Raw genomic sequence first — 56,370 nt, forward strand, 5'->3', positions numbered from 1 at the left:
GGCTGCTACGCCTCGATGCCGGCCCTCCGCACGGCAAAGCAGTTCGTCGAGGCAGACCCGAACGCTGTCGTGCTCGTGGTCAGCGCTGAACTCTGCTCGCTGCACCTGCGCACCTCGAGCGACCCGGACACCATCATCGCCTCCTCACTGTTCTCCGACGGTGCCGCTGCCGGAATCGTCAGCGCCCGGGCGCCGCTGCCGGGCGAGAAAGCCCTCGGCCTCGACCTGTTCGAAACGGTGATCACCCCGGTCGGCGAGGGCGACATGGCCTGGAAAATCGGCGATGAGGGCTTCGAAATGATTTTGAGCACGTACGTTCCGCACATCATTGACGAGCACATCGAAGGCGCGCTCGCCCCGTTGTTCGCCCGCGACGCGTCGATCAGCGGGCAGCTCAATGTTCCTGTTCAAGCGGATGCTGCCTCGGCGGTCGGGACAACCCCGGTTGCCCCCGTGCGCACCGCTGTTCTCACCCTGGCCCAGCCCGCCGTTCTCAGCTCGGTGATCGAGCACTGGGCGATCCACCCCGGCGGACGCAGCATTCTCGATAAGACCGAGGCGAAACTGGGACTGCGGGCGGACCAGCTGATTCCCTCGCGCGAGACGTTGCGCACCAACGGCAATATGAGTAGCGCGACCATTCTGTTCGTGATGAAAGCTATTCTCGACGGCCCAGCCAGCATCGATGGGGAGCGCGTCTGCGCGATGGCGTTCGGCCCTGGCCTCACGGTGGAATCCGGGCTGATGACCGTAATCGAGGGCTAATTGGCCCTGCCATCACTGCGCGTCCGGGCGCACGGAGCAGTAGAAATCATGGATTCGCCGCTCTGCGATCCGGCCATGCTGACCCGCACCTATCAAGATTTTCGCGTGGTCAACGCGGTCGTCTCTGGCTGGTGGAGGATCTATCGCCGCAGCATCCGCCCCGCTCTGTCAACGACGACCGACATGACGCTGCTCGATATCGGCTCTGGTGGCGGCGACGTTTCGCGGTCGCTGGCCCGCTGGGCGGCGCGCGACGGGCTGCGGCTGAGCGTGACCGGCATTGATCCGGATGCTCGCGCGCACGTGTTCGCGACTAGCCAGCCGAAGATCGTTGGCTTGTCCTTCCGGCGAGCCCTGAGCTCTGACTTGGTGGCGGAGGGTGAGCGCTTCGACTTCGTGGTCTCAAACCACGTGCTGCACCACCTGAGCGTTGCCGAGCTCAAGGGGCTGCTTGTGGATTCGGAGGCGCTCGCCGGCCGCCGGGTGCTGCATGCCGACCTTGAGCGGTCGAAGGTCGCCTATCTCGGGTTCGGGGCGGCCACCTGGCCATTCTTTCGGCACTCCTATATTCGCCCGGACGGGCTCACCTCGATTCAACGCAGCTACACCGTGCAGGAGTTGCGGGCTGCGGTGCCCGCGGGGTGGACGGTGTCGCCCGGCAAGCCGTCGCGGCTAGTGCTGAGCTGGGACGCGCCCGGTGCGTGATGTCGTTATCGTCGGTGGCGGGCCGGTCGGCACGTTCCTGGCCTGTGTGCTGGCCGTCGGCGGACTCGATGTTGAAGTGCTCGAGCAGCGCGATCGGCCATCGCTCCGTTCCCGAGCGATCGGCATTCACCCGCCGTCCCTCGCTGCCCTGGCCAGTATCGATGTGGCCGACTCTTTGATCGAGCTGGCCGTGCAGATTCGCGGCGGGGAAGTGCGTTGCGACGGCCTGCAGCTCGGGAAGCTGTCGTTCGAGCGGGCCGCGCCCGCGTATCCGTACGTCGTGGCACTGCCGCAGTACGAGACGGAGGCCCTGCTGCGCGAGCGGTTCGAGCGGCTGAGGCCCGGCCGGTATCGCAGCGGCGTGACGGTGACTGGAGTACACGAGCGCGGCGATGCAGCCCTGGTCGCGACCGACGCTGGAACCGTCGAGGCACGCTACGTGATCGGCGCGGACGGAGCGCGCAGCCGGGTGCGCGAGGTGGCCGGTATCAGTTGGCGGCAACTCGGCCGGCGCGAAACCTACCTGATGGGCGACTTCGCCGACCCAGATTCGGGCGAGACCGGCGCGGTGCTCTATTTCGAGCGCGGCGGCGTGGTCGAGTCGTTCCCGCTGCCTGGCGCTCGGCGTCGTTGGGTGGCGATGACCGATTTTCTTGCAACGGATGCCGACAGCGCCGACCTGGCCGCGCTTATCCGTTTTCGAACCGGCGTCACACTGGCCGAACCTCTCGGGGCGGCCAGCGCTTTCGCGGTGCAGCAGCGGCTGGCGGGGCGTATGCACTCGGGGTCGCTCAATTCGGATGCGGTGCATGCGGAGTCACCGCAGTCGGGGTCGCTACGCGCGGGGACGTGGCGACGTGGGCCACGGTCTCGGTCCGCGGGCCGGATCGTGCTGGTCGGCGATGCCGCGCATCAGATTAGCCCGATTGGCGGGCAAGGCATGAACCTCGGCTGGCTCGACGCCGTTGCACTCGCGCCGGCGCTGCAGCGGGCGCTGCTCGTACCGGGGGTGGCGGCATCCGTTCTGGGCGACTTCGACCGCACCCGCAGCGCCGCCGCTCGCCGCGCCGCCCTGCAGGCCGGATTCAACATGGAAATGGGCCGGCCAGCCCACGGCCTGCGACTCGGTGCCCGCAACGCCCTCGTGCGCGGTCTCACGTTGCCGCCCGCCAACGCGCTCGTGGCTCGCGCGTTCACCATGCGCTGGCTGTAGGTGGTGCGGGCGTGACCCCGGCAGCGCCGGTCGGGCGGCTTCGGACTGGCGGCTCCGGCCGGGCAGCCCCGGTTAGTACGTAACGCCGGTTACATTCGCGACACGCCGCCTGCGGCGGTCTGCGCGGCGCGGCGTGTCGCAGATTTACCGGCATTGGGTGTGGGCGCGGGTGTGCATCGAGTTAAATAGACGGGTGACTTCTGCAACTCTCATCGCTCGGCTGCGCGCCGACCTCGCCGCCGCCCACTTCTCGGTTCCCGGTCTGACCGGATTATGGGGCATCGAAGCGGATGCCGCCCTCCACCGAAACCAGCGGGTTCCGGCCCAGCGGGCGCTCGCCGCGCTCGCCATTAAACTCGGCCGGAACGAACCCGCCGCAACCCTAGCCCGGCTGTTCCTACTCGGTGATGCGGTGCCGCGCGCCGACCTTGCTGCCGCGCTGCCGGCGCTCGGGGCAGCCGGCGCCGAACAGCTTGGACTTGTGGCAGCGGAGGGTGACACCGGCGTGCGCCCGCTGGTCGACCTGCGCCCGTACAGCTTCATCGACGCTCACGGAGCTGACAGCTGGTGGATCGTGAGCGATCTGGGGGAGCTGGTGCTGGGGCATCCGCTCGGCGAAAGCCACGTTCTCGGCATTGGTGGGGCTTCCCTCACCCTCAGCGGACTCATGATGCCGCGCGCGGTGGCGCGCGCGCTCGACATCGGAACCGGCTGCGGCATTCAGGCCATGCACGCCTCCCGACACGCCGAGCAGGTCGTCGCGACCGACATCTCGGTGCGGGCGCTCGAACTCGCGGCGCTGAACGCCACGCTCAACGAGATCGATAATATCGAGTTTCGGCTGGGCAGTCTGTTCGAGCCGGTGGCGGGGGAGCTCTTCGATCACATCATCTCAAACCCGCCGTTCGTGATCACGCCGCGCGCCGAGGGCGTGCCGAGCTATGAATATCGCGACGGCGGAATGGTCGGTGATGCGCTGGTCGAGGCCGTCGTGCGCGCCGCTGCCGACCATCTCACCCCCGGCGGCGTCGCCCAGCTGCTCGGCAACTGGGAATACTCGGGCGACACGGATGCCTTCGAGCGGCTCGAGGGCTGGCTCACGCCGGGTGCTTCGGCGCCGACGGCTCGTGTGGCGCACTCGGTGGCGGCGCCGGCCGCATCCGCTTCGATTTCGACTGAGCTGCCGGGCGACGATACGTTGGCGGCGCTGTCCGCATCCGCTTCGCCGGCGCTGGACGCCTGGATCATCGAACGCGAGGTGCAGTCGCCGGGCGAGTACGCCGAGACCTGGATCCGGGATGGCGGCACCCGGCCAGGCCCCGACTTCGACCGGCTCTACAACGCCTGGCTGAACGACTTCGAGGCTCGGGGCGTGAGCCGGGTTGGCTTCGGCTACCTGCTGTTGCGGCGACCGGCCGGTGATGCAGTCGGCGTGCCCGCCGCCGACGAGCTGAGCCCATCGACCACTGCGCTGACCGAAGGTACATCGGCCGGGGCCGCTCCCACCCTGCGCCGCCTTGAACGGATGCCCGATGCCCTCGGCCATAATCCGGCCGGCCTCGGCGCGTACCTGGCCGAGTGCCTCGCCGCGCACGACTGGCAGGCTCAAACGAATGACTCGCGCCTGTTGCGCACGAATCTCACCGTCGCCTCCGACGTCACCGAAGAGCGTCACTATTGGCCAGGCCAGCAGGATCCGACGCTGATGACCCTGCACCAGGGCAGCGGATTCGGCCGCTCCGTGCCGCTCGACACGGCCCTGGCCGGCTTGGTCGGCGCCTGCGACGGCGACCTCGCGGTCGGCGCCATTATCGGAGCACTCGCCCAGCTGCTCGACGCCGACGAGGAGTCGCTGACCGCCGAACTGCTACCCCAGGTGCGCGCCCTCCTCGTCGACGGCTTCCTGACCATCCCAGAGCCCGTCTAACTGCCCGGCCAGCCTCTGGTGCGGCTGTCCGCAGTGGCTAGATCAGGCAATCTGCGTCGGTGGCGCAGTGGCGACCCCGAAAGCACGGGGATTCCCGACGTCACCCGGCCGGATTTCCTGAACAAGCCCCCGGTTGCCCGCGGCCACTGGGCGTAACTCCTGCACTTTGAGGCCGTGGCAGAAAAATTGGGCGGAATGCCGGGCTTTCGATTCGTGCTGGTCACAAATTGCAGGAGTTATGGACCCCGGGTGCCGAGACGGGATGCCCAGAAGCCCTAGTTCTTCGGGGTGGCTCTGCGCAGGGCCCAAAAGCCTCCGATGGCGGCGAGTGCTGTCGGCACCAGCAGCCAGGCGAAGATGCCGGCGATGCCTTGAGCACCGAACCAGATGGCGACCGTTGGGGAGTTGCTGGTGAAGGTGATGATCGTGACGGCGCCGGCGATGGCTAGGGCCAACGAGCTCCAGAACACGAGCATTCCGGGCATGCGCCCGCGCATATAAATGGTCGCGATCGATGCGCCAACGAAGAACACCAGCAGCTGCATCACGAAGAAGGAGAACAGGTCGACCCAGAATCCGTCGATACCAAGCCAGATCGCGTTGAACATGTAGGTGTCGATCCACCAACCCTCGGTCAGCTGTTCGAGCTGGGTCAGCACGGCAAACGCCAGCGCATTCGCGGCCGAGATCAGCACGAACAGCAGTGCGGTGCCGAGGTAGAAGTCTCGGCGGGTCACGCCGAATCCGAGGGCGAGCGGAAACCCGAACGAGATGGCCTGCACACCGACCGCAATTAGATACCCCTGCGGAGCCAGCACCGCCCAGCTGTAGCGCTGGCCCGCGATGGCGTCGGGGGTACCGAGTCCGCCGTTGGTGAAGCCGACGATCTGCGCGAAGAAGACGGTGACGACGAAGGCCATCCCGACGATCAGCCAAGGAATGCCGATGTAGGTGCGACGATCGACGAGGTGTAGTCGCACCACGTTCCAGATGCGTGCCGGGGCGCTGCGCGGGTGAACGGATGTCGGCGTGCTGGTCAGTAAATCGGTCATGAGTGTGCACTCCAGGCGTCGGTCTTGCTCTCGGTCTGATCGGCGGGTGTGTCCCCGCGGCCTTCGGCTGAGTGGCCGTTACCGGCACCCGTTCTGCCCCGTTGCCCCGGCGCCCTGCGATCCGCGTCGCGCTCGGATGGCTGGCTCGTCGTGCGCTGCACGATCAGCTGCTGCAGCGACACGGGGGAGATTTCGAGCCCGGCAGCGCGCGCGGTGGCCCGTTCGGCCTCCCCGAGGCCGGTGACGGTGACTGAGGCGAGCGCGCCGATACCATCTCGGAAAATGATGTCGCGGCCGGCGACAAAGGCATCGACATCCGTTTTCTTGCCGACAACTGTGCTCGCAGTGCCGCGCAACTCGTCCGCGTCTTGATCGATAAGAATGCGGCCCTCGTCGATGACGAGTACGTGCTCGAGCAGGTTGCTGACCTCGTCGATGAGATGCGTCGATAAAATAATGGTGCGTGGATGCTCGGCATAGTCCTCGAGCAGGCGATCGTAGAAGATCTGCCGCGCGACCGCATCGAGGCCGAGGTAGGGCTCATCGAAGAAGGTGAGCGGAGCGCGTGAGGCGAGGCCAACGATCACGCCGACCGCCGAGAGTTGCCCGCGGGAAAGCTTCTTGATCGGCCGATTCAGCGGCAGACGAAAGTCCTCGGCCAGCCGGCCTGCGAAGTCCGCATCCCAATTGGCGAAAAACCACGGCGCACTCGCAAACACATGAGCGGGCCGAAAGCTGTCCGGATACTTCTGAGTTTCCTTGATGAAACACAGTGATTGCAGCACCCGCGCGTTTTCCAACGGCGAAGCTCCAAACACCTCGAGGGTGCCGCTGGTCGCGAATTGCTGCCCGGTGAGCAACTGCATGAGGGTGGTCTTGCCGGCGCCATTGCGGCCGAGCAGCCCGTAGATTTTGTTGGTCTCGACCGTGAAACTCACGTCGTTGATCGCGGTGAAGGCGCCAAATTTCTTGGTGAGGCCGGTGACGCGCACGGCCGGGTCGGTGAGGTTCATGAGTTGCTCGCCATTCTGTCGGTCACGGATTCTGCGTTGATCATGCTGGCGACCTGCTCGGCGGTGAGGCCAAGTTTGACAGCCTCGGCCAGCAGCGGGCCGACGAAATTAGCCCGAAATTGCTCGGTGCGAGCGCCGACCAGTCGCTGCCTGGCTCCGGTGGCTACAAACATTCCTATTCCTCGCTTCTTGTAGAGAATGCCGTCTTCGACCAGACGATTGACGCCCTTGCCGGCGGTGGCCGGGTTGATGCGGTGAAAAGCCGCAAATTCATTGGTCGATGGCACGGATGTTTCTTCCTCGATGACGCCATCGATGATGTCGTTCTCGATCTGCTCCGCAATCTGCACGAAGATCGGTTTGCCCGCTTCGATCAAGGACTGCCTGCTTTCCGTAGATGCTGGGCCTGCTATTGGTTAGCTGGTTAGTTGGTCGTGTAACTAACTAACTACCTTGAGATGACAATGTCAAGCGTAAAAGTCTGCGGTAGTTTGGTGTCATGACTGGCGCCGGACTGTACGACCGTTCTGGGCTGGACCGATCGTGAAGCGGCGCACGTTTCTGCTCGGCGCGGCGTCTGGTTTTTCCGTGTTGGCCCTCGCCGCGTGCGTGGCGCCGGCGCCGGTACCGACGACATCCGCTGTGCCCACCACCCTCACGCCATCACTGGTGCCGCGGCCGTTGACCGTCTCCCGAACCAACTGGTCGACCGACCCGTTCTCCCGCGGATCGTTCAGTTACGCCGCCGTTGGCTCCACGCCTGAGCATCGCACCGCCCTGGGCCAGCCCGTTGACGCGCGCGTCTTCTTTGCCGGTGAAGCGACAGCGCTCGACGAGCCGGGCACTGTGCAGGGAGCTCGGGCCTCTGGACTGCTAGCGGCCGGCCGGGTGCAGGACGTCGCAGCTCCGGGCGAGCGTGTGACTATCGTCGGTGCCGGTATCGCCGGCATCACGGCGGCCCGCCAGCTCACCGACGCCGGATTCAGTGTCGTCGTGATCGAGGCTCGCGACCGCATCGGTGGGCGCATCGACACCGTCAGCGCCGACTGGCCGTTTCCGATCGAACGTGGCCCCTCCTTTGTGCATCGCAGTACCGACAACTTTCTCGACGACGAACTCAGCGGGCTCGGTGTTAGCCTGCTGCCGTTTGTGCGCACCCCCGAGGTGCGTACCAGGGCCGGCGCGGTTGTCGATGTGTCGCCGCGCGGCGCAGAGGCCGTCGTCGGCGCCCTGGCCTGGGCGGCTGGACAGCAGCAAGACGTTTCGGTCGAGCGCGCCCTGATTGACTCGGGCGAAGCGAACCTGTCGAAGACGCCCAATGCCGAGGGTCTGTCGGAGGCCGACTGGCTCGAGTATGAAATCGCAACCCAGCTCAAGGTGGAAACAGGCGCGACGACGAGCCAGCAGTCGGCCTGGTACACGACCGAAATGGCCACGGTCGATGACGACCAGATCGTCGTGGGCGGCTACTCCACGCTGCTGACGAGCGACGCGACGGGGCTCGACCTGCTGCTGTCGAGTGTGGTCAATCGCATCGCCCATGATGACAACGGTGTGAGCCTGCGCCTCGGTACCGGCGAATCGCTCTCGGCCGACCGGGTCATCGTGACCGTTCCGCTTGGCGTATTGCAGAACGCGGCCATCGAATTTTCGCCGGCGCTCCCCTTCGCGCATCGCGGGGCGATCGCGGCGCTCGGCATGGGCGTGCTCGACAAAGTCTGGCTGCGTTTTGACGTGCCGTTCTGGGACACCGCGGCGCGGCTCTGGACCATCGTCGGCGACGACGCGGACTTTCCCGTTTGGGTGAACATGATGCCGCTCACCGGGGAGCCCATTCTCATGGGTGTTGTCGCGGCCGAGAACGCGACCCGGTTGTCCGAGCTTGACGACGACGCATTTCTCGCTGCCGCGCTCACCGCGCTGGAACCGTTTCTGGCCAGTCCCGACGAGTAGGTAGCATCTCGCGGCGTGAACACACCCGACGCGGGGTAGCGCGAGTCAGAGCGCGGAGCCCCACGGCGGAAGCAGGTGCCGCGGCATCCGTTGCAGCCGGGTTATCCAGGTGAGCAGCGCAGCGATGCACGTGATGATGGCCACGATGATCAGGCAATAGGACACGGTCTCTGCTGGGCCGCTGACCTGCCGAGCGTCGAGAAAGAAGTACGGGTACCAGCCAACGATCGGGCTGCGGATGAGCGTGTACACCAGCCAGAACAGCGGAAACACGATGGCCCAGCCGAGATATTTCCAGGGGAGGCGGGCCTTGAACGGGTCGACCATCCAGTCGATCAGCGCGCAGACCGGAATGACGAAGTGCAGCAGCTGACTCGACCAGGGCACCTCGATCGAGTAGTTGGCGCCGGACGACTGCCAGACGATGATTCCGTAGACCACTCCGGAGACCAGAATGTAGGTTGTCACCATGGCGCGCAGCATGTCGACCCAGGCCGGATCGGTTGGCCGACGCAGTGCCACGACAGCCGCCGTCACGAATACCGCAACGGATGCGATGGCGCTTTGCACCGTGAAATAACTGAAGAAATTCGCCATCGCAAAAGATGCAACACCGAGGGTGTAGTCGAAGTATCCGATCAGGGCTATCAACCCGGTCGCGGCCAGACCGAGGCGCGCCAGAGCGAACGCTGTGCGCGTTGTCATTCCCGCCCCTTGGTGGGACTCACGCGCGATCATAATGCAACGCTACGCCAGCTCCGGGGGCCTTCCGGCCTTAGTCGGTGATCTGAAAGTCGCTGCCGCCGGTGGTGGTGATATCGCTCACCTCGAGGGCCGTGACCACGGCATAGCGCGGGCCGGTTTCAAGCCAGTGCAGCATGCTCGAAACGGATGCCACCCGCCCCTCGATTTCGAGTTCCACCGTTCCGTCCGTCCGGTTGCGCACAGAGCCGACGAGCCCGAGGTGACGCGCGTGAGCCGCCGCATGATATCGAAATCCGACGCCCTGCACCTCGCCCCGGGCGAGCACTCGTTTTCGAATCACGGGACTATTCTGCTCCGACCGCTGCCGAAGCGCGAGCTTGCGAGCGATCGAGATCTCGGGTGATGCAAAGCGGCAGGTCTCGACCGGCGGGTCTCGACCGACAGCATCCGCTTCTGGCGTTATTCAACTTCTGGCACTGGGCCTACTCTGTAAGCACCGACACCCTGGAGGAACAATGACCGTGTTGACCGCCGATTTGTACGACGAGCGTGGCGACGAGCTGCAATCCGTGCCCCTGCAGTTTCAGACGATCGGCGGTCGGGTTCGTTTCAGCGGTGCCATTCGCACGGTCACCTGCTTCGAAGACAACGCCCTGCTGAAGTCGATCCTGTCCACGCCCGGCGACGGCGCTGTGCTCGTCATCGACGGTGGCGGTTCGCTGGGCTCCGCGCTCATGGGCGACATGATCGCCGACCTCGCCGTGGCAAACGGATGGTCTGGCGTGATCATCAACGGCGCGGTGCGCGACCGGGTCGCCATCGGTGCCCTCGACCTCGGCGTCAAGGCACTCGGCAGTAACCCGCGCAAAAGCTCCAAGACCGGTGCCGGGGTAGCGGATGCCGTCATCGAGATCGCCGGCGTTGTCTTCACTCCTGGGCGCACCGTCTACTGCGACGAAGACGGCATTCTGGTCGAGCGCTGACCCCTTCAATCACTGACCCGTGAATCAGCACAGGCGCTGAGCGAATTCGCTCAGCGCCTCGGGTGAAAGTGGTTACTGAAGAACGTCGTCGATGCTCACGACGACGAAGTTGGCGTCAAGATCGACGTCGCGGTCGGTGCCGTTGTCGAGGGTGACCTCAACCTCGTAGAGGTGGTCCCAGTCGTCGTCGCGGTCAAAGTCCGTCACGCGACCGCTGCCTACCGCGGCGAGGGCTGACGCCTCCGCGCTGGAGCGCTCGCTCGCTGCCTGGTCAGCCGTGGTCGTGTCGACCGCGGCACTCGGGGCCGCGCTCGGCGCGGATGAGCTGCCGTCGTTCGACGAGTTGTTGTTCGAATTGTTCGTGTTGTCGTTGTCGTAATCGCCGGTCCAGACCACGTCGAAGGCGTCGTTGAGCTCAACGTCCACGGTGGTGCCGTTGTCGAGGCGCACCTCGAGGTCATAGGCGCTTCCGCCGTCGTCGTTGCGGTTTGCGTTCGTCACGGTGCCGGGGCCGACCTCGGCGATGGCGGCGTTGCTCGCGCGGTCGAGCGTCTCCCCGGTCAGGGGGCCGTCGTTGTCGTTGTCGGTCACTGCCACGGCAATGCCCGCGCCGCCCAGCAGCAGAACGACGCCAGCGGCGGTCGCGATGAGAATGTTCTTTTTGTTCATGGAGCAATTGCCTTACGTCGGTGCCCCCAAAAGCCCCAGACCGATTGGCCCTGCCCAAGTTGCTGGCTTCAGCATAAGCGAAGGAATGTACACCCCCGAACGCGAAGGGGCAAACAACAGCATTTTCACTGGCTCACTCGTCCGCACGGTGAAACCGTGGCTCACAATGGCCGCAGTTCCTGACGGGTGGTGGCACACTGCGAAACCAGAAGCCCCCAGGCTGCCCAAAAAATCGGGGCTGCGCGCGGGGCCGCAGATCCGACTCAGTCCGTGTTTGTCGAGCGGCTATGCGGTCGGGACGACCGGTGCCGTCTTGGCGGCCGGCGGGGTACCGGCATCCGCTCCCCGGGGGCCGCCGTTGCCGGGCCCGGCAGATCCGCCCCCAACACCGCCGCGGCCGACTCGACCCGCAGCGGGCGTCGTGATGGACGTTGCATTGAGGGTGGTGTTGTCGTCGTTCACCGTTCCGGTGGCACGAATCTCGGTGCCCTCGGCGAGGTCGGCGCTGACGTCGTCACCGTACTCGGTCTCGGTGGAAACGGAGATGGATCGGGTGAAGCCATCGTCGTCGGTCACCGTGATGGTGTTGCCGGAAACCGAGAGCACGGTGCCGGAGATGCTCGGCTGGCGCTCGCCCAGGCCGGCGGATCCAGCGGTCGCATCGGCAGCACCGTCGTCATGGCCGTCGTCGTGGCCGGGGCCGTTCGCGATGTTGGAATTATTCGAGGCGAGCTCGGCATCCGATCCCGAATTGGCGGCGATGCCGAAACCAATCCCGGCGCCGCCGAGAATGATGACGGCGGCGGCGAGGCCACCGATGGCGACCGGCTTGCGGTACCAGGCGCGCGGCTGGGGCGTGGCCGGTTCGTAGGCGGGGCCGGGCTAGGCGTAACCGGTGGATGCAGCCGGGGTCAACGAGCCAGGCGCTGCATGGAGTGGCACGGTGTTGTCGAGCGGCACGGCATTCTCGTACGGCACGGTGTCGTTCGCACCGTTGGCGACGACGGGCGTTGCGTTGAGAGGAACAGTCGCGTTCGAATCGAAGGGCAGGGTGGCCTGCGAGTCGTACGGAGGGGAGTCGAGAACTTCGGTCGCGGACGTTTTTGGCGCCTCGGTAGCCGCATCGCCGGAATCGGCCGCAGGCGTGTCGGAATCACGCGTGCCCTCGCCGTGCTCGATCGGATCGGTGGGCTTGGAATCATTGGTGCGGGTCATGGTGTCTCCTGAAGAAATGACGTCGGTGCGGGTGTGTTTTTTTCAGTTTTGGGCGCGAATCTGAAGACGAACTGAATCGTGCCCGGGGCCGCCAAACGGTCAGCAGGCGCATAGCAGACACTCAGCTTTGCCCCGCACTGTTAGAGCGTGCCTATCGAACCCGCCCGCGTTCTCGTCGTCGAAGATGAAGAGACGCTGCGCCACGCGATCGGTCAGGCACTCACGCACGCCGGTTTCGTGGTCGACACCGCGCCAGACGGCACGAATTTCGCTGAACGCATCGCCCGATTTCGGCCCGATGCCGCCGTGCTCGACATCATGCTGCCCGGCGAAAACGGGTTGCACCTGGCCCAGCGGCTGCGGGCAGCTGGCAACACCCCGGTTTTGTTCGTGACCGCACGCGACGCGGTCGACGACCGGCTCGCCGCTTTCGAGGCTGGCGCCGACGACTACATCATGAAACCGTTCGTGTTGGCCGAGCTCGTCGCGCGGGTCACCGCCGTGCTCCGCCGCACCGGTCGCCTGGTCTCGCCAACGATGCAGGTCGCCGATCTCGTCGTTGACGAAGAGGCAGCAACGGCCACCCGGGCCGGAGTGCTGATCGACCTCACCGCCACCGAGCGGCGCCTGCTCACCTATCTCGTACACAATCGCGGACGCACGCTCTCCAAGACGCAGATCCTCACCCAGGTCTGGGGCTACGACGATTACGACCCCAACCTGGTCGAGGCCTACGTCAGTACCCTGCGCCGCAAACTCGACGTCAACGGCCCGCGCCTCATCCACACCGTGCGCGGGATCGGCTACCGCCTCACCGGCTGACCGGTTTGTTCACCTGGCCTGCGTGAAACGGATGCCGCCCGCTCGCCGGGCAGCGTGCATCCGTTCCCCTGGCATTGCGTCGCCCGTGAATTCAGCCCAATCCGCCCGATCATTTAGAAAGTCGTTAACCGATGCGCACCACGTCACTACGCGTGCGAGTCGTAGCCGCTGTACTGGCTATGCTCACGATGGTGCTGGTCACGGTCGGAATTCTGATCAACGTCGTGCTCGGGTCCCAGCTGCGCGCGGATCTGCAACAGCGCCTGATCGACCGGGCCGGATATGCGCAGATTTTGGCCGAGCAAGGCCTGGCGCCGCAGAGTCTGGCCAATCAGCTAACCGGCGATGACGTCACGGTCACCTATTCGATTGGCGGGGACACCGTTTACGGACGCATCAATCCGGGTCCCGGTCGTGACGGCGGCGATCGCGGACCCGGCGCCCCGCCGCACGCCGAAAACGTGCCGGGAGCTGTCGTCACGCAAACCGGCGACCGCCTGTCGGTCACTCAAACCGTGGCCGGTGGAACCCTCACTCTTAGCTCGAGCGAGACGGGCATCGACGGGGCACTGGCCCAGCTGCGCACAATCGAGGTCGTCGCCGGTGCGCTGACCATCATCGTGACCGGGCTTTTGCTGACCGGTGTGGTCGGGGTGGCGCTTCGCCCGCTCACCCGCATGACCGCGCTCGCTCTCGCCATCACCGAGGGCGGACGCGGCGGTCGACTGCTCCCGAGCAACCCGCGCACCGAGATCGGGCGCACCGCCGGAGCCATCGACGACATGCTGCAGGCACTTGAAACCGCCGAAAACACCTCCCGCCAGGCCGCCTCTGACGCCCAGGCCGCAGAGACGACCGCCCGCGATGCTGCTCAACTCGCAGCGGTGGCCGAGGAGCGGATGCGCCAGCTACTCGCCGACGTCTCGCACGAACTGCGCACTCCGGTGGCCGGCCTGCAGGCCAGCGCCGAAACCCTGCTGCGCGACAATCCGCCCCGTGCCACACGGGAGAGCCTCACGGTCGGCATGATCCAGCAGACGCAGCGGGCAGCCCGGCTGGTCGATGACCTACTGCTGATGACCCGGCTCGATCAGGGCGATTCGGGCGCAGCGTTTACGCCGGTCGATCTGTCGGAGCTGGCCCGCGGCGTGGTCGCCGAGCAGCGGCTGCTCGGTGCCGGTCGCGAGTTCAGCCTGGCATTGGCGCCGGACGTCTGGGTGAGCGGTGACGCCCAACGACTAGCGCAGATTGTGACCAACCTGCTCGGGAACGCGCGCAATGCGACCGAGGCGGGCGGCAGCATCCGCACCAGCTTGGTCGTGGTGGACGGGAGAGCGCAACTGGATGTCAGCGACTCGGGGGCAGGCGTTCTGGCGGGTGACCGCGAGCGCATCTTCGAACGATTCGTGCGCCTTGACCCGTCGCGCGCGAGCAACCGCGGTGGGTCGGGCCTTGGCCTGTCGATTGCTCGGGCCCTCGCCCGAGCGCACGGCGGCACCCTGGAATGTCTTGAACCCGTCGCGCCCGCCGTCGCATTGCGCGGTGCTCGTTTCGTCGTGACGCTGCCCGTCGCGCGATAGTGCTCGCACTCGCCAAGCCACATCGGAAGGCGGCTACCTCCGGCTAATTCTGGCCCCCGGTGGAGTCCCTGATGATCAGGCGGCTCGGCAGAATCGGGGGCGCGGAATCGGGGGCGCGGCCCTCGATCAAGGCCACGAGCAGGGAGGCTGCCGCCCGGCCCAGTTTCCGGGCCGGGAGTTCGACGCTGGTCAGACTCGGGTGACTCATCGAAGAAAATGGCAGGTCGTCAAAACCCGCAACGGCGAGTTGTTCTGGCACCCGGATGCCTAAGGAATGAGCTATTTGGAGAACGCCGTACGCGTGGGTGTCGGTCGCACAGACGACGGCGGTGACGCCGGCGGCCTGCCATGCTGGCCACACTTTCGCAAATTCCGCAGCGGCCGACCCGGTGTCGATTGTGCTTTTGCCGTGTGCGGTCTCGGGTTGGCGCATTCCGCATTCCTCTGCCTTGGCCACGAACGCGGTACGTCGCAGCGCGAAGGTTGACGTTCCGGTGACGCTATCGAAGTAGGCGAACGTATGATGGCCGCGCTCGGCAAGATGCGTGGCCAAGCTTTCCGCACCGTGGACGACGTCGAGATTGACGGCAGGAACGATGCCGTGTGCACCGGGTGCGTCGAGCAGCACGATCGGACCATCGATGGTCATGCTCTGCATCAGCTGCGCGCTGGGAGCGTCGACGAGCAGACCGGCCGGGCGAAAGGCAAGCAGCTCCCGAACGCTTTCCGCCCGGGGCATCTGGCCAGAGTCAGTGACGGAGAGGAGCAGCTGGTAGGACGAACCCAAGGCTTCCCGAACGCCGGCGATGAGCCTGGCGAAGAATGAATTGGAGATGTCTGGCGCGACCAGGATGACAAAATTGCTTGATCCCGTGGCCAGCGAGCTGGCGACCCGGTTGACCACATAGTGGAGATCAGTAATGGCTCGCTGAACTCGGATAACGGTTTCCGCTGAAACCCGACCATCAGTTTTACCGCTGGCCACCAGAGACACCGTTGCAACGGACACCCCAGCCCGGCTGGCCACCATGGACGCTGTCGTCCGCGGGAAATAACCGGGCGTCTCGGGGGCTGTGCCGGGGATCGCCATGAACCAACTCTAGCGGCGGCAGGTAATTTTCCTGGCGGAGCCGGATGGTCTCCCGTTCAGCGTGTGAGGCCAGGACGTCAAGCGTTTAACGTATTTTCACGTTAAGCGTTTGACTTGCGCGCTGACGAAGCGCACACTGTGAGGGAGCACGCTGTAGCCGCCATATTCCAGGGGTGGGCAACGTCCCCAATGAAGTGGAGCATCATGCCGAAAAAGATCATTCTGGATTGCGACCCAGGCCACGATGACGCGATTGCCATCCTGTTGGCGCATGGCAGTGCAGAAATCGAGCTGCTGGCGGTCACTACCGTCGTGGGAAACCAGACGCTCGAGAAAGTGACCCACAACGCGCTGGCCGTGGCCCGTATCGCCGGCATCACGGATGTTCCGTTTGCGGCCGGGTGCTCACGCCCGCTCGTGCGGGAGATACAAACAGCTCCAGCCATTCACGGTGAATCCGGACTGGACGGACCGGTCCTGCCAGAACCGACCCTGAGTCTGGATCCGCGGCATGCCGTCGACCTGATTATCGACATCATCATGGCCCACGAACCCGGAACGGTGACCCTCGTACCCACCGCCGGCCTGACCAACATTGCTATGGCCGCCCGCAAGGAACCCCGCATTGTTGAGCGGGTCAAAGAGGTCGTCCTGATGGGCGGCGGGTACCACGTCGGAAACTGGAGCGCCGTGGCCGAATTCAACATCATCATTGACCCCGAGGCCGCGCACATCGTCTTCAACGAGAAATGGCCGGTCGTCATGGTGGGATTGGACCTGACTCACCAGGCGCTCGCCACACTGGCGGTCGCCGGGCAGATTGCTGCCGTCGGCACGGCGCCGGCCCGATTCGTTGGCGAATTGCTCGAGTACTTCGGCGAAAGCTACCGGGATGTGCAGGGATTCGACTTTCCGCCCGTGCACGACCCCTGTGCGGTCGCCTATGTCATCGACCCGAGCATCGTCACGACCCAAAAGGTGCCCGTGGACATTGAACTCAACGGCACCCTTACCCTGGGCATGACCGTCGCCGACTTCCGGTCGCCGGCGCCCGCCGACTGCACGACCTCTGTCGCTGTTGACCTCGATCATGAACGATTCTGGAACCTGATCACCGATGCCTTGGTTCGCATTGGAGACGTCGAATCATGACCGCAACTCACGTTCGCACCGACCGCCAGGCGACGGTCAACACGGCGGCGTTGATAACGGCGCTCCTCGCTGCCTGTATCGCCTTCCAGCTCAACGCGAGCATGCTCAGCCCCGCCCTCGTTACCATCGGCGAAGAACTAGGCGTCGATCAGGCCGCTGTCGGCCTCTCTCAAACCTGGTTCTTTACCGCGGCAGCGTTGTTCTCCCTGGTGTTGCCGCGCCTGAGCGATATCGTCGGCCGGAAGAAGATCCTTTTGGGCATGATGGCCCTGATGGGTATCGGCTCGGTGATCTCAGCCATGGCCCCCGACATCACCTGGCTGTTCGTCGGCCGTATTATTCAGGGCGTCAGCGGACCCACGGTTCCACTCTGTCTCATCATGCTCCGCTCGGCCATCTCCAATCCGCGCAAGTACGGAACGATGATGGGACTTATCGCGGCCGTCAACGGAGGCATCGCCGGAATCGACTCCTTCGCTGGAGGGTACCTCGCCGAGAACTTTGGGTTTCGGAGTATCTTCTGGGTGATGGTCGGCTTCGCGATCGTGGCGCTGCTCTTAGTGCTATTCCTGGCCGTTGAATCTCGACCGGCCGCCGGCACCCGAATGGACTGGCTCGGCGCCTTCTACATCGTCGTGGCCGTCGGCGCGATCCTCACCGCGCTCAACGAAGCCGCAACACTCGCCGGCGCCTTCTCGGTAGATACCCTGTTCTTAGCCATCGGGCTGGCGGTGGTATCGGCCGCAGCATTCGCTGCCTTCTGGTCGGTTGAAAAGAATGGCAAGCAACCGATGGTGCAGATCGTTCACCTTCGGTTAAGGTCTACCTGGGCGCCGTTGCTGACCACGACGCTCGCGATGACCGGAATCTTTGCCGTCATCAACGGCATTGTGCCCGCGTATGTGCAGGCGGCCGCACCCGGATTTGCGATCAATCCCACGCAGATGGCCTTGATTATCCTCACCCCCTACGCCCTGTTCGGCTGGCTGGTAGGCCCGTTGAGCGGCCGGCTAGCGCCCACGCTCGGCTACACGAAAATGCTGCGCATCGGCCTGCTCGGCAGTGCACTAGCGTTGGCCGTCATTGGTTTTGGCGGTTTGAACAGCCTCCCGCTGATGATTCTTGGTGCGGTACTGCTGGGCATCCTCTATGCGGGCGTTGCGAACATCATGCTCAACGGTCTCGGTGTGGTTCTCTCGCCACCAGGAAACCCGGGCTTCCTGCCCGGAATGAACGCCGGTGCCTTCAATCTCGGCGCGGGACTGAGTTTCCTGGTATTGCCGTCAACCCTGGCCGTACTGAGTACATCTGTCGATCTGCACACGTCATACTTTGTCGTCATCGGAGTGGGGTTTGTCTTGACCCTTGCTTCCCTCGGGACGTCCTTTCTCATTCCGAAACCGGTCGACGCAGAGGTCAAGTCCTGATTCGGCGCTCGCCCGGCGGCTGAACATCCGCGGTCGGCCGGGCATCCGTTGGAGCAGTACAGATTCACGGTGCTACGCTCCCGCACGCCCGTCTCGTGCCACAAATACCCCTCGGGATATATCAGTGGTGTCGATTAAATAAGCGGATGCCGCCAGCGCCCTATTCGCAGCCGGTCCCGTCGCCGTCGCGGTCGAGGTGGCGTCCGTAACCCGGATCACCCGTGTGCACCGGGGTTGCACCGGCTTCACGGGCGGCGCTGCAGTTCTGAAAATAGACGTCGCTCGGGGATTCGGTCGCTTTGGGCGCCGGAGCGACGTCGGGTGCGTCGCCGGTGCTCGCGAGCTCGTCGGGACAGTCCGAGAGGATGCGCGTCATGGCATCGTGCTCGGCTGCGGTCACCCAGAGCGCGTAGGTTGCCTTGACCGAGATCTGCCGGGCCACATAGGCGCACCGGTAGCTGGTCAGCGGCGGCAACCAGGTCGCAGTGTCGCCGTCGCCCTTACGCGAGTTGGTCACGCCGTCGACGGCGAGCAGGTTGAGCGGATCATTGGCCAGCGCTACCCGCTGCTCCTGAGACAGCTGCTGCGCGCCGGTCTGCCAGGCGTTCGACAGTGCAATAACGTGGTCGATCTGCACGAGCGAGGAGGTCGCCTGCCCGCGCACGAAGCCGATGGTCACGCCCGTGTACGGCCCGAGTAGGGTGCCGGTCTGCACCTCGCAGTTGCTGTCAATGACGAGCGCGGTCAGGTCGCGAGCCAAAATATCGTTGCGGGTGTCGCATCCGTTCTGATCGACGTCCTGCCAGGCCGAGCCGAAACCGCCCTCACGGTCGTAGCCGGTCTTCGGCGCACGCCCCTTGACCGGAAGCGTCGCCAGCACGGCGCGGGCCGCAGCGTCAGAAGTCGTCGCAGTTGGTGTGGCTGTGGCGGTCGCTGCGGCTGTGGTCGGCGCGGTTGCTGGGGAGGTTGCCGTCGCTATCGGCATGGCGCCGTGCGGGGTCTGTGCCCGGTCCGACGAAACGGATGTCCCCGCGAGCGACGTTCCCACCAGAATCGCCACGAGGGCGCCCACGATTGCCCCAATCACCAGAAACGATCGGGTTGGACGACGCGTGGCCATGGTGCTCCTTCTGGCTGCAGAAGCGCGCCTCCTCGAATATACGCGTGCGACCCGGCCATCTCGAAGCCGGGCAGGGGCTCGGCATCCGTTTCATGAAATGTCCCCCATTCTGGGGGGTCTTGTTTCGAGGGTTGCGCTGGCAGGATATAGAACCCGGCGAGGAGCACTCATGACTCACATACTCTCCACGCGGCGGCGCCCCGCGGCGCCTCCGGAATTGCCCGAAGCGAATCGCACCGGAGCGCCTCGTTCAACAACTGGCCTGGCCTGGCGGCTCGGTCGTGGCCAACGCCGGCCAGAGGCGCCCACGACTACCGATCTTGCGTTGGCGCGAGCGCGCAGCGAGGTGGCCCTCGACACCTACTTGGCGACGCTTCCCAAGCACTGGGCGGCATTCGCTTCGCCCGCCGAGACCGGCGACGGACCGAGTGCCGCGCGGCTTATTGTCGGGCCGGGTGGCATTTTTGCGCTGCACGCGCAGCTCTGCGACGGACGGATCGCCTGGGTCTATCGCGACACCGTGCACGTCGCGGGGCGTCGGGCACCCGACCTCGCCATTGCAGAAGCCGGTGCGCAACATCTCACGACGCTGCTGCGCGGGCGCCTCCCGCTGCGTACCGCGGTGCAACCCGTCGTCGTCGTGTTGGGCGCCCGCGCGCTGTGGGCCGCTGGCCGCACGATGCACAGCGGGGCAGCGCACGCTGCTGGCTCGCCTGTGAGTCGAACTATGGTTGCGGTGCTCGGGGCTGGCGCGCTCGGCGACTGGTTGGCCGCGAGGCCGCAGGTGCTGCGTCCGATCGAACGCATGGAACTGGCCGCAGCCATCGACAACCCGCTGACCTGGGGTGTGCGTCCGTCGATCGTGCTCCGGCCCGGTACCGTGGGGAGCTAGTCGACTATTACGGCAACGGCGCCTTCGGATTGGATCCCCATGCACACTCTCACCCCGCTGCTCGAGCAGGAAAGCGCCCTACAATTCGACTCGTTCGGCCACGACGCAGCGTGGGAGCTGGGCAGCCGGCTGCGGGCGCTCGCCGCCGAGCGGTCGCTACCGGTGGCGATCGTGATCATGCTGGGTGACCAGCGGGTGTTTCATGCCGGCCTGGCCGGAGCATCCGCTGATAATGACGCCTGGATCGAGCGCAAGTTCGCCGTCGTGCGCCGGTATGGGCACTCCTCGCTCGCGGTCGGTGAAGAGTTTCGCAGCCGCGGACTCGACTTCGACCGGGATTCGCGGCTTGACCCTGCGGTGTTCGCGGCGCACGGGGGAGCCTTTCCGCTGCGGGTGCGTGGCTTGGTCGTGGGAATCGTTGGGGTGTCTGGCCTGCCTGAGCTTGACGACCATGCCCTGGTCGTTGAAGCACTGCTGGCGCAGCGAGGCTGAAGCGTCAGCGCTTTTTAGGCCTGTCGCCTCGTGATGAGAGCAGACGGGCGCGCACCGAAAATGCGCCGCCGATTACGAGCGAGACGACGGCCGTCGGCACGATCACATCGACGAATTGATTGCCCGAGAGCAGGTTGGCCACTAGTAACAGCACCGCCAGCCCACTAAAACCGAGGCCCGCGATGGCGCAAACGTTGAAAGTCAGGTGTTTCACGGGGCGGATCCAATCGGTGGGGTGACTTTTAGGCTAGCCGACCTGGCTGGTACGCATTTCAGCGGACGCCCCGCGGAGTTTGAGAATTACTCCAATTTGCTAACCAATGTCGCGCGTTGGCCGATTGTTGCCGCTGAACGGGCACCCGTCGGTGGCAGAATGGTACCGGGCTTAAGCCCGAGGTGAGGCGAGAACGTGATCCACGCAATGCTGGGCAATGGAGTGCACGCCCGCGGCATTGAACCCGGGGCCGGGGTGTCGGCTGCTGTCCCTGTGCTTGCTGTGCTCCCTGTGCTTGCTGTGCTCCCTGAGCGTGCTGTGCTCCCTGTGTCTGCTGTGCTCCCCGAGCCTGCTGTGCGTGCGATTGGCGCTTCCGCCCTCGTGTCGGCGACGGGGCGGTTCGCCGGGCAATCCCTGGTTGAAGAACTGTTGCGTCAGCATGAGGATCACGCGCCGCGCTCTCGGCTCGCTCGCATGCTCGGACTCTCCCCGCTCGACGCCAACGGCCTGGCCTGGTTGCGCGCTGCGCAGTCCGCGATGGTGGTGGGCGACATCCTCGCCCGGCTACCAGAGGGCTACAGTGTTCATCATTCCCTGCCCATTCGTAACACCGCCTTCTGGGTCGACCACCTCGTGGTTGGGCCGGGCGGAATCTTCGCACTCAGCTCCAAAACGCGCTGGGATCGGGACCTGACTGGGTCGGTGCGCACGATTCCGATCGGCAATCATACGATGCCATACCTGCGTGATGCGCGCTTCGAGTCGGCCCAGATCACGGCGTTGCTGGCCGCGGCGTTGCCGGCAACGGCCGCCGTTCAGCCGATGATTGTGCTGGTCAACCCGCACAAGATTCGGCTCAATCGCAAGCCGGACTCGGTGACCGTGATTGATTCGCCGCGGCTGTGCCGCTGGCTCGTCGGGCGTCCGCGGCAGTTCAGCGCCGAGCAGCAGGCGGCTGTGACGGCGATCATCGATGCCCCGGCGACCTGGCGCACTCCGGTTCGAGCGGCCGAGCCGGCCCACCTACACGCCCGCTTCACTGCCCTTGAACAGCAAGTTTCGGCGGCCGGCACGCGGCGTACCACGTTCGCCGTTCTTGCCGCCGCTGCGGTCGCGGGCCTGGCAGCCTTGGCCGTTCTGCCCGCGATCGTCTCCGCGGTCGAGTTCATCGCGGCTCGATAGCTGCTGCCGCTGGTGCTCGCTTGCCGCTGGTGCTCGCGCCGGAGCTGTGCCCCGGGCGTCATGCGCTTCGGTCGCGCCCCGCGAGGCTTTGAGATGGCGTCAGTGGGTTCATGGGGGCCGAAGTTGGCGTCTCGCGGAGGCGCGACGGGTTCATGGGGCAGCGTTGGTTTCTCGCGGGTGAGCGGATGCCACGCGCGGCTAGGCGAGGCGCTCGAGAACCGTGCCCTCGCGCATCCGCTCGACGCGCACGACGTGATCGCGCAGGTCGCGCACGCCGCGCGGGATGGCCAGTTCGGCGACATCCTGCCCCTTGGTCACCGCGTGCGACCGGGTCGGGTGACGGTAGTCGTCAATTGATACGAAGGTGTCGCGTCCGCGCGGCTCGTTGCTGTGGCGCTGCGCGAAACCGGAGTTGATAGCGCTCAGCTCCATCTCGTCTTCGTGGGCGGCGACCATGCTCTTGGTGTTCAACGTGATCACGGTGTGGGCGTCATCCCGATAGGAGCGGGCGTTCAGCAGTTCCTGCAGAAACCGCGGCTGCAAGTGAAAGAACACGCGATCGTTCAGGGCGGCATACCACTCGGCGAGTGTCATATCTTCGAGGGCATCGTCGAGCGACGGCTCATGAATGGCTTTTTGATGACGGATGACCGCGGTGCCGAATTCTGCATGCTCCAGCACGCGCGACTCACCGCGCCGCTTACCTAGAATGGCTGCCTGTGGCGCACCCTGTTTGACTCCCCAGCGCGTAACGAGCGCGGTCGGACTGAGCAGCCCGTGGCGCTCGATGGCTGGCCAACTGCTATCCGCGGCTACGTGGTAGAGCTCGGGGTAGAGACGGATCAGATCGCGGGAGCGCACCATTCGAGCGTACTCGTCGCTCGAGCGGCGCCGAGCCGCCAGATCTGTAGGGGTGTAGACCGATGTGGGTTGCCTCGCGAACGCGCCCATCCCGTCGGTCGAGCTCGCCGAGACCGCCAGAGTCCCAACGCAGGCGGTCTCAGGAACCCGCCCCTGATCGCGCTGACTTCGAGGATTCAGTCAGTGAGATGCACCGTCGCGAGTACCGTGCGCCCGCTCGCCGCTGCGCGCGGGGCCATATCGACGAGTGCGATTTGGGTCAGCAGGAACTCGTCTCCCGAGTGCACGCGTCCGTGCACTTTCACCGTGACGTGCGCCCGAAACTCAGGGCCAGAGAATGCCGGCTCGTTCGGGTCGGTGGCGAGCGGAAGCAGCGTCTCGACCAGCCGGTCGTGTATTCGCGTCAACGCGACGTTGTCCTCGATGACCGTCACGGGAATGTCGTGGCGACGGCCGAACAGCTCGTCCGCCCCGGCAACAACGGTGAGAGCGTCGAACCCGGCCAGCGCGGCGGCGGTGACCCGCGCGATTTCGGTGGGCGCAGCATCCGTTTGAAAGGGTGCGAGCACGGTGATGTGCAGCGGCCACTGGTCGACGGCGAAGCTCGCGCCGGTTTGCAGCGGCGTGAGCGGCAAAACGACAACGAGGCGGGGCATATGCTGAGCTTAGGCCGGGCCGGACTGCTCGGCCTGCCTGTCACAACTGCGGAGATTTTCGCCACGTCGACCGCAAATCCCTGGGCATGTGGGCACCCCTTCCGCAGGTCTGCACGCACCCCGCGAAGTTCCCGGTCGCAGGTCTTCTCAACGGCCTGACGAGTCGGCAATCTCCCGCGACCCGCCGCAAGGTGTAGCCGACCCGAACGCGGAGCGGTACAACTGAATCATGACGAGTTCGCCCGTGATTCTCGGTCCGATGATGCGCTACGTCGACGACGTCTCAGCGAGCATCTGGTGTGAAACACGCGATGCCGGACGGGTGGTGGTGACCGCGGCTGGTCGCTCCTGGGCTGCGCACACCTTCGCCGTGCACGATCACCACTACGCCCTCGTGCACGTCGATGGCCTGCCACCCAACTCGACCCTGCCGTATACGGTGGCGATCGATGGGACGCCGGTGTGGCCAGCGGAGCGCTCGGGCTTTCCGGCTTCGGTCATCGCGACGCTCGGCGACGGGCATCCGGTTCGCTTGTCGTTTGGATCCTGCCGCACCAGCGTTGGGCACGATGAAGGCGGCAACCGCACGCACGGCGTTGACGCTCTGCGTGCCTGCGCTCTGCGCCTGAGCTCGCCCGACAACGAGGTGCAGCGCCCTGACCTGATTCTCTTTCTGGGCGATCAGGTTTATGCCGACCTGACCACCGAGGAGATGCAAAAATTCATCCGGGCCCGGCGTGATATCACTCAGCCGCCAGGCAAGGAACTGGCCGACTACGAAGAATACGCGCACCTGTATAGCCTCGCTTGGTCAGACGCGGCGAATCGCTGGCTACTCTCCACCGTGCCGACCGCGATGATTTTCGACGACCACGACATTCGCGACGACTGGAACACGTCGCAGAGCTGGAAGCGCCAGATGAACGCGACGACGTGGTGGCGGGGCCGAATAGTGGCCGGGTTAGCCTCGTACTGGGTCTATCAACATCTCGGAAACATGTCACCCGCCGAACGAGCTAACGATGAAATCTGGCGCCTGATCGCTGCCCATGACGGCCCGGATGAACTCGACCTGAGCGCCGTGCTCGATGAATTCGCCGAACGTTGTGATCGCGATCCGACCAGCTACCGGTGGAGCTACTGCCGCGACCTGAACGATGTTCGACTGATCGTGGTCGACTCGCGCGCCGCCCGCGAGCTCGATCCCGCGCGGCGCGCATTGATCGACGAGCAAGAAACCGGCTGGCTCAACGAGCGGATGCGAGGCGGCTTTCGCCACCTTCTGATCGGTACCTCCCTGCCATTTCTGCTGCCCCCGGGGCTGCACCACCTGGAATCGTGGGATGAAGCCATTTCCGAAGGAGCCTGGGGAAAACCCGCTGCCTGGGTTGGCGAACGACTTCGTCAGCTGGTCGACCTGGAACATTGGGGCGCCTTTCAGCGCAGCTTTCGCGCGGTGGCGAAGATGGCTACTGAGGTGGCAGACGGCCAACGCGGGACGGCGCCAGCTACGGTGACGTTTTTGTCTGGTGACGTGCACTACTCCACCGTCTCCGAAGTTGAACGAACGTCGGGCAGCCGCATCGTGCAAGCCGTCTGCTCGCCGATCCGCAATCCACTCCCGGTGGCCATGCGATCGTTCTCTGCCGTGATGGCCTACGGGATTGCCACGCGGCTAAGCGCATTCCTCGCCCGCTCAGCCCGGGTTCCCTCGCCGCCGTTTCGTTGGGCTGGCATGAGGGGGCCCTGGTTTGACAACTGTCTGGCGAGCCTGGAGGACACCCCAGCCGGGCTCAGGCTCTGCTGGGAGAAGGGCGTTGTGCAGGGCGGCGATCAGCTGCATCCGCTTGTCGAAAATGTAGCGACAGTCGTCTTGGCGCCCCGGGCACCGTGAGATGGGCGCGTAGGAGTTAGCCCGGCAGCACCGTGACCGTTGCGAGCAACTGGGGCGCGGATTGCTGCGGCCAGATACTGGTGAGGGTGGCGGCATTCTTCGTGTGTGCCGCCGTTGAGGTGCCGTCGAGTACCCGCACGACGGTTATGCGCAGCGCACCTGCCGTTGCGGTCGTGGTGCCCGCCGTCGAGGTGGTTTCGATTGTCGCAGCAAGTTCCGGAACTGGTGTTCCGGGAATGCCGTTGCCGCGCACGGCGGCGGTCGACGCGACCGGAATAAGGTCACCGTCGCGCTGCTCGAATTGGTCGGCCTCGTGCCCGCCGTTCAGGGCCACGGTCGCAACATTCGCCAGATAGATCGGGTCGCCGGTGGCGTCATAGATCCAGCGGTCCCCGAGCACGGAGTGCGACATGGTGCCGACGAGCCAGTCCTCGCCGCCATCGTGCGGTGCGCCGCGATAGGTCAGTGGAATCTGCAGCAGCGGCCCGGTGCCAAATCGCACCAGGAGTGTTTCGATGCCGACCTCACCATCGGGGTCGTCGAAGCGGAACGATGCGACTCGCTCGACGGCGGCCGCCGCGTCGCCGACGAACCACGGCTGCGTCGGTGCCCACGCGGCGATGAGCTCAGATTTGGAGGGCCGCAGAACGGCGTCGTACAGGAGTGCCATGCTCTCGATCGTAGGGGTCCTGGCGTCGTCTACACGCCGATGCTGCACGCGACGGCTTGCCGCAGCGGCGCACGAAGCATCCGAAACGTGACAAGCTCACAAGCGTGGATAGACCTGTCACAGCCAGTGTGACGGACCGATCGCACCCCATCCGCTCTGTTGGAAGGTCTTCATGCGCGCGCACCTGCAATCCGTCAAAGAAACCGTTCTGCTTCGCAACCCTGGTGAGACGGAGTTTCACCAAGCGGTGAACGAGGTCTTCGAGACCCTCGAACCCGTTTCACGCAAACACCCGCAGTTCGCCGAGGCCGCCATTTTGCAGCGATTGTGCGAGCCGGAACGCCAGATTATCTTTCGGGTACCGTGGGTCAACGATGCTAACGAGGTGCAGATCAACCGCGGTTTTCGGGTGGAGTTCAACTCCGCGCTCGGTCCGTACAAGGGCGGACTGCGCTTTCACCCCTCGGTGTACCTCGGCATCATCAAGTTTCTCGGCTTCGAGCAGGTGTTCAAGAATGCGCTGACCGGCATGCCGATCGGCGGCGGCAAGGGCGGCTCCGACTTCGACCCGCACGGCAAGAGCGACGGCGAGGTCATGCGGTTCTGCCAGAGCTTCATGACGGAGCTCTACCGCCACATCGGCGAATACACGGATGTCCCGGCGGGCGATATCGGCGTCGGTGGCCGTGAAATCGGCTATCTGTTCGGGCAGTACAAGCGCATCACTAACCGCTTCGAGTCCGGTGTGCTCACCGGTAAAGGGGTGGGCTGGGGTGGATCGCTGGTGCGTCCGGAGGCGACCGGTTTCGGCGTGGTGCTCTTTGCCCAAGAGATGCTCAAGACCCGCGGGCAGAACCTTGAAGGCCAGCGTGTGGTGGTGTCCGGCGCCGGCAACGTGGCGATCAACGCCATCATGAAGGCTCAGTCTTTCGGCGCCAATGTCGTGACGGCTTCCGACTCGTCGGGTTACGTCGTTGATGAGGCGGGTATTGACGTCGATCTGCTGCGCCAGGTCAAAGACGTCGAGCGCGGGCGCATCTCGGACTACGCCGACCGCCGCGGCTCGGCTCACTTCGTGAAGGGTGGTTCAATCTGGGACGTCGATGCAACTCTCGCGCTCCCGTGCGCGACGCAAAACGAACTCGATACGGATGCTGCGGTCCGGCTCGTCAAGAATGGCCTCCTTGCCGTCGCCGAGGGGGCCAACATGCCGTGCACTCGAGCGGCAACGGCGGTCTTCCACGATGCCGGGGTGCTCTTTGGGCCCGGAAAAGCGGCCAATGCCGGCGGTGTGGCGACGTCTGCCCTGGAGATGCAGCAAAACGCCAGCCGCGACTCCTGGACCTTTGAATACACCGAGCAGCGCCTCACCGAGATCATGGTCGATATTCACGACCGCTGCGCCGAAACCGCCGAGGAGTACGGTATGCCGGGCAACTACGTGGTCGGCGCCAACATCACCGGCTACGTGCGCGTGGCCAACGCGATGCTCGCCCAAGGCCTCATCTAACCGGGCACGCCACGGGGGAGGACCTGAGCAACGGCCTACGGCACGAGCAGAATCTTGCCCACGTGAGCGGATGTTTCCATCCGGCGATGCGCATCCGCTGCGTTCTCAAATGAGAATCGGCTGTCGACTACCGGTCGAAACTCACCCGACGTGATCCACGGCCAGATCGCCGACTCGAGCGACCGCATGATGGCGACCTTTTCGGCCAGGGACCGCGCGCGCAGGGTGGTGCCCCAGTAGCGGGCGCGCTTCTGCATAAGGCGGAACGGGTCGAATGTGGCCGGTTCGCCGCTCTGGTTGGCGAGCACCATGATGCGCCCGTTCACTGCGACGGCCTCGATATTGCGGGCGGCGTATGAGCCGCCCATGATGTCGAGGATCACGTCGGCGCCGTTCCCATCGGTGGCATCCTGGATTTTGGCGACGAAGTCCTGCTCGCGGTAGTTGATGAGAATCTCCGCTCCCAGGCTCGCGCAGGCGGCGAGTTTCTCGGCCGACCCGGCCGTCACGGCCACGTGGGCGTCCATCAGCCGGGCCAGCTGAATGGCAGTCGTACCGATTCCGCTGGCGCCGCCGTGCACGAGCAGGGTCTCGCCGGGCGCGAGTTCGGCGCTCATGAACACGTTCGACCACACCGTGGCCAGGGCTTCGGGCAGAGCGGCTGCGTCAATAAGGTCCATCGACAACGGCACCAGCAGGGCCAGGTCTTCGTGCACAACGGCCTGGGTGGCATACCCGCCGCCGGCGAGCAGCGCACACACCCGATCGCCCAGCCCGAACCGCGTCACGTCCTCACCCACCCCGGTGACCACGCCAGACACCTCAAGCCCCGGCCACTGCGGTGCATCGACCGGCGACGGGTAGCGGCCCTGCCGCTGCATGATGTCCGCGCGGTTCACTCCCGCCGCGGCCACCGCAATACGGATGTCGTGGCTCCCGATCACGAGGCCGGGAACCGCTGTCAGGCTGAGTGCTTCTGGACCGCCGGGAGAATTTACGATAATTGCGCGCATGCCCGCAGCTTACGCTCGGGGTACGACACGGCGGCTCTGGCTGGCACCCGCGCTTCCGTTACGTGTTGACGATTCCCCTGGCGATACTGTGGGCGGCGCGGCGCAGCCACGGGTCGCCGTCGTGCGCCCAACGTTCCAGTGCAGCATCCGCTCGGGCACGATTGGGCCCGTTCAGACCCTGTACCAGGGGGAGCACCACGTCGAGAGTGAGCGGATCGGCGAGTTCTTGCAGTGCTGCTCCGCGTAAAAACCCCTCGATGCGGGTGAGGTCGGTGTTGTCGAGCCGGGTCACGTTCGTTTGCAGGAGCACGATCGCCGCGAGCCGGCGCTCGAACACCGGCACCTTCCACAGTTCGGAGCTCAGCGCGGTCACCTCGTCGTGCGTCATGTTCTTATGCCGGCGGGCCAGGTCGCGGATGGTTCCCCGCACAGCACCCACCGATGCGCCATAAATTTCCAGGTCGCTGCCGATTCGCGCCTCGGTCTCCGCTGCGCGCTCCCAGGTTGCTTCGTTTTGGAGCGTGCGGTCCACGAAGTCGCCGGCATCGCTCATCCGTCTAGTCTGCACCAGCACACGCGAGACGTCAGCCCGACGGTGCTGCGCACGGTGAGCCCGCGGTGGATTGACTCAGACGTAGCTGCGTACTGCCACTGCGGCCAGGGTCTGAAGCGCCGCACGGGCGACGCCGTCCGTCTCGCGCAGGAACGTCGCATCCGCTCGGGGCATAGGGCTGATGACGGTGTCGCCGCGCGTGTCGCTCACCGGGATTCCCACGAGGTGTACGTTTCTGCTCGCGACCCCCTCGGCATCAATCAACCGGCTCGTGATTTGTTCAATATCAACCCCGCCGTCTGCGACGTCGATGCCGGCCCGCGAAATGCGATGATGCGCCCGCAGCACACCGGACGCGCTCAGTCCCGCGATAACCGGATCGTTCGTCACGGTCACATCATGAGAGTGCATCCAGGCGTCGATCAGCACGTGCGCGCGTACTTCTGACCCGTGAACCCGCGGCGATTGCGCCACAAACGCGCCGGCAGACACCCGAAGCGTCGACCCGGGACCGATGAAGTGCACGATACCGGCCTGCGCCAAAGCGAGCAGTTGGGCGCTGCGAAATGCCGGCGGTCCGCTACCCACCATGCCGCCGAACGCCAGAAAATCGCGGTGCGCGCGCCCGGCGAAACTGTCAGCGGTCGTGCCGTCAAACGCGAGCAGTTTCGAAACCGTCTTGCGCGCAGACCCAAACACCCAGAGTGCCGCCTTGAGCTCGCTCGCCACCCCGAGGCCCGACTCGTGCAGGTCGGCGCTCAGGTAATCGGCTACCCAGGTGTCAAACGCCGCGGGGGAGTCGAAGCTGGCGCTCGCCGGGTTCATGGCGACGGCAAGATCGAACCGGTCGGTCGACACGGGCACGAGTGCGGTCAGCCTCCCATCGAGCGTGTCGAGCGTGCCAGCGTCGAGCGCGCTGATCACCACGTCCAGCGGCACCCTAAACGCTTCGGGCCGTAGCTGATGCAGCGTGCGATACCAGGCCTCATGCGCGTCGAGCACGATGCGCGGCCACAAATCGCTGTCAAAATCAATCACAGCGGATGCCCGGAACGCCAGCAACCGGCTCAGCTGCGCTGCAGGCGGCAGCGCGCCATAAAGCGACTTCGCCCGGAACGGTACCCCGCGGCGTGACGTCACGTGCAACACGGGTTCGCGCCCGGAAGGTTCATAACTCAGGCCGTCACTGCCCGGTACAAAACGTCCGCCGCGGCCCTGGGTGAGCAGCATCATCGTGTCGAAGAACCCCATTCCGAGCCCGCGCACAATGACGGATTCCCCAGCCGGCACCGCAGAAAGGTCCTGGTCGATCGGGCTGTCGGGCCCTACCCACACGAACCGATCATCGCCCGTGGTGAGGCGCGCGAGTTCGGCATCGGCCGCCGTGTTCTGCCGCGCCAGCCAGCCGAGCGAGAGAATCACATCGTCCACTGCGAGCGTCTGCCCGGAATCCAGCTGAACGACCGGGCTGCCATCCACCAGTCGAACGCTCGTGGCCCGAGCGTCATGCCGCAGAACGGTCACCTCGGCCGGCAGCGCGCTAAGCGCGTAGGCGAGAACCCAGGTGGAATAGGCGCCGTACAGCACCCGACTGGGGTGACTTTCCGGCCGCACGAGTGCCATCTCGTCGACGAGTTGTGGCCTCTCAAAAAGTACCGGCGGCAGGTCGACGGTGCCAAAGACCGATCGGCGCACCGGCGCAATCTGCTCGACCTCGTCCGAACGCATGCCGCGCAGCGCGTTCACCGCCAACAGGCACCATTCGTACAGGTTCGGTCCGTCCACGACCGGACCGCTCATCGTCACAAACGAGTCAGTGAACAGCGTCACGGCGCCGGCGAGCGTGTTCATGCACAGGTCAAGGGTCTGGTCGGTGCGCCAGATGCGCCCCGCGCCGAGCTCGGCGTCGTCGACGAGGTGCAGCACCCACGGTTCTCCGGGCGAAAGCAGGGCGGTATTGGCGGCCAATCGTTCGACGATTGACACGCCGCGTGGACCAACACCGACGAGGCACAACGAAGCGGGGCGAGAAAAAGGCATAGTAGATGTCTACCTCTTTCCTGGACCCGACGCACATTCACGGTGGCTCTCGAGCTGCGTGTGACGCCACAAGTCGTTCCGGCTCGGGTGGCCAGTGGACGCGTCTAGCGTGGGTATCGGAAGGCTGAAATTTACCGCCGACCGTCTGACTGGAGTACCCATGACCATTCCTGACGTGCTCGACCGGGCACTCGATATCAGTATTGGCGACCGCCTCGACCTCGTTCGCCGCGGTCGGCCCGCTACCCGCAGCAATGTTCAGCTCAGCTATCAGAGCATTTTCGAACCCGCGTTCACCGGCGCCCTGTCGGTGCCGGAACGTTTCGCGGTAGCCGTCGTCGTCGTGCGGCTGCACGGTGACACCCCTCTCACCGCGCACTACGAGCAGCAATTCGCCGAAGCAGAGTCCCGCGCCGAGATTATTCAGACGCTTCACGACGTAAGTGACTACGGCCGCACGAGCGGTCCGTTCGGCCAGTTTCGGGAGCCGGCACTGGCTCCCGAATCGACCGACGGCCCTCGCCTCGAGATCCGAAGCGGAGACCGGCAGGTGCTCGGCGACGAGCTGAGCGCCCTGCTCGAATACGCCCACCTTCTGGTCTTTCGTCCGCGGGAGAGTGCCCCCGCCGAACTGCAGAAACTGGTGGATGTCGGGTGGACCACCGGTGAGATCGTTGCCGTCGCTCAACTCGTCGCGTTTCTCAGCTTTCAGATTCGCGTGGCCGTTGGCCTCACTGTGCTCCGTTCCACCTGGAAGGACTGATAATGACGCCCCACACGGCCGACCTCGTCACCAGCTACCCCGATCTGCACCGCCCAGACGGGTTCACCCAGAACGGTCTCGGTTGGGTGCCCTGGCTCGAACCGCTTTCGCCTGCTGAATTCGAGGAGCGCCACTGGAACGGACTCGTCGATCGAGCCCGCGCCCAGATGCCCTACTTCGCCCTGCTCGCCCACGAACCAGAGATTCTCGCCGCCCGTACCCTCACCGACTTCGACATCTTCGGCAACGCCGACGGCGGTCTACCGCTGGCGGAACGCGAACTCGCCGCAGCGACCGTTTCACGGGTGAACGGATGCGTGTTCTGCGCCTCCGTTCACTCGCGCAACGCCACGAGACTCTCCGGTCGCGGCGACGACGTGCAGGCGCTGCTCGATGAGGGCGTCACGGTCAGGACCGATGCCCGCTGGGACGCCCTGATTGAGGCCGCGCGAGCACTCACCGTCACCCCGAACGAGTTCGGTCCCGCCCATATCGCCCGGCTCACCGAGTTGGGCCTGACCGATGTCGAGATTGCCGACGCCATCGCCGGCGCAGCGTTTTTCAACTGGGCCAACCGCTTGATGCTCTCCCTCGGCGAGCCAGAGGTGCCGGCGCCACGCCAACGCGCCACCCCGTAACTCCACCCCCGCATACCACCTCACGGAAGCGATCCCGCATGTCCATTTCAGATTCAGTCACCGGTCGCCCTGGCCGCACCCTCGTTATCGCCGCATCCCTTGCGGCCGTACTCGTGCTCACCGCCTGCTCATCCGGCGGGCAGTCGGCGGCCACCGGTTCCGGCGAACGCACCGACGGCGGCACGCTCGTCTACCTCGAACCCGATGCCTTCACCAGCCTCTATCCGCCGGCCGCCGGCTTCTATCCCAACGGCGGTGTCGTGAACAACATCACCGACCGGCTCGTCTACCAAGATACCGAAACGCTCGAGTTCGAGCCGTGGATCGCCACGGACTGGGTCGTCAACGACGATGCGACACAGTTCACCTTCAACCTGCGTGGAGACGTCACCTTCTCCGACGGTTCCGCACTCAATGCATCCGTCGTTGCCGCGAACTTCGACCTGTTCGGCCAGGGTGACCCCGACCGCAGCCTCGCGATCTCCGAGGCCGTGAACAACTATGACCATAGCGAGGTCGTCGACGATGACACCGTCATCTTCCACTTCAGTGCCTCTTCGCCCGGGTTTCTGCAGGCGACATCCACGATCACGTCCGGTCTCATCTCGGCCGACACACTCACGAAAGACCTCGACGGTTTCGGCGCCGGCTCGGCGACCGAGATCATCGGCTCTGGCCCGTTCGTCGTCACCGACGAACAGCTCGGGGCGCAGCTGACCATCACTGCCCGCGACGACTACGACTGGGCGCCGGCCAGCTTCGCCCATCAGGGCCGCCCTTCGATTGACGCCGTGCAATTCATCGTCACGCCTGAGAACAGCGTGCGCGTTGGATCGCTGATCTCCGGCCAGGGTGACGTCGCCCGTAAGGTCGAAGCGCAGGACGAGGCGCAGGTTACCGGCGCCGGATACACCCTCGCTGCGGCGCAGACCAACGGCGTCAACAACAGCCTCAACCTGCGTTTCCGGGAGCCGGCGCTGCAAGACATCCGCGTGCGCCAGGCCATTATTGCTGCCGTCGATCGCAACACGATTGTGCAGGCGTTGTTCTCCGATAACTACCCGGTCGCCACGTCGATCCTCTCGCAGAGCGCGCTCGGCTACGTCGATACCACGGAGTACTTCGAGTACGACCCCGAGAAAGCGGCTGCGCTGCTCGATGACGCCGGGTTTGCCGAGGGAACCGACGGCATCCGCTCGAAAGACGGTCTGCGGCTGTCAATCACAGCATCTGAGGCTGGCCCGCAGCCGCGGTCCTTCGACGTGCTCACCCTGGTCGCGCAGCAGCTCGCCGAGGTTGGCATCGAGTTGAAGATTCTACGAGCGGATGCCGGCAACTTTGCCGCAGCGGTGCTCGATGGCTCGCAGGTTCAGGTGTTCCAGTCCATGGTCGGTCGCGCCGATTTTGACGTGATCAAGAGTCAGTTTTTCTCCACGAACCGCAACGTGACGCTCAACCTGAATAAAACGGATGCCTCCATCGGCGACCAGAAACTCGATGAGATTTTGCAGGCGGTCGCCTCCGAGCCCAATGCCGAAGCCCGCATTATCAACACGCAGGCCGCGCAAATCTACCTGGCTCAGCAGGCGTACGTGGTGCCGTTGTTCGAGGAACCACAGGTCTACGGCATCGCGCCGTACGTGCACGACCTCAGCTACGAGGCCGTCGCCCGCCCGGGCTTCTCGCAGGTGTGGCTCGACAAGTAGCACGCACCCACCCGGCATAATCCCACCCCGTCAAGGAGCGTTTCGTGTCATACATTCTGGGCCGGATTGGTCAGGCCGTCATCGTGCTGGCCATCGCGTTCACGGCGGCATTCGTGCTGCTACAGGCGCTGCCGGGGGATGCCCTGCTGATCAAGTTTGAAAGCCCCGAGTCGGGTCTCAGCCCCGATCAGATCGCCCTGCTGCGCGATTCGCTCGGTGCCAACATACCGATCTGGCAGCAGTTTTTCGACACCCTCGGCGGATTTCTGGTCGGGGACTTCGGGTACTCCGTGCAGTCGGGCACGCCGGTGAGTGTGATCATCGCGTCGGCGCTGCCCAACACCCTGGTGCTGGCCACGAGCGCGTTCGTCGTGGCGATCGTGCTCGCGGTCGCCCTGGCCGTTCTGGCCCAGCTGTCGTGGTTGCCGTGGCTGCGCACCATGCTGCGGTCACTGCCATCGTTGTTCATCTCGGTACCGGTTTTCTGGCTCGGTATCGTACTGATTCAGGTATTCTCCTTTCGTCTCGGCTGGCTACCGGTCATCAACCCCGGCCCGATCGAGGGACTGATCATGCCCGTCGCCGCTCTTGCTCTGCCCATCGCCGCCCCGATGGCGCAGGTGCTGATTCGATCGATCGACGACGTTCTCACGCAGCCCTTCATCGCCGTGGTGCGGTCGAAGGGCGCGAGTGAGTGGTGGATCCTGAGCCGCAACGTGGCCCGCAACGCGGTGCTACCAGCGCTGACGATCGCCGGACTGTTGCTGGGTGAACTGATCAGCGGCGCTGTCATCACCGAGACGGTGTTCGGTCGTGCCGGCATCGGTCGGGCGACAGAGCAGGCCGTCACCAACCAGGACGCCCCCGTGCTGCAGGCCATCGTCGTGATCTCCGCCGCGATCTTTGTGCTGGTCAATCTGCTCGTCGATCTGCTTTATCCCCTTCTTGATCCGCGGCTGAAGACGATCGCGACGGTCAACGCATGAGCGACACGACCCGCACCAGCGAGCCCAGCACCCGGCGTTCCTCGGTGCGCCGGGCCGGTCGGGCCCGGCCGATCCTGCTCGTCGCCGCCGCCGTCTACCTCGCGCTCATGGTGGCCTGGGCCGTGCTGCCCGGCCTCTTTGCCCACGGTGACCCCATCGTGGGTGTTGCCACCGACGGACTGCAGGCGCCGAGCGCCGCACACTGGTTTGGAACGGATGCCACCGGTCGTGACATGTACACCCGGGTCGTTTTCGGGTCGGTACACACCCTGGTGACCGCGCTCATCGCAGTACTTTTCGGGCTTGTCTTCGGTACCGGCATCGGCCTGGTGGCCGGATCGGTGCGCGGCGTGGTGGATGCCGTGTTGATGCGGCTGGTCGACGTACTGTTGGCCGTGCCGAGTCTGCTGCTCTCGCTCAGCATCATCATCGTGCTCGGCTTTGGTACCACGCAGGTCGCGATTGCTGTCGGCATTACGAGCGTTGCCGCCTTTGCCCGTTTGGCTCGCGCCGAGGTGATGCGGGTACGGGCAATGGACTACGTCGAGGCCGCGTTCGCGAGCGGCGGTTCCTTCGTCAGTGTGCTGCTGCGGCACGTGCTGCCGAACTCGCTCACCCCTGTCATCGCGCTGGCGGCGCTGCAGTTCGGCACGGCGATTCTCTCCATCGCCGCTCTCGGATTTCTCGGCTACGGCGCCCCGCCGCCAACGCCCGAGTGGGGCCTGATGATTGCCGAGGGTCGCAACTACATCGCGACCAGCTGGTGGCTGACCACCATCCCCGGTGTTGTCGTTGTTCTGACCGTGCTCGCCGCCAACCGCATCTCCACCGCCATCTCCGAGAGGAACCGCGCATGATCCAGAAGCAGCTGGCCGGGTGGAACGCCTCCGCCCCCGTCGTCGAGGTCGACGGCCTGTCGATCGCCTACAGCGGGCGCACCGGTGACACGGCGGTCCTGCACGACGTTTCCTTCAGCCTGGGCCGCGGAGACACCCTCACGCTCGTCGGCGAGTCGGGTTCGGGCAAGACGACGACGGCGCAGGCGCTGATCGGACTGCTGGCGGCCAATGGGCGAATCACGCACGGCAGCATCCGTTTGGGCGGTCTGGATGTGACCGAATGGTCGTCGAAGCAGTGGCTGCGGCTGCGGGGCTCGCACATCGGTCTCGTGCCGCAAGACCCGCACAACTCTCTGAACCCGGTGCGGCGCATCGGTGACAGCCTGGCGGAGGTCATGAACCTGCACCGCTTCGGCAACGCGCCAGCGACCCGGCGGCGAGTCATCGAACTGCTGGAGCGGGTGCAGATCTCGGAGCCGGAGCTTCGGGTGAAGCAGTATCCACACGAGCTGTCGGGCGGCATGAAACAAAGGGTGCTGATCGCCAGTGCGATTGCCATGCGTCCGGCACTGATCATCGCCGACGAGCCCACCAGCGCCCTCGATGTGACGGTGCAGAAAACCATCCTGGATCTGCTCGACGAACTGCGTGCAGAGAGTGGGACATCCGTTCTGCTCGTCACCCACGATCTGGCCGTCGCGGCGGACCGAGCCACCCACGTCATCGTGTTGAAGGATGGCCGGGTGCAGGAACAGGGGCCAAGCGCGGCGGTGCTGTGGCACCCGCAAGCGCAATACACGCGCGCACTTCTGGCCGATGCACCCGCGCTGAGCGCCGCGGTGCGCACGAGTGACGACGTGCGGGCGCAGCTCGCCCTATCGCAGCACGCCGAGCCGGTGGTCGTGGTGAATGATCTGGTGCAGGTGTTCTCCCGGGGGCGCACGTTACCGGGGTTGCGGGCGGTGGATTCAGTCTCGTTTGAGGTGCGCCGCGGCATGACCCACGCGCTCGTGGGCGAGTCCGGCTCGGGCAAATCAACGATCGCGCGGGCCGTCATGGGGTTTCAGAAACCAACGTCGGGCGGCATCCTAGTCGACGGCGTCGACATGACGAGCGTGTCGGGACAGCAGCTGCGGCAAGCCCGGCGGCGCCTGCAGATGGTGTACCAGAACCCGTTCGGCAGTCTGGATCCGCGGCAGAGTGTGCAGCAGATTCTGGTCGAGCCGATGAGCAATTACCGTATCGGGTCCGCGCGCGAACGCCAGCAACGCATGCTCGCAGCCCTCGATCGGGTCAGCCTACCCGCAACGATGGCGGCCAAGCGCCCGCACGAAATGTCGGGCGGGCAGCGACAGCGGGTTGCAATTGCGCGGGCGCTCGTGCTCGAGCCGACCGTGCTCGTGCTCGACGAGGCGGTATCGGCGCTCGACGTGACCGTGCAGGCGAGCATTCTCGAGCTGTTGTCCGAGGTGCAGCGGGAGCTGGGTACGGCGTACCTCTTTATCTCCCACGATCTGGCCGTGGTTCGGCAGGTGGCGCAGACCATGACCGTGCTCAGCCACGGCGTCGCCGTCGAGTCCGGCATTACCGAAGACGTTTTCGCCTCGCCCCAGCACCCGTACACGGTGACGTTGCTCGACGCGATCCCCGGGCGCCGGGCACAGTCTCGCGCGCTCTAAGCTCGAGTGCTGCGCGCTGCGCGAATAATCAGCACAATCAGCGCAACGAGGGCTGCGGCGCTGACCAGGTAGAGCGCCATGCCCCAGGGGGCGTGGTCCCCACCCGAAATCATGAATGTATCCGCGAGCGACATGCCGGGCGCGAAGGCAACAAAAATGTGCCCGGGCGCTGCGAACACCAGCAGCACGAGGTAAGCCGCGACCGGGCTGGTGTGTCGACGGGTCGCGACCAGCAAGACCACGGCGGCCAGGGCTATTCCGATCGCACCCCAAATGAGAACTAAGTCAGCGGTGAGTGACTCATCTACGCGGGCCATATCCGCTCGAATTTGCCCGAGCGTCGCGCCAGGCACCGCGGCCAGCGGATTCCACACCAGTATCTGCAGCACCCCGACGATTGCGTACCCGGCCACGACCGCGAAGCCCACTAATACCGCCGTGACAGCGCGGCGCGATGGTCGTGTTTCGGTTTTCCCCATCTCGCCAGCGTACCGACCATCCGCACGCAGTTCGAAACGGATGCCGTCGGCCGGGTCAGAGTTGTCACCATCTTGAGACGGGCGTTCCGATGTCAACGCATTCTCACGGCACAGTTGAAGACCATAGCAAGGGATCCGAAGGGCTCCGTAGGCCACCTCATGGCCCTGCGTGCGGGCACACAGACCCGGCGCGATCTCGAGGATGGCCAGTTTTCACGTGCGGCAAGCCTTCGCCCGTGGCGTGGCGTGGCGTGACCTGAACCGGGATCGCATCGGCTCTCGGCGATACGCGCCAGGTCACGTATCGCCGGTTCCTCGGTAGCGCCGCTGGTGATGCCCAGCCCGCGAGACCGCAGTAAAAACGCTGCGCCCGCCATCAGACGCCCGCGCGCGCTATGGAAGCGCGCAGCCACAGGACTGGCGAACGACCAGCTCCAGGGGATAGAGGCGATGGTCATCGGCGGCTTCAGCGTGCCCAAGAAGGTGGGCTACGGCATCCTTCGCCATTTGCCGTACGGGCTGACGCAGTGTGGTGAGAGCAGGCCAGCTGTACTCGGATTCCGGCGTTCCATCCAGGGAGACGATGGCGATCTCCCGCGGCACTTCGACACCGCGTTCATGAAGCGCGCGCAGCACACCTACCGCCTGCATGTCCGTGCTTACGAAGAGGGCCGTAGGCCGGTCGCTGCTGGCCACGAGCTTCTGGCCGGCAGCGTAGCCGCCTTCGCGTGAGTAGCCAGCCGGATAACGAGGGCCGGGCGCAACGCCCCCCTCGCGAAGAGCGTCCTCCCAGCCGCGCAAGCGGGTGTCCGACGGCGTCGTGTTTCCGACGAACCCGATGTGCGTGTGGCCGTGCTGGAGAAGGTGAAACACGCCCGCCTTGGCACCATTGAAAAGGTCCGAGCCGATGGCATGTGTGCCCTCAGTGGGATGGAGCTGATTGAAAAGAGAGAGCCGGATTCCGCTGGCGGTGAGATTGGCGATATCTACCAGGCGCAAGTCGCAGGCGACGATAATGCCGTCGACCTGTCGCCCGGCTAGGCGGTTCACGTGCTGCACGACGTCGCTGTCATTGCCATTGATAACGACGAGGGCATACCCGAGCGCCTCCGCAGCGTCCTCCGTTGCCTGCGCGAGTTCGGCAAAGAACGGGTTGCTGCTGTCCGGAACGACCAGCCCGATCATGTCGGAAGAGCCTCGTTTGAGCGCGCGGGCGGCGGCGTTGGGCCGATAGCCGAGCACACGAACGGCGTTCCGTACGCGCTCCGCCGTCGCGAAGGCTACCGGCTTTGGGCCGTTGTTGAGGGTATAGCTCACAACCGCCGTGCTGACGCCAGCATAGCGCGCGACGTCAGCACGGGTGATTGCTTTCTTCGACAAGTCGCTCGGCACAGCTAATCCTCACACATCGTGTGGGGCGTCTCCGAAATCATGGATCGGTAGCCGTTCTCCGCCAGCGAGGGCCGAACGGTGTGCAACAATGCCGGGAAGTGTGAAGCGAGCCGCGACCCATGCGTTGACCGGCGGCAGGGTCCGGGTGTTCACGGCCGTCACGAAATCGTCCACGAGAAAGTGATGGCTGCCTTCGTGCCCGTTGTGCACCCCGATGAATTCGTCAGGGAGGCGCTCGGTGTCGTGGATGAGGGCGTGGCCGGAGACGAACGCGTCCCGCAGCGCGGGAGAGACATTGGCAAGCGAGGGGTCGTCTGCAGTCAGAGTAGCCGAAGTGTCGATCTGAGCTGAGACATCTTCGACGCCGGTCTTGTCCTGCCAGAAAGCGACAGTAGCCATCTGTTCAAAACTTCCTTCCGTTCCGAAAAAGCGAAACCTGGACTCGCGGATGTACGAAGGGTAGCCCACGCGGCGCATCTCATTGATGCGCATGGCGCCACCACTGGCTAGTTCGAACAACGCGGAGGCATTAGAGAAGTCGTTGTCGAACATGCTGATGTCGCGGTCGAAAACGCCATCGTTGCGATCGTCGCGCACGCCGATGCAGCTCACACTCGTGGCGTGATCCGGGATCGCTCCCAGAACGCCCCCGATGGAGTGGGTCGGGTAGAGCATGGGCGGGTAGCTCGCGGTGCTTTTCCAGTCGTCGCCGCCGCTGTACTTGTACGCATCGTAGAACCCCAAGTCCATGTCGTGAACGTAGTCCCCTTCAGCATAGAAAACCCGGCCGAACTTACCGGCGGCGAAGTTCTGCCGAGCGAAAACCGTTGCCGGGTTATAAAAGCTGGTCTCGCCCATCATGTAGCAGAGCTTTGTGTCGCGAACGAGTTCGATGATCGTGGCGATGTCGTCTTCGCTGATCGCCATCGGCACAGCGGAATAGACGTTCTTTCCCGCCCGAAGCGACTGGATAACGAGAGGCCCGTGGGTCCAACGCTGAGTAAATATAGCGATCGAGTCGATGTCGTCTGAGGCGAGCATGGTCTCAAAGTTGTCGACCACGCCGTCGAGGTGGATACGGTCGTTGAGTTCCTGGGCGCGTTCCGTGACGACATCCGTCACGACGACTCGGGACACGCCGGGATGCAGTTTGAAGAGGGTGGCGAACTGGCCGGCAAATTGACCGGCGCCGACAAGTCCAAGTGAGATCGACATGTGCTTCCTTTCCGAAGCTGGAGGCAAAGCGTGTCACCGCCATGGTGCACACGATTGCCGAGTCTACTCGAAACAACTCTGATATCTACCCCGTAATTTCAATAAAAAGAGATCAAAAATACTTCTAGCTAAAATCAATCTACTCGTGTAGATTTGGGCAAATCCGGGTGGTCTGGCGTCAGTCCGCAACCGAAAACCTCCAAGATCAAAGGAATGACAATGAAGTCACGATCAGTACTCTTTGCCGTCGGTACGGTAATCGCGCTCGCCGCAACGGGCTGTAGTTCGGCGGCGAGCGAGGGCACGACGCTCGAATTTCAGACTGGATTGTCCATCGATGCTCAGCTGATGGCGGCCTTCGAGGAGGCCTCCAGCGATTACGAAGCGGCGAACCAGGGTGTCACGATTGATCTGATCCCGGCCGGCACCAACTACGAAGCCGATATGAAAGTGCGCTTGGCCGCCGGTAACGTTCCCGACATTCTGTGGACCCATGGCTGGTCTCTTCTTCGCTACAGTGAGTTCCTCGCGCCGCTTCAGGACGAGCCGTGGGCCGAGCACTTTAACCCGGTTCTCAGCGACGCGATGGTGAACGACGCCGGTGAGTTCTTCGCCTTCCCCGTCGATACGGATGTCGCCGGCCTCATCTACAACGCTGACGTCCTCGACCAGGTCGGCGTCGATCCGGCCGACATTGTGACCTGGGACGATTTCACGGATGCTGCAACTCTCGTGAAAGCGGCCGGCATAGTTCCCATTGCTGCCGCGGGTAAGGACTCCGGTGCCGGTCAACTCGCCGACTGGCTGGCCCCGGGAGCCTATACCGATGACGAACTCACGGAACTCGCCGCCGGCCGATTCGTGGACCAGCCGTATCAGGACCTGCTGGATTTGGTGGAAAGTTGGAAAGATCAGGAACTTTACAACCCGGACTACAGCTCAGCATCCGAAGACGATGTCGCCCGGGCTCTCAGTTCCGGTGATGCGGCCTTCGCCTTCAACCCAAACAGCATGGTGAGCAACGCAACGCAGTACAACCCGGACGTGACGCTCGGCTACCTGCCAGTGCCGTCGATCACCGGTGACGATCCCTACCTGATCGGCGGCGAGTACAACGCGTACGGGCTGTCTAAAACTGGTGACAATCTCGAGCTGGCGAAGGACTTTCTGAACTTCCTTGCCCAGCCAGCCCAGGCCGGGGCGCTCGCGTCGGCTGTTGGCAGCATCCCAGGCATGACGAACGCGACCTCCGAGCTCGGAGCGCTACAGGACAGCTACGACCGCTACGTCGCGGATGGCACAGTCCCGTTGAAGCCGTACTTTGACAGGGTCTATCTGCCCAACGGGATGTGGAACACCATGGTCACCTCGACCGATTCGGTGATCACCGGACAAAGCGCTCCCTCCGGTGCGCTCACCCAAGTCAAGAGTGACTTCTCCAGTCTCTTCGGGCAGTCCAACTAGCCAATCCGGAAACGGGGCGCCCTCATCCCTTGCGGATGAGGGCGCCCCGACGCACAGTTCCCGAGGAGGAATCGATGTCGCAAGTGACAACCCTGCCCCGAGCGGGCATCCGACGGCGGCCGAGGCGCGGTCGAGGTGCCGGTATCAACGTGTTCTATCTCCCCGCGCTGCTCATCTTCGCCATCTTCACGATTTACCCGCTTCTGAATGGCATCACCCTTTCGTTCACGAACTGGAATGGGTACAGCGCGGCGCGCGATGTCGTAGGCGCAGCGAACTACCTGCGTCTGTTCGAAGACGAGACGTTTCGTATGGTGCTGCTGAACACCTTCATTTTCGGGATCGGCAGCACGGTCATCCAACAGATCCTTGGCCTGGGTCTGGCCGTGGCACTCGATCGACCGTTGCGCGGACGGACTGCGATTCGCGCGATCATCTACCTGCCGGTGCTGGTGTCTCCGGTGATCATGGGCACCATGTACTACCTCTTCTTCCAGTACAACAATGGGGCCCTCAACGACATCACGACCTTGTTCGGCGGCGAACGCATAGCCTGGCTGAGTGATTCCCAGACCGCTGTGCTGATCATTGTGCTGGTCAACTCGTTGCAGTTCGTGGGCATCTCGATGATCATCTATCTCGCCGGACTTCAGTCGATACCCACCGTCTACTACGAGGCGGCCAACCTCGACGGCGCGGGCGCCTGGCAGCAGTTTCGGCACATCACCATTCCCCTGCTGCAGCCTGCCTTTGCCACCAGCATCGTGCTCAACCTGATCGGCGGGCTGAAACTCTACGACATTATTCAGGTGCTCACTGGCGGCGGGCCCGGCTACTCGACCAACTCGGTGTCCACCTTGGTCGGGGTGGCCTACTTCGACAACCAGAGTGCGGGCTATGCCTCCGCCATGGGAGTCGTGCTGTTTCTCATCATCGTGGTGTTCACCCTCGGACTGAACACCCTCCTCAATCGACGTCGGCTGGAGCAGCAATGATCACCAAACTCGGCCGTCCCGCCAAGATTCTGCTTGCCGCAGGGTTGCTGGCCATTGTCGTCCTTCAGCTGCTGCCGTTCTATGTGTCGATCACCACCTCTTTAAAGGAGCGCACCGACCTCTCCTCGACATGGCTGCCGCCCCTGGACGGAGTGTTCCTCGGCAATTTCATGTCGGCAATCACGGATGGCAACATCCTGCAGTCCATTTTGAACAGCGCAATTGTCACGGGTGTATCCACGATCCTGGTTTGTTTCTTGGGGGCCATGGCCGCATACCCGCTGGCACGTCGGCTCACCACGATGAATAAGGCCGTTGGAGCGCTCATTCTCGCGCTGATCATGATTCCACCGCTCAGTATTCTCGTTCCGCTGTACACAATGCTGACGCAGATGCAGGCGGTGAACACCTACTGGGGGATCATTGCGGTCATGGTGTCGACGCACCTGCCGCTCAGCATCTTCTTCTACACGGCATTCATGCGATCGTTGCCGATATCGGTAGAGGAAGCGGCCACGGTCGACGGGGCGAGCGCGTTCCAGACGTTTTTCCTGGTGGTCTTACCCGTGCTGAAACCCGTCACCGCCACCGTCGCTATTCTGACCGGGGTGAGCACCTGGAACGAGTATGCCCTGTCCTCGTTTATCCTGACCGACCCGGCGATCCGAACGATCGCCCCATCGATCGCGTCCTTCTTCTCGGCGCAATCGAGCAACCTTGGCGCGGCATCGGCGGCTTCACTCCTCGCTGTGCTGCCGGTGCTCATTGCCTACCTGTTTCTGCAGCGCTACTTCATCAAGGGAATGGTGGCGGGGTCGGAGAAATAACTGACCCCGGCTCGCCGCCCAATGAATACGACCATCTGAGCCGGGCGTAAACTATCTTGATAGCAAGATACTTTCCCGCCGCCGCGCGGTTTGCGCGGACGCACCACGCCTCGGCGTGAGACAAGGAGTCACGGCATGAGTACATTCACCGACAAGGTCGCCATCGTCACGGGCGGCGGAAGTGGCATTGGAGAGGCCATCGCAATGGCCCTCGCGACAGAGGGCGCATCCGTCGTGGTCACCGACATCAATCTCGAGGCGGCGCAGCGCGTCACCGACGAGATCATCGCAGCGGCGGGAACCGCGTCCGCATTCAAGCAGAACACCTCGATTGCCGCCGAGTCGGAAGCGGCCGTGGACTTCGCCGTCGCCACCTACGGCGCCCTGCACTTGGCCGTGAATAACGCCGGGATCGCCGGCGCGCCCGCCGACATTGGCGAGTACGACACGGCTGTGTGGGACCGTGTCATCGGCGTCGACCTCAGCGGCGTGTTCTATGGCATGCGCTACCAGCTGCCCGCAATGGTCGCAGCAGGCGGTGGCTCCGTGGTCAACATGAGCAGCGTGCTCGGATCCGTTGGCATCGCCCAGAACGCGGCTTACGTGGCCAGCAAGCACGCGCTCGTCGGCCTGACCAAGGTTGCAGCCCTCGAGTATTCGGCCCGAAACGTGCGCACCAACGCCGTGGGACCGGGCTTCATCGACACTCCGCTGGTGCGTTCCGCGATGGGTGCCGAAGCGATCATCGCCCTCGAGGCTCAGCACGCGACGGGACGCCTTGGCACCAGTGCCGAGGTAGCTGCCCTTGTCTTGTTCCTGCTCAGCGACGCCGCGTCGTTCATCACCGGTAGCTACCACCTCGTCGACGGCGGGTACTCCGCGCACTAACTAACAGTGTGTCCGGCGGCATCCGTTGTGAAGCGGATGCCGCCGGCGCGAGACTGCGACGCGGGTCGCGGAAGTGACGCCGGTGCGCGGCTCAGCGACGGAAGGCGAGCGCCGCGACCCGATCGGCCTGCACATTCGCGCGGTGAAGCTCCTGGTGAGCAACTAACTCTGGGCGGCGACGCATGATGAGCCAGACGATGCCGAGCCCGATGAACCACACCGGTGTCACGAGCAGCGCCTGCAGGGTGTCGGTCTTCTGGGTGAGTGCCCAGATTAAGAAGACGAAGAACGCGAGCAGGACGTAACACATGGACACACCGCCGGGCATTTTGAACTTTGAGGCCGCGTGCAGCGCGGGGCGGCGCTTGCGGTAAGCGAGGTAGCTCACCACGATGATGCTCCACACGAAGATGAACAGCACCGACGCCATTGTCGTCACCACCGTGAACACGGCAATGATCGACGAGCTCGCATACAGAAGCACAGCGGATACGAGCAGAAACAGGCACGAGAACAGTAGGGCGTTGGCCGGTACTTTGTGGCGGCTTAGTCGTTGAAAGCGCCTCGGTGCCGTGCCGTCGACCGACAGCCCGAAGAGCATTCTCGATGTTGAATACAGCCCGGAGTTCGCTGAGGAGGTCGCGCTCGTGAGCACGACGAAGTTGATCACGGACGCGGCAGCGCCGAGGCCCGCGAGGGCGAACATTGCCACGAACGGGCTCACATCGGCAGTGACCTCACGCCACGGAGTGACCGCCATGATCATGATCAGGGCCAGAACGTAGAACAGCATGATGCGAATGGGGATCGAGTTAATCGCTTTGGGAAGGTTCTTCTCCGGGTGCTGCGCTTCGGCGGCCGTCGTGCCAACGAGTTCGACGCCGAGGAAGGCAAAGACAGAGAGTTGGAAGCCGGCGATGAACCCCATGGGGCCGGTCGGAAACATCCCGCCGTCGTTCCACAAATTGCTGAAACTCGCCGCGGTGCCGCCGGGGGACTGGAACTTCGTGAACACCATCACCAGACCCACGACGATCAGCGTCACAATAGCGATGATCTTGATCAGCGCGAACCAGAACTCGGTCTCGCCAAACGCTTTGACACTCGTGAGGTTGAAACCCAGCAGAATCAACACCGCCCCGAGCGCCGGAATCCACAGCGGCAACTCTGGCCACCAAAAGCTCGTGTAGAGCGCTATCGCAATCAGCTCGGCGATGGCGGTCACTATCCAGCAGAGCCAGTACGTCCAGCTGGTGAAGAAGGCAGCCCACGGCCCGAGCAGGTCACCAGCGAAGTCGCTGAACGACTTGTATTCGAGGTTGGAGAGCAACAATTCACCCATGGCCCGCATCACGAAGAACAGCATGAAGCCGATGATCATATACACGAAGATCACGGACGGCCCCGCGAGGGAGATCGTCTTTCCCGAGCCCATGAACAGGCCCGTTCCGATCGCACCGCCGATGGCGATGAGCTGGATATGGCGGTTCGACAGCGATCGGGCCAGGTGCGGCTGTGTGCTGGAGGCTAGTCGAATGTTGGGTTTCAATTGCGACATCGGAGATACTTCCTTGTAATCCAGACGATTGACAGAGTGTCGGGTTCTCCGATCTCTGAGAAAAAGCGGGTAGCGGATGCCGGTGCTGGCGGATAAGCCAGGGCCCGGCATCCGCTATACAGCGCTGCGAGCGCAGCACTTGAGAACAGAGCGGTCAGACGAGAGCGGCCTCGGCCTGTGTGACGAGGTCGGTCCAGTCGGCGAGCGGCAGGTCGAGGGCGATGCTGACCGAGCGGTTGGCGACCTTTCCGGCAGCGATGTTCAGCCCGCCGGCGAGGGCGGCGTCGCGCTCGAATGCTGCGCGCACGCCACGGTCGGCAATCGACAGGGCATAGGGCAGGGTCACATTGGTCAGTGCGAGGGTCGATGTCTGCGGAACGGCGCCGGGCATGTTGGCGACGCAGTAGAAGATCGAGCCGTGCACGGGGAAGGTCGGGTTCTCGTGCGTTGTGGCATGAGTGCCTTCGAAACATCCGCCCTGGTCAACGGCGATATCTACGAGCACGGAGCCCCGCTTCATGCGCGACACGAGCTCGTTCGTGACGAGCTTGGGGGCCTTGGCGCCCGGAATCAGTACGGAGCCGATCACCAGGTCGGCTTCGATGACGGAGCGGTTGATTTCGTAGGCGTTCGAGGCAATGGTCTTCAAACGTCCGGCGTACTGCGCGTCGAGTTCGCGCAGGCGGTCGATGTTGATGTCGAGGATGGTGACGTCGGCGCCCATGCCGATGGCCATAGCGGCGGCGTTAGAGCCGGCGACGCCGGCACCGATTACGGTCACCTTGGCGGCGCGCACCCCGGGTACGCCGCCCATCAGGATGCCGGGGCCGCCGCCGGGGCGGGTCATCGACGCAGCGCCGACTTGAACAGCGAGGCGTCCGGCTACCTCGCTCATCGGTGCGAGCAAGGGCAGTGAGCGGTCGGCCTTTTGCACCGTCTCGTAGGCGATGGCGGTGACGCCGGATTCGAGCAGGGCGGTGGCGAGGGCGGGCTCGGCCGCGAGGTGCAGGTAGGTGAAAAGAATCAGGCCCTCACGAAAATAGGAGTACTCGGCGGCGATCGGCTCTTTCACCTTGAGAATCAGGTCAGCGCTTGCCCACACCTCGAAGGCAGTATCGATGATTGTGGCTCCGGCGGCTGCATAATCCGTGTCCGTGAAGCCGGAGGCGATTCCCGCTCCGGCCTGCACGAGCACGGTATGGCCGTGGAGCTTGGCCTCGTGTACTCCGGCGGCGGTGATCGCCACGCGGAATTCGTTGTTCTTAACTTCGGACGGAACACCAATGATCATGGGGAACTCCTACTTCTTGAAGACGCTTGGCCGACCGACTTTGGTCTGCATAAAAACGATAAGCCCGGGTTTGTGGGCCGTCGCGGCGAGACTCTGCCGACAACGGATGCCGTGAGCTGGGCCGTCGCACGTCGCGCGGGGCCAGAACCACCAGTTTTCCGGCGTTTTCGGGCATTTTTCACTTTCGACACCGAAGCCGAGGTGGGGTGAATTCAACAGTCACCGCAACGTGAATTCGACATTTGTAGCGTCGAGGCGCGTCGATTGTCGCCTAACGTTCACGCGGCTCCGTAGGATTGGGCCTATGACAGCGGCCGATATCGACCAGGCGGTGGTCATCATCGCTGCGAAACTTGGTCGCGCTCTCTCACTGGAAGACCTCGATGGCGGGCTGCTCGCGTACAGCGCGCATCAATTCACGGCTGACAGAGTGCGCACGAATTTTTTGCTGAGCAAGTTGGTTCCGCCCGATGTGAGCGCCTGGCAGCTGAGCCACGGCATTGCTCGGGCGGTAAAACCGGTTCCGGTTCCGGCCAACGCCGACCTCGGAATGTTGGGCCGGGTGTGCGTGCCACTGCTGGCGCGTGGATTTCGAGTGGGCTATCTGTGGGTGCTGCAGCTCGACGACGAGCTCGAGCCCGACGCTATCGTAAAAGAGCTGCGGGTCATCCGCCCCGAGTTGGACGCCCTCGCGGAGATGCTGCTCAACCGAACCAGTGCGGATTCCGACGGCCGTCGTACCGGCGAGGCGCAGTTTGTCGCGGCGTGCTTGGGCGACCGCGCGGCCGCTTTCGCGGTCGACGGGTGGCCTGGCGTGCATGGACGAGGACCGTGGCGTCTGGCCGCGCTGCTCGAGCGTGGCGACAACGCCGAGCGCGACCCCGCCGAAAGCAGTCTGCTGTACCGCCTCTCTGCACTTCATGCCACGCTTGGCATCAACACCGTATTGTTCTCAGCCGGCACTGAAACGCATGCTGTTTTGTTGCTCCACGACGCGATTGACGGCTTCGACCTGTCCGAGGTTCGACGGCGCTTCGAGCTTGAGGTCTCTCGCCGCGGCGGGCAGGTGGTGGCGCCGGTTCTGCTCGGGCTGAGCGAGCCCTTTTCTGACCTGCGGTGGCTGCCCGGCGCGTACTCCGAGGCGCGGAGCGCCCTGCAGGCAGCCACGGTGGATGCCCAGCTGGGCAGGCTCGTATCGTTTCGCGCTATTGGGGTCTACCAATTTTTGGCCGTTGCCGGTCGGGACGTCTCCTCGTCTGAGTCAGCGCTCTTCTGTGAGCTCCGCGAACTCGACCGCAATGGGGAACTGCTGCCCGTGCTCGAGATGCTGTACGACAAGGACGGGTCAGTGGCCGAGGTTGCCGAGCACCTGCACTTGCACCGAACCAGCATTTACAACCGGCTGGGACGTATCCGTTCTCTCTTGGGCGTCGACCCGCTCGGCGGGCAGGCACGCCTCGAACTGCATTTGGCACTCAAAGCCGAACGCTGGGCCGGCCGGCCTCGGCTGTAGCGCGGTTCCGCTGTATTTAAGCGTTGCGGTAGACGCGGGGAACGCGCGGGCTGATGCGGGTGACCACCTCATAGTTGATGGTGCCGGCCGCCGCCGCCCACTCGTCAACGGATGCTTCGCCGTCGTCGCCGGGGCCGAACAGCACCGCTTCGACACCAATCACCGACGCGCCGGAGGCCACGAGTGCGGCTTCGCCGAGGTCGATAACCATCTGGTCCATGGCGATGCGTCCGACCACGGGATAGGTGACGCCGTTCACCCGCACCGGACCTCCCGTGGCGATGCGCGGAATACCGTCGGCATAGCCCAACGGAATGAGCCCAAGCGTCGTTGGCGCCGCGGTTCGGTAATTCAGCCCGTATGAGACGCCGTGCTCGGCGGGTACGTCTTTGCACATAGACACGAGCGTGCGCAGCGTCATCGCCGGTCGCAGCCCGAGGTTGGCCGAGGTCTTGTCGGCGAACGGCGAGAGTCCGTAGATGGCGAGACCGGCGCGCACCAGATCGAAGTGCGTGTCGGGGCGGGAGAGCGCGCCGGCGCTGTTGGCGAGGTGCCGCAGCGCCGGGCTGAGTCCCGCTGCGTGTGCCTGCGCACTGGCCATAGTAAATGCCACAATCTGAGTGTCAGTCTCAATGCGGGAGGGCTCATCGGCCACCGCGAGGTGCGAGAAGATGCCCACGACGGTCACGTATCCGGCTATCTCGGCCTGCCGGGCGCGGGCTACGAGGTCGCCCCAATCCTGGGCGGTGCTGCCGTTTCGGCCCAGACCGGAGTCGATCTTGAGATGAATGCGTGCGGTTTTTCGCAGTTGCTGCGCGGCCGCAACGATGAGCGGCAGCTCCCAGCCGGAGCATCCGAGGTCGATATCGGCGGCGACGGCGGCGTGAAAGTCACTGTCCGTGGTGTGCAGCCAGGCCAGTATCGGCGCATGGAATGCCGCAGCGCGCAGGGCAAGCGCCTCCGAGATATGCGCCACGCCGAGCCACTCCGCTCCAGCCTCGAGCGCTGCGCGGGCGACCGGTGCGACGCCGTGACCGTAGGCATCCGCTTTGACGACTGCCATCAATCGGGCTGGGGCTACGAGGTTCACGAGGTGCCGAACGTTGTGCCTGATCGCGTCGAGGTCGATCACGGCCGCGCGCTCCGGTAGCGGTTCTGTGGCGGGGGAGAGGGCTGCAGATTTCACACGTTGCAGCCTAGCCCTCGGTTGCGCCAGCGCCGGCCGAGAGAAACGGTGCTTGATCTCAGTGCACCAGTGCCAGCAGCAGCGCAACGGATATGAAGAGCATGCCGAAGGTGCGGTTGAGAATGAGCTGCCCGCGAGCGGTGCTCGTGAAGCGCTGGAACGATCTCGCCGCAACCGCGAAGAACAGCCACATCACCACGATGTCGATCAGTACCACGGTGACGGTCAGCACCAGGTATTGGGGGAGCAGCGGCTGCTCCGGCCGAATGAACTGCGGCATGAACGCGAGAAAGAAGACGAGCGCCTTGGGGTTGAGCAGGTTGACCCACAGGCCGCGGCGAAACATCGACCAGGCCGGCTCCCGGGTTTGCGGTGTGGTCGCGTCCGTGGTCGGGTTGGGTTTTTGCAGAATCAGACGGATGCCCAGAAACACCAGGTAGGCGGCGCCGGCATACCGAATGACGTTGAAGAGCACGGGGGATCCGGAGACGAGCACCCCGACACCGAGCGCTACAACGATGATGTGCACGATGAGCGCGGCCTGCTGTCCGAGAATTCCCCAGATCGAGCGCCGAAACCCGCTGGTGAGCGAGTTGTTCATGGTGTTGATCGCGCCTGCGCCGGGGGTGAAGCTGATTAGCACGCCGGCGCCCGCTAGGGCCAGCCACAGGGAAAGTTGCACACGTTAGCGTAGCGCGGGTGCGACGGATGCCGCGGCGTGCGTCACCAAGACTGGCCCTCCCGTCCCACTCGATGTAGCCTGTCAGCCCGGAAGGCGGTCGTCACGATGGGCAGCTTCTGGTCAGAGAGGTCCCTTCAACAGGTGCTGCCGCAGACCCGGTATCGCGAAGGACACCTTGCCGTACCCCGCGGGTTCGATGAGCCCAGCGGCCAGAAGCCGTGCGCGATAATTGGCGACGGTGTTGGGTTGACGTCCCATGCGCACGCCGATATCACCGGCGCTCGACGGGCCATCATCAAGGGCCATCGCGCTCAGAAAATCCAAGTCCTTGGGAGAAATAGTGGCTAGCGCGGCCTCAATGACCGTTCGCGAGTTTCTGCTGGAAGCCGCTTGAATGGCCCTCTCGACCGCGTCCGTCCTGAGTTCACCGTTGTTGTTCTCGGCCTCTCGCCAGAGAAAGTATCCCACCAGCTGAATCAGAAATGGGTAGCCGCCCGTAGCCTCAGCCGCCGTGTGAATTAGAGCGGGCTCGATGGCAAATCCCGCTTGCGCAAACGTTTCCGTGAACGACTTCTCCACGTCGCGCTCGGCCGCCGCGTGCAGATCAATCTTGTCTGCCCTGCGCAGAAACGTCGCCACGCCTTCGTTGAGCAGATCGGATACAGCCGCCGGGAGTCCGGCGAATACGAGCCCAATCGGCAGCCCATCCTGAATGAAATGCTGAATATTGGCCGCAAGCTGCGCGAGTTCGGTTCGGTCGGCCGCGTGGATCTCATCAACGGTGATAATCAGACCAGTGTTCTGGGCGGCCAGTATCCGAAGTAGATCCTCGCCGACCGTGCGCCACGCCACCTGGCGTTCCGGTGGAAGTTGTGTGCTGACGCTGAATCCGAGGGCCGCAATCGCCGTGACTCGGCGCACTTGGGGACCGTCGCCGAGCTCTTCGGTGAGCAGTCGCATGCTCTCCCCGATGCGCCCCATAAACCCGGCAGTCGCCGTCTCCGCGATGACCACCCACCCGTGTTCTCGCGCGCGGTCGTGTGCGGCACCGAGCATCACGGTCTTGCCGATGCCTCGTGCGCCCGTGAAGATGGTGAGTAGCCCGGGAGCGCCTGAGCCGAGGGTCAGTCCGTAGTCGAATTCGTCAAGCAGACCGGCCCGCCCGATGATCTCTGGCGGGGTCGCACCGGCTGACGGTCGAAAAGGGTTTGGCATCGAACGCTCCTTGTGTATCTCTGTGTATCTTATGTAACTGATGAGTCTTGTGTATCTTCCAAGGCTACGCCTGGCTGAGCTTTCGCCCTAAGTACGCGCCGCCAGAACCCTCACCCATTTCAAAACGGATGCCGGTGACACCTGCGTCTCTGGTGAATCGCCATGGGGCATCCGCTGTTCCGCGGAGAACCAAGGGCTGTCGGGAGTGTCTGGCAAGATCTCACAATGACCAACTTGGACCTGCACACCATGAACGTCGGGGAACTTCTTGACACCTATTCAAGAATCCTCGACGAGTTGCGCAACCGCGGTCTCATTCGCACGAAGAACGCCCCGGTCGGTGACCTTGCCGAATACGCAGCCTCGATCGCATACGAGGGGAAGCTGGAGAAGAACTCCGCAAAGTCGTACGATCTACTCGCGGGTGACGGTCGCCGGGTGCAGGTGAAGGTACGGAACGTCGTCCCGACAACCAGCCAGTCGCAGACCTTTTCGGCGATCCGATCCGATGGCTATGACGTTTGTCTATTCGTCCTCGTCACAGACAACCGCGTCACCCTGGCCAAGGAATGGTCGCTGGCGGTCGTCAAAATGCATGGCCGGTTCCAGGCGCACACGAACTCCGTCACCGTCCGGGTTGGGAAGGTCTTGGCGGTCGGCACGGATGTCACGACGATGATGCAGTCGGCGTGGACAGAAATGCGGGCGATCATCGCGACTACCGGAGTTATCTAAGCCGTTGCGTGCCGAGGGGCACACGGTGCTGCTGCACTGCGCGAAGGCGCAGACCCGCACACCATCGGTCACGGCACGCCACGCAGCCCTCTCTAGGGCGTGCTGATCGACCAGGCACTCGCCAAAATTGATGCGTGCCTTCTGACCGCGAAGCCTGCGCAATTTTTTGCGCGACGTCGTCACACGGCTGGCCGGGAGCGTGACCAATGAGGAGGCAGGGGCCTGAGCGACGCGGCATCGAACAATTCCGGAAATAACTTCGCGACCAACGAGGGCGCAGGGGACGGGTACGAGGAATGCAACCCGCCGGCCGACCGTTTTCTCACCGCGCAGATCTGGTGGCTCGCAAGCGAACTCGTGCGGCGGCACCCGCACCTGCGCATCTCGGGCCGAGAGGTTGCCGGCGAGGGCCGCCTGGTGATGGCGCACGACGAGCAGGACAGCATGAACATCCAGTGGGATCTCGTGGGCGGCTGCAAGTTTCTGGTCAACGGTGTCGTGAACAGCATCAGCTGGATCGAGATGATGGCGGCCGTCAGCCCGCACGAGACCGTCAAGCGCATCGAGGTCGACGACCGGTACGAGTGGTACGCGGTGCCGGCGCCGATGAACCCCTACGACGACCCCGACTGCCCCTACTTTCTACCGTTCCCGTCGGCTCTTAAGGCCCGCGACGACTACGCCGAAAAAGCGGATGCCCAGATCGCCGCGACCGGCCGCACCATCCACTTCTTTCAGCCGTTCTGGGCGCTGCTGCGCAACCTCGAGCCGATCGCCATCTTCGATGACGCCGGCGTGATCCACACGGTGATGGGCGCGACCGAGCTGATGCCGGCCTACGGAAACACTCACCGCAACCTCACCATCACCACGGTCCAGGTCTTGGGCCCTTACATGCCGTGATGACATTTGAACCAAGGAGCACCACAATGACGAACCCCGAACTGCCCGCTCCAAAGTACGTCGACCTCGTCGACGTACGGGCATCCGTTGCCGAGTATCGGCTCTCGAGGCCGGAAGCCTCGATGCTTGACGTCGCAATCAACCTGGCCCGTGCAGCGCACGCCGGCCAGCGCGACAAGGCGGGCGTCGATTACATTCGCCACCCGCTCGAGGTGATGCGCCGGGTAAGCACCAACGACGAGAAGATCGTGGCAGTCTTCCACGACGTCGTGGAAGACACAGCGGTGACGCTCGACTACCTGCGCACGCCCGGCTTCGAGGAACACGTCGTCAGGGCGATGGATGCCGTCACCAAGCGCAAGGGCGGGCCGCTCGCTGAGTTGATGGCCCGGGTAGCGGCCAACCCGCTCGCGCTGATCGTGAAGCTGGCCGATATCTCGCACAACGCCGACCCCGTGCGGCAAGCTGGGCTGTCTGGTGAGGCGCAGGCACGGCTGACGGAGAAGTACGCGAAGTTGGCCGTGTTTTTGGGGACGACGCTTGCGCAAATCCTCGCGGGGCACAGAAAACCACGATTCGATGGGCGTATAGCAGACGTGCGTGGTGCCCGAACGTAAGTAGCCATTTCCTCCTCGACCGACAGCGTTTCAGCGACCACCTGCTGGCGCCGTTCGGCAAGAGAGTGACTTAGATTCTCATTGGAGACCTCCTAAGCGACATCGCGCGAATCTTCATCATGGCCGCCGCTGCTCGGCCTCCGGGCTCCACCAATCCCCATCGTCATCGCGGGCCTGGCCCGCTGCTGCAACCGTTACGACCGTCTTCAGGTCGCCCCAGGCAGTCGCGCCGCCCGACAACTCTTGTACGCGCGCGATTCCACGGCTCTTCACTTTGATCGCTGCGAGATCGCTGCGAGACACTACATAGAACTTCCATTGGGAAACGTCCAACTGGTCGTAAGCATCGTGCGAGGTCGCGGTCTGCACGCAGAAGACATAGACCATGGCGTTTAGTCGCGGCCCGAGAGGATCGCGGCCTCCCTTCGGTGCTCGGAGATCTGACCGAGTTCCCCGCAGCCCGCCGAATCTCAGAGTGCTCAGCTCTTCCTGCTCCCACAGCTGCAGGTAGGCAGACGACTTCACCTCAATCGTAATTTCGCCAAACAGCAGGTCATACGCATCCCATTCAATGCGTTTCAGATCTCTGATTGCAAGCGCAGTGCCCACGAGATACTCGGCAAGGTATCCGCGGGCATTATTCATGCGCAGATCCCCAAGAGCAAACTGCCAGAAATCCTTCACCCTTGCCCTACGCAGCCCAAGAAACCTCATCCTGCCCGTGAGTGCTTTCCGCACCGGCGGAACCAACCACTGAATTGCATCTCCCATCTTCGGAGCCTAGTGGTGACCCCGCTCCCGCTAGATTGAATCGAAATCATCGAGGGACGTATGACACCACACGCACCAGGCATGCATGAGCGGATCGCCGCCCAATCGGTCATCGAGGAGTTGCTTCGCCAGCAGCGAGCCGTGCCGCCGCGCTCGAGTTTCGCTCGGTTCTGGGGATACTCCCCGCTGGCGGCCGACAGCGTCGCCTGGTATCTCGGCGCCCAGGGCGAGATCGAGGTCGGTAAGAATCTCAGCCGCTTCCCGCCCGAATGGCGCGTCTTCCACGCTCTCCCTATTGGCACCGCCGGCGCCGACATCGACCACCTCGTGCTCGGCCCGGGTGGAATCTTCACGATCAACACCAAGCACCACCGAGGCAAGAAGATTTGGGTCGGCCAACGTTCATTGTTGGTCAACGGCCAGAAGCAGCCCTACCTTCACAACTCCACATTCGAGGCCACCCGCGTCACGAAAATGCTCCGAGAACGGATGCCACAGCTCCCGCCCGCGCAGGCAGTGCTCACGCTGGTCAGCCCCGCGTCGATCACGATCAAGAAGAGGCCCGACGACGTGCAGGTCTTGGACGCGAACTATTTGCGGCGTTGGCTGCTGAAACGACCGGTGGCGCTAGCCGAACCCGATCTCGTCACGCTCGCTGCG

Annotated in this window: 56 protein-coding genes (2 of these 56 only partly in view); 30 read left to right on the plus strand and 26 right to left on the minus strand. The window is 64.3% G+C overall.

What is annotated here, in order from left to right:
• The 4 genes from CXY75_RS06055 to CXY75_RS06070 form a co-directional block, all read left to right on the plus strand.
• Positions 1-765: the 3' portion of a type III polyketide synthase gene (locus tag CXY75_RS06055; RefSeq protein ID WP_104081933.1), read on the plus strand. 465 nt of this gene lie to the left of the window's left edge; the window shows 765 of its 1,230 coding nt (coding positions 466-1,230); its start codon lies off the left edge, out of view; it ends in the stop codon at positions 763-765.
• The gene (locus tag CXY75_RS06060) at positions 766-1,470 is read left to right on the plus strand and encodes a class I SAM-dependent methyltransferase (protein ID WP_104081934.1); all 705 of its coding nucleotides are present in this window, start codon (positions 766-768) and stop codon (positions 1,468-1,470) included.
• Positions 1,463-2,683, plus strand: coding sequence for an NAD(P)/FAD-dependent oxidoreductase (locus CXY75_RS20435; protein ID WP_104081935.1), 1,221 nt, complete (start codon positions 1,463-1,465; stop codon positions 2,681-2,683). The genes CXY75_RS06060 and CXY75_RS20435 overlap by 8 nt, the downstream gene beginning before the upstream one ends.
• Before the next feature lie 193 nt (positions 2,684-2,876).
• Positions 2,877-4,610 (plus strand): methyltransferase, encoded by a 1,734-nt coding sequence (locus CXY75_RS06070; protein ID WP_104081936.1) that lies wholly within the window; start codon positions 2,877-2,879, stop codon positions 4,608-4,610.
• A 275-nt stretch (positions 4,611-4,885) separates the two neighbouring features.
• Here CXY75_RS06070 and CXY75_RS06075 read toward each other — a convergent pair whose 3' ends face one another.
• Genes CXY75_RS06075 through CXY75_RS06085 form a run of 3 tightly spaced genes read right to left on the minus strand, consistent with a single transcriptional unit; the run spans position 4,886 to position 7,052 of the window.
• Positions 4,886-5,662 (minus strand): hypothetical protein, encoded by a 777-nt coding sequence (locus CXY75_RS06075; RefSeq protein ID WP_104081937.1) that lies wholly within the window; start codon positions 5,660-5,662, stop codon positions 4,886-4,888.
• Positions 5,659-6,675 (minus strand): ABC transporter ATP-binding protein, encoded by a 1,017-nt coding sequence (locus CXY75_RS06080; RefSeq protein ID WP_104081938.1) that lies wholly within the window; start codon positions 6,673-6,675, stop codon positions 5,659-5,661. Before CXY75_RS06080 ends, CXY75_RS06075 begins: the two co-directional genes overlap by 4 nt.
• A complete protein-coding gene (locus CXY75_RS06085) occupies positions 6,672-7,052 on the minus strand; it encodes a GntR family transcriptional regulator (RefSeq protein ID WP_104081939.1) in 381 nt (126 codons plus the stop codon). The genes CXY75_RS06080 and CXY75_RS06085 overlap by 4 nt, the downstream gene beginning before the upstream one ends.
• 166 nt (positions 7,053-7,218) lie before the next feature.
• Here CXY75_RS06085 and CXY75_RS06090 point away from each other — a divergent pair, with 166 nt between their 5' ends.
• Entirely contained in the window at positions 7,219-8,628 is a 1,410-nt protein-coding gene (locus CXY75_RS06090; RefSeq protein WP_104081940.1) for a flavin monoamine oxidase family protein, read from the plus strand.
• Between the two features lie 45 nt (positions 8,629-8,673).
• Here the strand turns inward: CXY75_RS06090 and CXY75_RS06095 are convergent, their stop codons facing one another.
• Together CXY75_RS06095 and CXY75_RS06100 are read right to left on the minus strand one after the other, a co-directional pair.
• A complete protein-coding gene (locus CXY75_RS06095) occupies positions 8,674-9,333 on the minus strand; it encodes a Pr6Pr family membrane protein (protein ID WP_104081941.1) in 660 nt (219 codons plus the stop codon).
• Between the two features lie 70 nt (positions 9,334-9,403).
• A complete protein-coding gene (locus CXY75_RS06100) occupies positions 9,404-9,673 on the minus strand; it encodes an acylphosphatase (RefSeq protein ID WP_104081942.1) in 270 nt (89 codons plus the stop codon).
• A 175-nt stretch (positions 9,674-9,848) separates the two neighbouring features.
• Between CXY75_RS06100 and rraA the strand changes: the two genes are divergently transcribed.
• Entirely contained in the window at positions 9,849-10,316 is a 468-nt protein-coding gene (gene rraA, locus CXY75_RS06105) for a ribonuclease E activity regulator RraA (RefSeq protein ID WP_104081943.1), read from the plus strand.
• A 72-nt stretch (positions 10,317-10,388) separates the two neighbouring features.
• On the opposite strand, the gene CXY75_RS06110 is transcribed toward rraA, so the two are convergent.
• From CXY75_RS06110 to CXY75_RS06125, 3 genes are all read right to left on the minus strand, one after another.
• Positions 10,389-10,985, minus strand: coding sequence for a PepSY domain-containing protein (locus CXY75_RS06110; RefSeq protein WP_104081944.1), 597 nt, complete (start codon positions 10,983-10,985; stop codon positions 10,389-10,391).
• A gap of 285 nt (positions 10,986-11,270) precedes the next feature.
• Positions 11,271-11,591: a hypothetical protein gene (locus CXY75_RS06115; protein ID WP_104081945.1), complete on the minus strand. Its 321-nt coding sequence runs from the start codon at positions 11,589-11,591 to the stop codon at positions 11,271-11,273.
• 276 nt (positions 11,592-11,867) lie between these two features.
• Complete coding sequence (locus CXY75_RS06125) at positions 11,868-12,200, minus strand: hypothetical protein (RefSeq protein ID WP_104081947.1); 333 nt, start codon at positions 12,198-12,200, stop codon at positions 11,868-11,870.
• Positions 12,201-12,347: 147 nt separating this feature from the next.
• On the opposite strand from CXY75_RS06125, the gene CXY75_RS06130 reads away from it, so the two are divergent.
• Complete coding sequence (locus CXY75_RS06130; RefSeq protein ID WP_199182385.1) at positions 12,348-13,022, plus strand: response regulator transcription factor; 675 nt, start codon at positions 12,348-12,350, stop codon at positions 13,020-13,022.
• Between the two features lie 131 nt (positions 13,023-13,153).
• Entirely contained in the window at positions 13,154-14,602 is a 1,449-nt protein-coding gene (locus tag CXY75_RS06135; protein WP_104081948.1) for a cell wall metabolism sensor histidine kinase WalK, read from the plus strand.
• A gap of 43 nt (positions 14,603-14,645) precedes the next feature.
• Here CXY75_RS06135 and CXY75_RS06140 read toward each other — a convergent pair whose 3' ends face one another.
• The gene (locus CXY75_RS06140; protein WP_233201767.1) at positions 14,646-15,692 is read right to left on the minus strand and encodes a LacI family DNA-binding transcriptional regulator; all 1,047 of its coding nucleotides are present in this window, start codon (positions 15,690-15,692) and stop codon (positions 14,646-14,648) included.
• A 204-nt stretch (positions 15,693-15,896) separates the two neighbouring features.
• On the opposite strand from CXY75_RS06140, the gene CXY75_RS06145 reads away from it, so the two are divergent.
• Both CXY75_RS06145 and CXY75_RS06150 read left to right on the plus strand, forming a co-directional pair.
• Positions 15,897-16,844: a nucleoside hydrolase gene (locus CXY75_RS06145; protein WP_104081950.1), complete on the plus strand. Its 948-nt coding sequence runs from the start codon at positions 15,897-15,899 to the stop codon at positions 16,842-16,844.
• Positions 16,841-18,271, plus strand: a complete 1,431-nt coding sequence (locus CXY75_RS06150) for an MFS transporter (RefSeq protein WP_104081951.1) — start codon at positions 16,841-16,843, stop codon at positions 18,269-18,271. Before CXY75_RS06145 ends, CXY75_RS06150 begins: the two co-directional genes overlap by 4 nt.
• Before the next feature lie 160 nt (positions 18,272-18,431).
• Here CXY75_RS06150 and CXY75_RS06155 read toward each other — a convergent pair whose 3' ends face one another.
• Positions 18,432-19,391 carry a DUF1524 domain-containing protein gene (locus tag CXY75_RS06155; protein ID WP_104081952.1) on the minus strand — a complete coding sequence of 320 codons (960 nt, stop codon included), beginning with the start codon at positions 19,389-19,391 and terminating at the stop codon, positions 18,432-18,434.
• A 169-nt stretch (positions 19,392-19,560) separates the two neighbouring features.
• Between CXY75_RS06155 and CXY75_RS06160 the strand changes: the two genes are divergently transcribed.
• Together CXY75_RS06160 and CXY75_RS06165 are read left to right on the plus strand one after the other, a co-directional pair.
• Entirely contained in the window at positions 19,561-20,283 is a 723-nt protein-coding gene (locus CXY75_RS06160; RefSeq protein ID WP_146069382.1) for a hypothetical protein, read from the plus strand.
• A gap of 39 nt (positions 20,284-20,322) precedes the next feature.
• A complete protein-coding gene (locus tag CXY75_RS06165) occupies positions 20,323-20,775 on the plus strand; it encodes a heme-degrading domain-containing protein (RefSeq protein ID WP_104081954.1) in 453 nt (150 codons plus the stop codon).
• A 4-nt stretch (positions 20,776-20,779) separates the two neighbouring features.
• Here CXY75_RS06165 and CXY75_RS06170 read toward each other — a convergent pair whose 3' ends face one another.
• Entirely contained in the window at positions 20,780-20,989 is a 210-nt protein-coding gene (locus CXY75_RS06170; protein ID WP_104081955.1) for a hypothetical protein, read from the minus strand.
• Between the two features lie 195 nt (positions 20,990-21,184).
• On the opposite strand from CXY75_RS06170, the gene CXY75_RS06175 reads away from it, so the two are divergent.
• Entirely contained in the window at positions 21,185-22,171 is a 987-nt protein-coding gene (locus CXY75_RS06175) for a nuclease-related domain-containing protein (protein WP_146069383.1), read from the plus strand.
• Between the two features lie 198 nt (positions 22,172-22,369).
• On the opposite strand, the gene CXY75_RS06180 is transcribed toward CXY75_RS06175, so the two are convergent.
• The gene (locus tag CXY75_RS06180) at positions 22,370-23,122 is read right to left on the minus strand and encodes a hypothetical protein (protein ID WP_146069384.1); all 753 of its coding nucleotides are present in this window, start codon (positions 23,120-23,122) and stop codon (positions 22,370-22,372) included.
• Between the two features lie 86 nt (positions 23,123-23,208).
• Entirely contained in the window at positions 23,209-23,688 is a 480-nt protein-coding gene (locus tag CXY75_RS06185; protein WP_104081958.1) for a 2'-5' RNA ligase family protein, read from the minus strand.
• Between the two features lie 229 nt (positions 23,689-23,917).
• Between CXY75_RS06185 and CXY75_RS06190 the strand changes: the two genes are divergently transcribed.
• Positions 23,918-25,582 carry an alkaline phosphatase D family protein gene (locus CXY75_RS06190; protein WP_104081959.1) on the plus strand — a complete coding sequence of 555 codons (1,665 nt, stop codon included), beginning with the start codon at positions 23,918-23,920 and terminating at the stop codon, positions 25,580-25,582.
• 16 nt (positions 25,583-25,598) lie between these two features.
• Here the strand turns inward: CXY75_RS06190 and CXY75_RS06195 are convergent, their stop codons facing one another.
• Positions 25,599-26,252 carry a hypothetical protein gene (locus CXY75_RS06195; RefSeq protein WP_104081960.1) on the minus strand — a complete coding sequence of 218 codons (654 nt, stop codon included), beginning with the start codon at positions 26,250-26,252 and terminating at the stop codon, positions 25,599-25,601.
• Positions 26,253-26,424: 172 nt separating this feature from the next.
• Between CXY75_RS06195 and gdhA the strand changes: the two genes are divergently transcribed.
• Complete coding sequence (gene gdhA / locus CXY75_RS06200; protein ID WP_104081961.1) at positions 26,425-27,762, plus strand: NADP-specific glutamate dehydrogenase; 1,338 nt, start codon at positions 26,425-26,427, stop codon at positions 27,760-27,762.
• Positions 27,763-27,797: 35 nt separating this feature from the next.
• Here the strand turns inward: gdhA and CXY75_RS06205 are convergent, their stop codons facing one another.
• The 3 genes from CXY75_RS06205 to CXY75_RS06215 all read right to left on the minus strand — a co-directional run bounded on the left by CXY75_RS06205 (position 27,798) and on the right by CXY75_RS06215 (position 31,368).
• The gene (locus tag CXY75_RS06205) at positions 27,798-28,775 is read right to left on the minus strand and encodes an NAD(P)H-quinone oxidoreductase (protein ID WP_104081962.1); all 978 of its coding nucleotides are present in this window, start codon (positions 28,773-28,775) and stop codon (positions 27,798-27,800) included.
• Positions 28,776-28,833: 58 nt separating this feature from the next.
• Entirely contained in the window at positions 28,834-29,328 is a 495-nt protein-coding gene (locus tag CXY75_RS06210; RefSeq protein ID WP_104081963.1) for a DNA alkylation repair protein, read from the minus strand.
• 75 nt (positions 29,329-29,403) lie between these two features.
• A complete protein-coding gene (locus tag CXY75_RS06215) occupies positions 29,404-31,368 on the minus strand; it encodes an FAD/NAD(P)-binding domain-containing protein (RefSeq protein WP_104081964.1) in 1,965 nt (654 codons plus the stop codon).
• Positions 31,369-31,528: 160 nt separating this feature from the next.
• Between CXY75_RS06215 and CXY75_RS06220 the strand changes: the two genes are divergently transcribed.
• From CXY75_RS06220 to CXY75_RS06245, 6 genes are read left to right on the plus strand one after another with little or no spacing between them, the layout of a single operon-like run.
• Positions 31,529-32,131, plus strand: coding sequence for a CMD domain protein (locus tag CXY75_RS06220; protein ID WP_104081965.1), 603 nt, complete (start codon positions 31,529-31,531; stop codon positions 32,129-32,131).
• A gap of 2 nt (positions 32,132-32,133) precedes the next feature.
• Positions 32,134-32,769, plus strand: coding sequence for an alkylhydroperoxidase domain protein (locus tag CXY75_RS06225; RefSeq protein ID WP_104081966.1), 636 nt, complete (start codon positions 32,134-32,136; stop codon positions 32,767-32,769).
• Positions 32,770-32,807: 38 nt separating this feature from the next.
• Positions 32,808-34,475 (plus strand): TIGR04028 family ABC transporter substrate-binding protein, encoded by a 1,668-nt coding sequence (locus CXY75_RS06230; protein WP_104081967.1) that lies wholly within the window; start codon positions 32,808-32,810, stop codon positions 34,473-34,475.
• A gap of 44 nt (positions 34,476-34,519) precedes the next feature.
• The gene (locus CXY75_RS06235; protein ID WP_104081968.1) at positions 34,520-35,461 is read left to right on the plus strand and encodes an ABC transporter permease; all 942 of its coding nucleotides are present in this window, start codon (positions 34,520-34,522) and stop codon (positions 35,459-35,461) included.
• A complete protein-coding gene (locus tag CXY75_RS06240) occupies positions 35,458-36,318 on the plus strand; it encodes an ABC transporter permease (protein WP_104081969.1) in 861 nt (286 codons plus the stop codon). Before CXY75_RS06235 ends, CXY75_RS06240 begins: the two co-directional genes overlap by 4 nt.
• Positions 36,315-37,979 carry an ABC transporter ATP-binding protein gene (locus CXY75_RS06245; protein ID WP_104081970.1) on the plus strand — a complete coding sequence of 555 codons (1,665 nt, stop codon included), beginning with the start codon at positions 36,315-36,317 and terminating at the stop codon, positions 37,977-37,979. The genes CXY75_RS06240 and CXY75_RS06245 overlap by 4 nt, the downstream gene beginning before the upstream one ends.
• On the opposite strand, the gene CXY75_RS06250 is transcribed toward CXY75_RS06245, so the two are convergent.
• From CXY75_RS06250 to CXY75_RS06260, 3 genes are all read right to left on the minus strand, one after another.
• A complete protein-coding gene (locus CXY75_RS06250) occupies positions 37,976-38,458 on the minus strand; it encodes a hypothetical protein (protein WP_233201768.1) in 483 nt (160 codons plus the stop codon). The two genes, CXY75_RS06245 and CXY75_RS06250, sit on opposite strands and share 4 nt — an antisense overlap.
• 393 nt (positions 38,459-38,851) lie before the next feature.
• On the minus strand, positions 38,852-39,850 hold the full coding sequence (locus CXY75_RS06255; protein WP_104081971.1) for a LacI family DNA-binding transcriptional regulator: 999 nt from the start codon (positions 39,848-39,850) through the stop codon (positions 38,852-38,854).
• 9 nt (positions 39,851-39,859) lie between these two features.
• Positions 39,860-41,065 carry a Gfo/Idh/MocA family protein gene (locus CXY75_RS06260; protein WP_104081972.1) on the minus strand — a complete coding sequence of 402 codons (1,206 nt, stop codon included), beginning with the start codon at positions 41,063-41,065 and terminating at the stop codon, positions 39,860-39,862.
• A gap of 219 nt (positions 41,066-41,284) precedes the next feature.
• Between CXY75_RS06260 and CXY75_RS06265 the strand changes: the two genes are divergently transcribed.
• From CXY75_RS06265 to CXY75_RS06280, 4 genes are all read left to right on the plus strand, one after another.
• Entirely contained in the window at positions 41,285-42,529 is a 1,245-nt protein-coding gene (locus CXY75_RS06265) for an ABC transporter substrate-binding protein (protein WP_158251136.1), read from the plus strand.
• Between the two features lie 74 nt (positions 42,530-42,603).
• Positions 42,604-43,524, plus strand: a complete 921-nt coding sequence (locus CXY75_RS06270) for a carbohydrate ABC transporter permease (protein ID WP_104081974.1) — start codon at positions 42,604-42,606, stop codon at positions 43,522-43,524.
• Entirely contained in the window at positions 43,521-44,351 is an 831-nt protein-coding gene (locus CXY75_RS06275; protein WP_104081975.1) for a carbohydrate ABC transporter permease, read from the plus strand. The genes CXY75_RS06270 and CXY75_RS06275 overlap by 4 nt, the downstream gene beginning before the upstream one ends.
• A 135-nt stretch (positions 44,352-44,486) precedes the next feature.
• Complete coding sequence (locus CXY75_RS06280) at positions 44,487-45,239, plus strand: SDR family NAD(P)-dependent oxidoreductase (protein WP_104081976.1); 753 nt, start codon at positions 44,487-44,489, stop codon at positions 45,237-45,239.
• A gap of 91 nt (positions 45,240-45,330) precedes the next feature.
• Here the strand turns inward: CXY75_RS06280 and cycA are convergent, their stop codons facing one another.
• Both cycA and ald read right to left on the minus strand, forming a co-directional pair.
• Positions 45,331-46,797: a D-serine/D-alanine/glycine transporter gene (gene cycA / locus CXY75_RS06285; protein WP_104081977.1), complete on the minus strand. Its 1,467-nt coding sequence runs from the start codon at positions 46,795-46,797 to the stop codon at positions 45,331-45,333.
• Positions 46,798-46,951: 154 nt separating this feature from the next.
• Positions 46,952-48,088, minus strand: a complete 1,137-nt coding sequence (gene ald, locus CXY75_RS06290; protein ID WP_104081978.1) for an alanine dehydrogenase — start codon at positions 48,086-48,088, stop codon at positions 46,952-46,954.
• A gap of 304 nt (positions 48,089-48,392) precedes the next feature.
• Between ald and CXY75_RS06295 the strand changes: the two genes are divergently transcribed.
• Positions 48,393-49,601, plus strand: a complete 1,209-nt coding sequence (locus tag CXY75_RS06295; RefSeq protein WP_104081979.1) for a CdaR family transcriptional regulator — start codon at positions 48,393-48,395, stop codon at positions 49,599-49,601.
• A 16-nt stretch (positions 49,602-49,617) separates the two neighbouring features.
• Here the strand turns inward: CXY75_RS06295 and alr are convergent, their stop codons facing one another.
• The 3 genes from alr to CXY75_RS06310 all read right to left on the minus strand — a co-directional run bounded on the left by alr (position 49,618) and on the right by CXY75_RS06310 (position 52,684).
• A complete protein-coding gene (gene alr, locus CXY75_RS06300; protein WP_233201769.1) occupies positions 49,618-50,787 on the minus strand; it encodes an alanine racemase in 1,170 nt (389 codons plus the stop codon).
• A 58-nt stretch (positions 50,788-50,845) separates the two neighbouring features.
• Entirely contained in the window at positions 50,846-51,469 is a 624-nt protein-coding gene (locus tag CXY75_RS06305) for a LysE family transporter (RefSeq protein ID WP_104081980.1), read from the minus strand.
• Between the two features lie 120 nt (positions 51,470-51,589).
• Positions 51,590-52,684, minus strand: a complete 1,095-nt coding sequence (locus tag CXY75_RS06310; RefSeq protein WP_104081981.1) for an ATP-binding protein — start codon at positions 52,682-52,684, stop codon at positions 51,590-51,592.
• 225 nt (positions 52,685-52,909) lie between these two features.
• Between CXY75_RS06310 and CXY75_RS06315 the strand changes: the two genes are divergently transcribed.
• The 3 genes from CXY75_RS06315 (at position 52,910) to CXY75_RS06325 (ending at position 54,939) form a co-directional block, all read left to right on the plus strand.
• The gene (locus tag CXY75_RS06315; RefSeq protein ID WP_104081982.1) at positions 52,910-53,419 is read left to right on the plus strand and encodes a hypothetical protein; all 510 of its coding nucleotides are present in this window, start codon (positions 52,910-52,912) and stop codon (positions 53,417-53,419) included.
• Between the two features lie 357 nt (positions 53,420-53,776).
• On the plus strand, positions 53,777-54,322 hold the full coding sequence (locus tag CXY75_RS06320) for a hypothetical protein (RefSeq protein ID WP_104081983.1): 546 nt from the start codon (positions 53,777-53,779) through the stop codon (positions 54,320-54,322).
• Positions 54,323-54,348: 26 nt separating this feature from the next.
• Positions 54,349-54,939: a bifunctional (p)ppGpp synthetase/guanosine-3',5'-bis(diphosphate) 3'-pyrophosphohydrolase gene (locus CXY75_RS06325; protein ID WP_199182387.1), complete on the plus strand. Its 591-nt coding sequence runs from the start codon at positions 54,349-54,351 to the stop codon at positions 54,937-54,939.
• 117 nt (positions 54,940-55,056) lie between these two features.
• On the opposite strand, the gene CXY75_RS06330 is transcribed toward CXY75_RS06325, so the two are convergent.
• Positions 55,057-55,710: a hypothetical protein gene (locus tag CXY75_RS06330; protein WP_104081984.1), complete on the minus strand. Its 654-nt coding sequence runs from the start codon at positions 55,708-55,710 to the stop codon at positions 55,057-55,059.
• A gap of 81 nt (positions 55,711-55,791) precedes the next feature.
• Between CXY75_RS06330 and CXY75_RS06335 the strand changes: the two genes are divergently transcribed.
• A protein-coding gene (locus CXY75_RS06335; protein ID WP_158251137.1) for a nuclease-related domain-containing protein crosses the window boundary here: on the plus strand, positions 55,792-56,370 show its 5' portion. 216 nt of this gene lie beyond the right edge of the window; only the first 579 of its 795 coding nucleotides appear in the window; its start codon is at positions 55,792-55,794; the stop codon falls past the right edge of the window.

This window comes from Cryobacterium sp. Y11, assembly GCF_002929535.1.
Lineage (GTDB): Bacteria > Actinomycetota > Actinomycetes > Actinomycetales > Microbacteriaceae > Cryobacterium.

Bases quoted from the DNA above. Each gene is read 5' to 3' on its own strand.
- CXY75_RS06075 (WP_104081937.1), bottom strand. From the start codon at position 5,662: ATGACCGATTTACTGACCAGCACGCCGACATCCGTTCACCCGCGCAGC.
- CXY75_RS06080 (WP_104081938.1), bottom strand. From the start codon at position 6,675: ATGAACCTCACCGACCCGGCCGTGCGCGTCACCGGCCTCACCAAGAAA.
- CXY75_RS06095 (WP_104081941.1), bottom strand. From the start codon at position 9,333: ATGACAACGCGCACAGCGTTCGCTCTGGCGCGCCTCGGTCTGGCCGCG.
- rraA (WP_104081943.1), top strand. From the start codon at position 9,849: ATGACCGTGTTGACCGCCGATTTGTACGACGAGCGTGGCGACGAGCTG.
- CXY75_RS06110 (WP_104081944.1), bottom strand. From the start codon at position 10,985: ATGAACAAAAAGAACATTCTCATCGCGACCGCCGCTGGCGTCGTTCTG.
- CXY75_RS06125 (WP_104081947.1), bottom strand. From the start codon at position 12,200: ATGACCCGCACCAATGATTCCAAGCCCACCGATCCGATCGAGCACGGC.
- CXY75_RS06135 (WP_104081948.1), top strand. From the start codon at position 13,154: ATGCGCACCACGTCACTACGCGTGCGAGTCGTAGCCGCTGTACTGGCT.
- CXY75_RS06140 (WP_233201767.1), bottom strand. From the start codon at position 15,692: ATGGCGATCCCCGGCACAGCCCCCGAGACGCCCGGTTATTTCCCGCGG.
- CXY75_RS06145 (WP_104081950.1), top strand. From the start codon at position 15,897: ATGCCGAAAAAGATCATTCTGGATTGCGACCCAGGCCACGATGACGCG.
- CXY75_RS06150 (WP_104081951.1), top strand. From the start codon at position 16,841: ATGACCGCAACTCACGTTCGCACCGACCGCCAGGCGACGGTCAACACG.
- CXY75_RS06155 (WP_104081952.1), bottom strand. From the start codon at position 19,391: ATGGCCACGCGTCGTCCAACCCGATCGTTTCTGGTGATTGGGGCAATC.
- CXY75_RS06160 (WP_146069382.1), top strand. From the start codon at position 19,561: ATGACTCACATACTCTCCACGCGGCGGCGCCCCGCGGCGCCTCCGGAA.
- CXY75_RS06165 (WP_104081954.1), top strand. From the start codon at position 20,323: ATGCACACTCTCACCCCGCTGCTCGAGCAGGAAAGCGCCCTACAATTC.
- CXY75_RS06180 (WP_146069384.1), bottom strand. From the start codon at position 23,122: ATGGGCGCGTTCGCGAGGCAACCCACATCGGTCTACACCCCTACAGAT.
- CXY75_RS06185 (WP_104081958.1), bottom strand. From the start codon at position 23,688: ATGCCCCGCCTCGTTGTCGTTTTGCCGCTCACGCCGCTGCAAACCGGC.
- CXY75_RS06190 (WP_104081959.1), top strand. From the start codon at position 23,918: ATGACGAGTTCGCCCGTGATTCTCGGTCCGATGATGCGCTACGTCGAC.
- CXY75_RS06195 (WP_104081960.1), bottom strand. From the start codon at position 26,252: ATGGCACTCCTGTACGACGCCGTTCTGCGGCCCTCCAAATCTGAGCTC.
- gdhA (WP_104081961.1), top strand. From the start codon at position 26,425: ATGCGCGCGCACCTGCAATCCGTCAAAGAAACCGTTCTGCTTCGCAAC.
- CXY75_RS06205 (WP_104081962.1), bottom strand. From the start codon at position 28,775: ATGCGCGCAATTATCGTAAATTCTCCCGGCGGTCCAGAAGCACTCAGC.
- CXY75_RS06210 (WP_104081963.1), bottom strand. From the start codon at position 29,328: ATGAGCGATGCCGGCGACTTCGTGGACCGCACGCTCCAAAACGAAGCA.
- CXY75_RS06215 (WP_104081964.1), bottom strand. From the start codon at position 31,368: ATGCCTTTTTCTCGCCCCGCTTCGTTGTGCCTCGTCGGTGTTGGTCCA.
- CXY75_RS06220 (WP_104081965.1), top strand. From the start codon at position 31,529: ATGACCATTCCTGACGTGCTCGACCGGGCACTCGATATCAGTATTGGC.
- CXY75_RS06225 (WP_104081966.1), top strand. From the start codon at position 32,134: ATGACGCCCCACACGGCCGACCTCGTCACCAGCTACCCCGATCTGCAC.
- CXY75_RS06230 (WP_104081967.1), top strand. From the start codon at position 32,808: ATGTCCATTTCAGATTCAGTCACCGGTCGCCCTGGCCGCACCCTCGTT.
- CXY75_RS06240 (WP_104081969.1), top strand. From the start codon at position 35,458: ATGAGCGACACGACCCGCACCAGCGAGCCCAGCACCCGGCGTTCCTCG.
- CXY75_RS06245 (WP_104081970.1), top strand. From the start codon at position 36,315: ATGATCCAGAAGCAGCTGGCCGGGTGGAACGCCTCCGCCCCCGTCGTC.
- CXY75_RS06250 (WP_233201768.1), bottom strand. From the start codon at position 38,458: ATGGGGAAAACCGAAACACGACCATCGCGCCGCGCTGTCACGGCGGTA.
- CXY75_RS06260 (WP_104081972.1), bottom strand. From the start codon at position 41,065: ATGTCGATCTCACTTGGACTTGTCGGCGCCGGTCAATTTGCCGGCCAG.
- CXY75_RS06265 (WP_158251136.1), top strand. From the start codon at position 41,285: ATGAAGTCACGATCAGTACTCTTTGCCGTCGGTACGGTAATCGCGCTC.
- CXY75_RS06270 (WP_104081974.1), top strand. From the start codon at position 42,604: ATGTCGCAAGTGACAACCCTGCCCCGAGCGGGCATCCGACGGCGGCCG.
- CXY75_RS06275 (WP_104081975.1), top strand. From the start codon at position 43,521: ATGATCACCAAACTCGGCCGTCCCGCCAAGATTCTGCTTGCCGCAGGG.
- CXY75_RS06280 (WP_104081976.1), top strand. From the start codon at position 44,487: ATGAGTACATTCACCGACAAGGTCGCCATCGTCACGGGCGGCGGAAGT.
- cycA (WP_104081977.1), bottom strand. From the start codon at position 46,797: ATGTCGCAATTGAAACCCAACATTCGACTAGCCTCCAGCACACAGCCG.
- ald (WP_104081978.1), bottom strand. From the start codon at position 48,088: ATGATCATTGGTGTTCCGTCCGAAGTTAAGAACAACGAATTCCGCGTG.
- CXY75_RS06295 (WP_104081979.1), top strand. From the start codon at position 48,393: ATGACAGCGGCCGATATCGACCAGGCGGTGGTCATCATCGCTGCGAAA.
- CXY75_RS06310 (WP_104081981.1), bottom strand. From the start codon at position 52,684: ATGCCAAACCCTTTTCGACCGTCAGCCGGTGCGACCCCGCCAGAGATC.
- CXY75_RS06315 (WP_104081982.1), top strand. From the start codon at position 52,910: ATGACCAACTTGGACCTGCACACCATGAACGTCGGGGAACTTCTTGAC.
- CXY75_RS06325 (WP_199182387.1), top strand. From the start codon at position 54,349: ATGACGAACCCCGAACTGCCCGCTCCAAAGTACGTCGACCTCGTCGAC.
- CXY75_RS06330 (WP_104081984.1), bottom strand. From the start codon at position 55,710: ATGGGAGATGCAATTCAGTGGTTGGTTCCGCCGGTGCGGAAAGCACTC.